Raw genomic sequence first — 47,623 nt, 5'->3', positions numbered from 1 at the left:
CGCCTGCGCGGTCGCCGCGAAGCGCCCGTCCCCGGACCGCGGGGGCGGGCGCTTCGCCGTCGCCGGGCCCGGCCGCGGCTCCCCTATGGCGGGATTTCGGGCAGGGTGGTCAGCGCGGGCGGCCCGGTCCGATTATCCTTTGCAGCGGAGGGGCTGAAGGCTTTCGGCCACTCACGACGTCACAGGAAGCGGCGATGCCGGTGAGCGATGAGCGCGACGACGTGCTGCTGCTCGACGTGCCCTCGACGGGCGACTACCTCTCGGTCCTGCCGACGGCGACCGCGGCGGTGGCGACCAGGCTCGGGTTCTCGCTGGACGAGATCGAGGACCTGCGGGCGGCGGTCAACGCCGCGGTGGCGCTGCTGATCCCCACGGCCCCGAAGCACGCCGACGCGGGGCGGGCGCGCCCGTTCCGGCGGCGGGGCGGCGACGAGCCGCTGCGGTGCCGCCTGGAGGTGGGCGAGGAGACCCTCCAGATCGTGCTGAGCCGCCCGAAGGGCGAGCCGCTGCCGGACGCCGGGACGTACCAGTGGCAGGTGCTCAGGGCCCTCACCGACGAGGTCGACTCGGAGGTCGAGGGCGGCACCACGACGATCAGGATCCGCCAGCGGCGCCCGGCGACCGAGGCGGACGCCGAGACCGAGCGCCACCAGATCAACTGACCCGCCCGGGAGCGCCGCGCCCGGCCCCCGCTGGGGCCTCAGGGCCGCCTTCGAACACCACGCCTCCGAGAACGTCGCACCCCCGGGGCATCATCGAGACCGGGGCCTTCCCCAGTGCCGCCGCAGGGTCTCGGCGCCGCCTTCGAACCGACCGTCCGCCGGAGTCGTCGCACCCCTCGGGCACGATGGAGATCGGGGGCCTTCCCCGGCGCTTCCGCGGAGTCTTCGGGGTGCGTGCCGGCCGGGTGCCCCGGACAGCTTGAAGGCCCGGCGCGCGGCCGGGCCTTCCAAGCTTCTGTTGTCGCAAATTCGAGGGATGGACTAGATCAAGGGATTGCGCGGTGCTAGCCGACGACCTGGGTGGCGAGCGTGCGCAGGGCACCCGAGCGGCGCTTCAGCTCGCGGCGCTCGATCTCGCTCATGCCGCCCCAAACGCCCGCGTCCTGACCGCTCTCGAGCGCCCACCGCAGGCACTCCTCGGTCACGGGGCAGCGCCGGCAGACGTTCTTGGCCTGCTCGATCTGTACCAGTGCCGGTCCGGTGTCCCCGATCGGGAAGAACAGTTCGGGGTCCTCGTCGCGGCAGATGGCCTCGTGGCGCCAATCCATCAAAACATCTCCTTGCTAAGCATCAAGCATCTTGGTTTCACGGTGTTATGAACAGCTCTTGCGATTTCGGGCGTAGCGGGGTCCCTGCCGGGCCTCGCGGGCGTTCGATCGCGTTTCGCGCCGGTACCGCTCGGATTCCGCCACGGCTTCCGTGTGGCGGTCGCACCTCGCGGGCGGGACCGGGGAGCACTCAGGACGGATCTCGTTTCCCTGCAAAGGGAATCGTTGTCACCGCGATCACGGAGGGCTCTCGTATCGCTTCAGCGCCATTGCTGAACGCCGGGGCATCGGTGAGCACAGCCGCTCGGCGGCGTCGGCCGCCCGAGTGGCGGTCGTGCGGATTCACAGCTCCACAAGTGTCGCAGCGACTGGTCCGCACCTGAACCCGTCTCCCTTGTGAATACTTTCACAAGGACGGGATTTGTCAAGGGTTCGACTCCGGAAATCCGCGCTGAGTGAGTGAACTCACCTTGCTACCTCGAAGAAGACTCGGGAGGACGTTCCGCAGTGCCGCCGGGATCCCTACCGCGGATCCTCAAAGCGGCCCCCGTCACATTCGCTCCTCCGGGGGACCTGCCGAATGTACGGCCCGCAGGTTCCGCCAAGGAGGGGGTCGGTGACAGCGAGTCGAACCGGTTTGACACACTGGTACTCAAGGTTGGCCGACTCACCACGCTCGGAAGTCTCGCCAGGGCTTGAACCATTCTTGGCTCGCAAGCTTCGCCAAGACATAAGTACCCACATCGTGCCCGGTCTATACGCACCGAAAATACGATATTCGGTTGTAAGTCTCGCGCCGTCCCTGTAGGGATGGCGAAATCAACCTTGCCTGCTCACGGGCGAGTTGTCAACACCCGCTCCGAGGTTTTCCCAAGTTGTTAGCAGGCCACCCGCAGTGCCCCGGGCACCGAATCGAGATCGAGTTCGGTCAACTCCCCGAGGTAATCCCCGTCGAGTTGGAAGGCCTGCGGAAGCGACGCGCGCAGCCGAATCCTGGAGAGATCGTGATGCGTCACCGCGTGTTTGCCGTCGGGTCCGTCCCGACCGACCAGCAGTGAAGCGGCGGTCATCGCGGCGTCCGACAGCCCAAGTTTACGCAGAATCAGGACATCAAGTCCAGCATTAAAGGACGCCCGCGCGTTGAGATTCACCGGAAGGGTGCCCAAGTAGGTCCACGGCGCGCAGTTCTGCACCACGACCATCCCGGTGGAGAGATCGGCCTCACCCGATGAGAGCTCGACCTCGATCGAGTCGCCCTCCACGCCGTGCTCGTTGAGCTCCGCCATGACGGCGCGGGCGTAATGGGCGCCGAGATTGCGCTTCTTGCGGTACGACTCCACCTTCTTGATGATCGAGGCGTCCCATCCGAGCCCGGCGCAGAAGGTGAAGAGGCGGTCGGTGCCGTCCCCTCTCGCGCGCCCCAGGCTCACCGTGCGCTCCCGCGACTCCTCGATCGCGGACACGATCGCCGTCGCGGCGCGGCGGCGGTCCCACGGCAGCCCCAGGGCCCGCGCGAAGACGTTCGTGGAGCCCGCGGGGATCGGCGCGAACACCGGCGCCTCCGCGGCCGGGCGGCCGTCCGCGACCAGTCCGTTGACGACCTCGTTCACGGTACCGTCGCCGCCGAGGCTGAGCACCACGTCGTAGCCCTCGTCGGCGCCGCGCCTGGCGAGCTCCTCGCCGTGGCCGCGCGCGCGGGTCTGCTCCACGGTCAGGTCGAGGGCGTGGTCGAGCTTCTTGACCACCCACCTCGTGCGACGCCGCGAGCCGGTGGAGGCCTTCGGGTTCACGATGAGCAGACCGCGCTGCGGCGCCGCTTTCAGGTCGCGCATAGCCGCAGCGTAGCCCGGGATACGGTTGAGGTGTGAACGAAACCGATGCCGACATGGGCGCGGTCACCGAAACGAACGGTGACGGTGACCGTCCTTGGACCCTCACCGTCGCCGCGGGCCTGTTCTGGCTCCTCGCAACGGGACTCGTCGCCGCCGGAGCATGGGGGCTGGCGCAGTTGGCGACCGGCCGCGTCGACACCGCCGAGGGCGCGGTCGGCGTCGTGCTGCTCGCCTGGGCCGCCGCGCTGTACTACTGGTTCCTCGGGCGCCGGCTGCTCCAGCGGCGGGACGTCGTGGCGCAGGCGGTGTTCCAGGCGCTCCTGTGGCTCCCGGTCGGGTACTACCTCAGGGAGGCCGCGCACCCGCTCCTGGGGATCGGGGCCTGGGCGCTGGCGGCGGTGCTGCTCGGACTGGTCCTCAGCGGGCCGTCGCGGCGGGCCGTCGGCTTCGGCGAGCGCAGGCCCTTCGGCGAGACCGAGTGAGCGGCGCAGGGGCCGAGTGAGGGCCGCGGGGCCGGACGGCTCCCGCGGCGCTTGGACCCGCGATCGCATGGACCGCAACCAAGCGTTCCACCGATCGCATCGGTTCAGGCCTCGGCGGCGCGGCGTTCGATGAGCGCGAGGAGTTCGGGGGCGGTGCCGAGCGGTTCGCCGGTGTGGACGGCGCCCGCCTCGCGGGCCGAGTCCAGTGCCGCGTCGCAGAGCAGTCCCGGCGCGATGAAGTAGCAGACCGCCGCGATACGTTGGGCCCCTTGGGTTTTGAGTGCCTCCACGGCCTCGCCCGCGCGGGGGCCGGGGCCCGAGGCGAAGCCCGGGCCGGCCGGGACGCCGAGCAGCCGCCCGGCTTCGGCGGCCACCGCGGCCACATGGGCGCGGCCCTCCTCGACGCGGGTCCCGGCGGCGCACACCACCAGTCCGTCGACGCCGCGGGGCAGACCGCGGACGAGGGCCTTCGCGAGCGACAGGTCCCCCACCGGGCGCGCCACCGCGACCGCGAGGCCGGGCCGGGCCTCCCGGGCCCGTTCGGCGACCGCGGGGAGGTCGGTGCGGGAGTGGTAGGCATCGGTCAGCAGCAGCGGGAGCGCCACCGCGGCGGCGGCGCCGGTGTCGGCGAGGCCCTCCAGGACCGCGACCGGGTGCGGTTCGTTGAACTCCAGGAAGCCGACGTCGGCCCCGGCCGCCCGCGCGATGGCGCGGACGGCCTCCGGGGAGCGCGGGTCGGGGCTGCCGTGCGCGACCAGGACGACCGGCCGCGGCCCCGGCGCCCCGGCCGCCGGAGCGGCCGCGACGGACCCGCGGGCCGGCCGGTCAGACATGCAGTCCGCACTCGGTCTTGTCGAACGCGGCCCAGCGGCCCGCGCGGGGGTCCTCGCCCGGCGCGGTGCGCCGGGTGCACGGCCAGCAGCCGATCGAGCGGAAGCCGTCCTTGAGCAGCGGGTTGACCGGGATGTTGTGGCGCTCGATGTACGCCTCCTGGTCGGCCTCGGTCCACTTCGCGATCGGCGAGACCTTGACCTTGCGGCGGGACAGGTCGAAGTCGACGACCTTCGTGTTCGCGCGGGTCGGGCCCTCGTCCCGGCGCAGGCCCGTGGCCCAGCCGTCGTAGTCGGCCAGGGCCCGGTTGAGCGGGAGGACCTTGCGCAGGGAGCAGCACTCGTCGGGGGCGCGGGAGAACAGGCGGGGCCCGAACTCGGCGTCCTGGGACAGGACCGACTGGTCGGGCCGGATCGAGCGGACGTTGACGTCCATGGTGGACGCCACGAAGTCGCGGACCTCGAGGGTCTCGGGGAAGTGCAGCCCGGTGTCGAGGAAGACGACGTCGATGCCGGGGGCCACCTGGCTGGCCAGGTGGACCACCGCGGCGTCGGCCATCGATGAGGTCACGCAGAAGCGCTCGCCGAACTCGCCGACCGCCCACTCGATGATCTGGTGGGCCGTGGCGTCCTCCAGCCGCTTCCCCGCGGCCGCGGCGAGGTCGCGGAGTTCGAAGGGGTCTCGCTGCTTTCCGGTGCTGCTCATGGTGCTTCACTCCGATCGGGGTGTCACTCGGTTCGAGGCTCGTGGGTTACGCGCCCTCGTTGTCGGGTGGGGATTGGAGGTCGGTGGGCGGCGCCGCGTACACCGGTGCGGCGGCCATCCCGTGGTATTTGACGGCGAAGACGCGGGTGCAGTCCGCGCAGTGCCATCCGCCCTTGATGTCGACGTCGCTGTCGGCGTCGGGCGCGTACGGCCGGAGGTCCTCCTCGCCGCAGTAGGGGCAGTGGTAGGGAACGACGCGGGCGCTCACTGGAATTCCGCTTCGTCGGCGCGGTGGACCCACTGCGCGAAGGTCTCCCCCTGCGACCTGGCGGCGAGGTAGCGGCGCGTGACGCGCTCCACGTAGTCGCCGAGGTCGGCGGAGGCGACCTTGAGGCCGCGGGACTTGCGGCCCAGGCTCGCGGCCGCGGCGTGGCCGCCGCCGAGGTGGACCTGGAAGCCCTCGACCTGCTGGCCGTCGACGGTGACGAGCTGGCCCTTGAGGCCGATGTCGCCGGTCTGGGTGCGGGCGCAGGCGTTGGGGCAGCCGTTCAGGTTCACGGTGATCGGCGTGTCGAGTTCGGGGACGCGCTTCTCGAGCTCGTCGACGAGGTCGCGGGCGCGGTCCTTGGTGTCGACGATCGCGAGCTTGCAGAACTGGATGCCGGTGCAGGCCATGGTGGCGCGGCGCCAGGGGGACGGCTCGGCCTCGAGGCCGATCTCGCGCAGGTCCCGCACGGCCTCGTCGACGCGGTCGCCGGGGACGTCCAGGAGCAGGATCTTCTGGAGCGGGGTGGTGCGGACGCGGTCGGAGCCGTACTTCTCGGCGATGTCGGCGAGCTGGCCGAGGAGCGTGCCGGAGACGCGGCCCGCGACGGGGGCGGTGCCGATGAAGTACTTGCCGTCGTTCTGCTCGTGGACGCCGATGTGGTCGAGGAGCTTCTCGGGGACCTGCGGCTCGTCGAGGTCGGGGAGCCTGCGGCCGAGGTAGGCCTCGGACTCGAGGACCTCGCGGAACTTCTCGGCGCCCCAGTCCTTGACGAGGAACTTCAGGCGGGCGCGGGTGCGCAGGCGCCGGTAGCCCCAGTCGCGGAAGATGCGGACCACGTTGAGCCAGACGTCCACGACGTCGTCCTGGGAGACCCAGGTGCCCAGGCGCTGCGCGAACATCGGGTTGGTGGAGAGGCCGCCGCCGACCCACAGGTCGAAGCCGGGGCCGTGCTCGGGGTGGTGGGCGCCGACGAGGGAGATGTCGTTGATCTCCCAGGGGCTGTCGGGGAGCCAGCCGATGGAGGACTTGAACTTGCGCGGCAGGTTCGAGAGGCTGCGGTCGCCGATGAAGCGGTCGTGGATCTCCCGGATCTGCGGGGTGGCGTCGATGACCTCGTCGACGGCCACGCCCGCGACGGGCGAGCCGAGGACGACGCGCGGGCAGTCGCCGCAGGCCTCCTGGGTGTCGAGGCCGACCGACTCGAGGCGGCGCCAGATCTCGGGGACGTCGCGCACGTCGATCCAGTGGTACTGGATGTTCTCGCGGTTGGTGATGTCGGCGGTGTCGCGGCCGAACTCCCGGGAGATGCCGGCGACGGTCCGCAGCTGCTCGCGGTCGAGCTGGCCGCCGTCCATGCGCACGCGCATCATGAAGTACTTGTCGTCGAGCTCCTCCTCGTCGAGGACGCCCGTCTTGCCGCCGGCGATGCCGGGCTTGCGCTGGGTGTACAGGCCCCACCAGCGGAAGCGCCCGCGCAGGTCGGCGGGGTCGATGGAGTCGAAGCCGCCGTGGGCGTAGATGCCCTCGATGCGCTGCCGGACGTTGAGCGGGTTGTCGTCCTTCTTGGACTGCTCGTTCTTGTTGAGCGGCTCCCGGTGGCCCATGGCCCACTGGCCCTGGCCCTTCGGGCGGGACGGTTTACGCGTTGGCGCTGGCACGGTTCTCCTCATGCGGACACAGATGTGGCAGGGTTTCGACGGCGGACATGCCGGAAGGAATTAAGCGCACATCAGACAGGCGGCGCTGAACACACGGCAGAAGTCGACGTGGCGGCGTGCCACCAGTCGGAGCCCGTGTGCGCGAGACATGCCTAGAAGCATGACACAGCTTCCCGCGTACCGCACCGAACGTCCCGCTCCCTGGACATGAGGTCACATGAGCGTTACACGCGCCGGCGGGTGTCCGTAAGGCGGCGGGCCGCCGCCCCGGGTCACTGGAGCGCGAAGTCGACGACGGCCTCGGTGCCGCCCTCGGCGCGGGGGCGCATGTCGATGGTGCCGCGCAGCTCGCCGGTGACGAGGGTGTGGACGATCTGGAGGCCCAGGCGCGTGGAGTCGGCGATCCGGAACCCCTCGGGCAGGCCCTTGCCCTGGTCGGAGACGGTGACGCGGAAGCGGTCGCCGTCGCGTTCGACGCCGATGACGACCTCGCCGTCCTGCCCGGGCGGGTAGGCGTGCTCGACGGCGTTCTGGATGAGCTCGTTGACGACCATGACCAGCGGGGTGGCGTACTCGCTGGGGAGGACCCCGAAGGTGCCCTCGCGGCGCAGCGTCACCTTCGACTCGGCGACGGAGACCTCGACGGCCATGGAGGCGACCCGGTCGACGATCTGGTCGAAGCCGACCGACTCGTCGGAGGACTGGGAGAGCGTCTCGTGGACGAGCGCGATCGAGGCGACGCGGCGCACGGACTCCTCGAGGGAGAGCCGGGCCTGCGGGGAGCCGACGCGGCGGGCCTGGAGGCGCAGGAGCGCGGCGACGGTCTGGAGGTTGTTCTTGACGCGGTGGTGGATCTCGCGGATGGTCGCGTCCTTGGTGACCAGTTCGCGGTCGAGGCGCCGGACCTCGGTGATGTCGCGGACGAGGACGAGCGCGCCCGCGGCCTTGCCGCCGGGGCGCAGCGGCAGCGCCCGCATGAGGACCGTGGCGCCCTTGGCCTCGATCTCCTTGCGGCGCGGGGTGCCTCCGGCGAGGGCGTCGGCGATGCGGCGGGCCGCGTCCGAGCCGACCTCGGGGCTGGAGGGGAGGCTGCGGGTGAGCTCGGCGAGGTCGCGGTCGCGCAGGTGCCCGGTGACGCCCATGCGGCGGTATGCGGAGAGCGCGTTCGGGGAGGCGTAGCGGACGAGGCCGTCGGCGCCGATGCGGACCAGGCCGTCGCCGATGCGCGGCGCGGTCGTGGGCTCGCCGGGCAGCAGCGGGGGCGGGAAGCCGCCGTCGGTGAGCATCTGGACCAGGTAGTCGGCGGTCTTGAGGTAGTTGAGTTCGAGGTGGGAGGGGCTGCGGGTGTCCGAGAGGTTGGTGTCGCGGGCGGCGACGGCGATGACTTCGCGGCGGTCGCGGCGGCGCACGGGGATGGCCTCGTGGCGGGCGGCGACGTCGCCGCGCCAGACCGGGTCGCCCTCGCGGAAGATGCGGCCCTCGGTGAAGGCGACGTTCAGGTGCTTCGCGTCCTCGCCTTCCAGGGTGCGGCCGACCTGGTCCTCCTCGTACGCGGTGGGGCCGGTGGTGGGCCGGACCTGGGCGAGGCAGACGTAGCGGCCGGGGCGGTCCTTGACCGCGCCCCACAGGAGGAAGTCGGCGAAGGAGAGGTCGGCGAGGAGCTGCCATTCGGCGACGAGGCGCTGGAGGTGGGCCGCGGAGTTCGACGTGAGGTCGGTGTGCGCGCTGATCACATCACGGAGTGTGGACACCCGACCAATGGTAGCTGGGGTTTCACCGCTTCCCGCGGGGCCGTTTCAGGGCAAATCCGACAAGGGTCGTGAGGAGCTAGTACGAAGGCGGAGCGCAGCGGAGCGGTACTTGCGACGAGCGAGCCGCAGCTCAGATTTGTTCTGAGGCGGCCCACCCCGACCACGACGGCGCCCTGCCCTTTTAAGGCAGGGTCATGTCGGGTTTATCTAGCTCTTCCACGTTGACGTCCTTGAAGGTCAGGACGCGGACGTGCTTGACGAATCGGGCCGGGCGGTACATGTCCCAGACCCACGCGTCGCTCATCTCGACCTCGAAGTAGGTCTCGGCGTCGGCCCCCCGCACGTGGACCTCGACCGCGTTGGCCAGGTAGAACCGCCGTTCGGTCTCGACGACGTAGGTGAACTGCCGCACGATGTCCCGGTACTCCCGGTACAGCTGCAGCTCCATGTCGGTCTCGTACTTCTCGAGGTCCTCGGCGCTCAACGCTCCTCCTTCACAGGCGACGGTTCCCACGATAGTGCGCGGGTGCCCCGCCTCGCGCAGGGCTTGCCTCGCGGGTCCGGGATTCACCCCGCGGGCCCCCGCCAAACCCGCCTCAGGTCGGGGCGGGTACGGCGTGCGCGGCGACGTTGGCGTACGAGAGGCGGTGCTGCTCGCACGGGCCCTTCGCGCGCAGGGCCGCGTCGTGCGCCGCGGTGCCGTACCCCTTGTGGATCGCGAAGCCGTATCCGGGGTGGTCGCGGTCGAGCTCGGCCATGAGGCGGTCCCGGGTCACCTTGGCGACCACGCCCGCCGCGGCCACGCAGGCGGCGGTCCGGTCGCCCTTGACGACGCCGAGGCTCGCGGGCAGGCCGGGGACGGGGAACCCGTCGGTGAGCACGAACCCCGGGCGCACGGGCAGCCGCGCCACGGCCACCCGCATGCCCTCCAGGTTGCACACGGCGATGCCGCGGCGGTCGATCTCCCGCGGGCCGTAGGCGACGACGCTGACGGCGGCCCTGGAGCGCCGCAGCCGCTCGAAGACGCGCTCGCGCGCGGCCTCGGTGAGCAGCTTGGAGTCGTTCAGCTCGTCGAGCCGCGCGTTGGACGGCAGGCTCACCGCCGCCACGACCAGGGGCCCGGCACACGCGCCGCGCCCGGCCTCGTCGGCCCCGGCCACGGGGCCGAGGCCCCGCCGCGACAGCGCGGCCTCCAGCGCGTAGAGGTCGCCGTCGCGGCGCATCCGGGAGGGGGCGGGCCGCAGCACGATCAGGGCCTTTCCTGCGGGTCGGGGCGGAGCCGGTTCACCGGGCGGGCCCTAGGACGGCTCGGGGACGTCGGCGTAGGTCTCGGGGGCCGAGAACCAGTTGAAGTCGGCGAAGGGCCAGAACAGCACGAAGGCCTTCCCGATGACCGCGTCGACCGGGATCGTGGAGGACTGGACGTCGCCGCCGGTGCGGATGAAGCGCTCGCGCGAGTCGCCCGAGGCCGAGCGGTGGTCGCCCATCACCCACAGGCGCCCCTCGGGGACGACCACGTCGAACGGGTCCTGCGAGGGCTTGTCCTGCTCGCCGGTCAGCGGGTTGGTGTACAGGTACGCGTCCTCGTCGAGCGGCTCGCCGTTGACCGTGATGCGGCCTTCGGCGTCGCAGCACACCACGTGGTCGCCGCCGACGGCGATGACCCGCTTGATGAACTCGTCCTCCTCCATGACCGAGCGCCAGGACTCGGGGGCGGTGAAGACGATGATCTCGCCGCGCTCGGGGTCGGAGAAGTCGTACACGAGCTTGTTGACGAGCACCCGGTCGTTGATCTGGAGGGTGGTCTCCATCGAGCCCGAGGGGATGTAGTAGGTCTGGACGACCCATGTCCGCACGACGATCGCCACCAGGATGGCGACCCCGAGCAGAATGGGCAGTTCCTTCCAGAACGACCCCTTCTTCTTGGGCTGCTGCTTTTCGGAGGATTCCTCGGCGCCCTCGCCGTCGGCACCTGGCGCTTGCCCTTCTTCGATCACGGTGCGAGTCTACGCGCTCGCGCTCTGGACTCGAGGACGCCCGTCCCGGTGGCGGGCAAGGCGGGCGGCGAGTCCCAGTGGGCGCCCCAGGCGGCGGGGGCGGCGTCGCGGGCGGCGGCGTCCGCGGAGACCCCGCCTTCCTCCGCGGTGGCGCCCTCGGCGCCGTCGAGGGCGTCGAAGGACGCGGGGATCTCCAGCTCGGTGGCGCGGTCGGTCGGCCAGACCAGGGCGATGGCGCGGCCGATGATGTTCTCCACGGGCACCGGGCCCTGGCAGCGGGAGTCCTTGGAGTTCCCGCGGTGGTCCCCCATCACCCACACCTCGCCCTCGGGGATGGTGACCTCCTCGAACAGGCGGGAGTGGCAGGTGCCGGGGGCGACGTCGAGCGGGGCGTCGTCGTAGACGTAGTCGCCCTCGTGGAGGGACACGCCGTTGACCACGACGTTGCCGTCCGCGTCGCAGCAGGAGACGGTGTCGCCGCCGACGGCGATCACCCGTTTGATGAAGTCCTTCTCGTCGGGTTCGGCCAGGCCGATGAGGTCGAGGACGCCGGTGGTGATGTCGCCGAGGAGGCCGTCGTCGCCGCCGGCGGGCCGGTACTCGGGGTCCCAGTTGTCGGTGCCGCGGAAGACGATCACCTCGCCGCGCTGGGGGCTGCGCAGGGTCGTGGTGAGCTTGAGGACGAGGACCTTGTCGCCCTCCTGGAGGGTCTGCTCCATCGACCCGGAGGGGATGTAGAACGGCTGCACGGCGAAGGTCCGCAGCAGCACCGCGGCCGAGAACGCGACGACCAGGAGCAGCGGCAGCTCGATCCACAGCGACAGGTACTGGCGCTTGTGCGGCTGCGAGAGGCGGCTCTCGGACTCCTTGGCGGCCTTGCGGTCGCCCGAGGCCTCCTCGTCGGCGGCGCGGGCGCGGGCGGCGGCGGACACGCGCTCGCGCTCGGCACCGACGCGGTCATGGGAGGCACTGACGCGATCGTGGGCGCCGCTGACGCGGTCACGGGCGGCGCCGGCCCGGTCGTGAGCGGTGCGGTCGGGGGCGACGCGGTCGCGCGGGCCGGTCGGGCCTTCGGGCCTGCGGATCGGCCGGGTCGGGCCGCCCGCGTCGGGGCTGCCGGCGACGGGGCCGCTGGGCAGCCTGCCGGGGGGCGGGCCGGAGCGCCGCGGGTCGGCGGGCGGCGGGGGTTCGGCCCCGCCGGGACCGGGGAGTCGGTTCCAGTCGATGCGGCGGGGGCCCTTCGGCCCGCCGGGGGAACCAGGACTCATGTGCCGAGGGTAGCCGAATACGGCATGCGATGAGAAACCCCGGGCGGATGCCCGGGGTTCGCAGAACGCTTGCGGCGGGCCGTGAACGGGCCCAGGCGCGGCTCAGAGCTCGCGCTTCTCCTTGATCTTGGCGGCCTTGCCCTTGCGGTCGCGCAGGTAGTACAGCTTCGCGCGGCGGACCTTGCCTCGCATGGCGATCTCGATCGAGTCGACCATGGGGCCGTGGACCGGGAAGGTGCGCTCGACGCCGATGCCGTAGCTCAGCTTGCGGACCGTGAAGGTCTCGCCGATGCCCGCGCCGTGGCGGCGGATGACGACACCCTGGAAGACCTGGACGCGGGACCGGTTGCCTTCCTGGATCCGGACGTTCACCTTGACGGTGTCGCCGGGACGGAAGTCCGGCAGGTCGGCGCGCATGGAGGCGGCGTTCAGCTCATCCAGAATGTTCATTGGTTGCAACCTTTGTCGATACGAAAGTTCAGAAGTCCTGCCGGGAGAGGTACCGCTTGAACGAACGGCACGTCACGGGAACTCACCTACTCTGCCACACCCTGCTCGGGCGCGGCGAACCCGGCCCCTTCGAGTAGGCGCCGGTCACGTTGGTCGAGGCTACCCGGGTCCAGGCGCTCCAGCAAGTCCGGGCGGGCCGCCGCGGTGCGAAGGAGGGCCTGGTCACGCCGCCAGCGGTCGACCTTGCCGTGGTCGCCCGAGAGGAGGACCGGGGGGATGCGGTGGCCGCGCCACTCGGCGGGCTTGGCGTAGGCGGGCGCCTCGAGGAGCCCGCCGTTGTGCGACTCCTCGTCCAGGGACGCGGCGTTGCCGAGGACGCCGGGCACGAGCCGCGCCACGGCCTCGACGATCGCGAGCACGGCGACCTCGCCGCCGAAGAGCACGTAGTCGCCGATGGAGACCTCGGTGACCTCCATGCGCTCGGCCGCGTAGTCGACGACGCGCTGGTCGATGCCCTCGTAGCGGCCGCAGGCGAACATGAGCCAGGGCTCGGCGGCCAGCTCGTGCGCCATCGCCTGCGTGAAGGGCCGCCCGGCGGGGCTCGTCACGAGCAGGCGCGGGCGCGCCCCGCCCGCGTCGAACACGAGCTCGTCGAGGCACTCGCCCCACGGCTGGGGCTTCATGACCATGCCGGCGCCGCCGCCGGCGGGGGCGGCGTCGACCGAGTGGTGGACGTCGTGGGTCCAGCGGCGCAGGTCGTGGACGCCGAGGTCGATCAGGCCCCTCTCGCGGGCGCGGCCGATGAGGGAGAGGTCGAGCGGCCCGAGGTACTCGGGGAAGACGGTGACGACGTCGATCTTCATGCGTGCTCCCGCCGGGTCACAGGTCGAGGAGGCCCGGGGGCAGGTCGACCTTGATCGTCCCGGCCTCGAGGTCGACCTCGTCGACCATGTCGTTCACGAACGGGATGAGCGCGGGGGTGCGCCCCTTGCGCTTGACCACGAGCGTCTCGTAGGCCGCGCCGTGGTCGATCCGGGCGACGGGGCCGACCTCGCCGGCATCGCGGTCGACCACGGTGAGGCCGATGAGCAGGGCGTCGTGGAACTCGTCGTCGTCCTCGGGTTCGAGCTCGCCCTCGCCGATCTCGACGCTGAGGACGATCCCCCGCAGGGCCTCGGACCCGTTGCGGTCGGTGACGCCCTCGAAGCCGATCATCGGGCGGCCCTGATGCCAGCGCACCGTCGCGGCCCGCATCGGGCCGTTCTTGGTGCGGTACTCGACGCCGGGCTGGAACCGGGTCTCGGGATCGTCGGTGCGGACCTCGACGACGACCTCGCCGCGCAGGCCGTGCGGGCGCACGATCCGGCCGACCACCACTTGCTCCATGGAACCTCTTCTCCGACTGCCGCGGGACAGCGCGACGGCCCCGGGGCGAACCCCGGGGCCGTCAGCGGACTTCAGTAGGAATCGACGACCTCGACGCGGATGCCGCGGCCGCCGATCGAGCCGATGACCTGGCGCAGCGCGTTGACGGTCCGACCGCCCCGGCCGATCACCGTGCCCAGGTCGTCCGGGTTGACCCGGACCTCGAGCCGCTTGCCGCGGCGGGAGTCGACCAGACGGACGCGGACGTCGTCGGGGTGGTCGACGATGCCCTTGACAAGGTGTTCAAGCGCCGGTCGCAGCACGGTTACTCCCCTTTGGTCTCGGAGGCCTCGTCGGCGGCGGCCTCGACCTCTTCAGTCTTAGCCGATTCGTCGGCCTTCTCGGCGGACTTCTTCGACTTGGCCGCGGGCTTCGTGTCGCCGGCCTTGGCGGCCTCCTCCGAGACGTACGCCTTCGAGGGGTCGATGCCCGACTCCTTGAGGGCGGCCACGTAGAGGGACTCCTTCTCGGGCTTCGCCTCGGCGACCTTCAGCGGGGCCGGCTCGGGCAGGCCCTTGAACCGCTGCCAGTCGCCGGTCTTGCGCAGGATGGCCTTGACCGTGTCGGACGGCTGGGCGCCGACGGAGAGCCAGTGCTGGACGCGGTCGGACTTGACCTCGATCCGGGACGGGTTCTCCTTCGGGTGGTAGATCCCGACGTTCTCAATGACCTTGCCGTCGCGCTTGACGCGCGAGTCGGCGATGACGATGCGGTACTGGGGAGTACGGATCTTCCCCATTCGCGTGAGGCGAATCTTCACTGCCACGTTTTGTTACTCCTGTTGTAAGGATCACGTCAGCGCGCACGCCGTCCAGGTGGAGAATCCGGATTGCGTTCGCGCTGAAACTTGGCCTTGCGTCACGGTTGTTGAGAGGGCATCCGTCCCAAAGCTCATTACAGCGACCGAGTCTAGCGCACCGGGCGATCAGTACGAACGGGCCAGGTAGGCGATGAGACCGGCCTCATCCAGGGAGTCGGGCACGGTGCCGTCCTCGCGCTGGAGGACCCGGACGGTGACGGCCGAGCCGGCCGCCTTCCGCTCGCCCTCGACGCCGCAGGCGTCCCACGGCAGGCGGGCGTACCCCGTCTGCGCGGCCTCGATCGCCTCGTCGACGGTGGAGACGTCGGCGGTGCGCGCCTCCCGGAACTCCAGGGCCTCGTCCCACAGCCGCTGCTGGGCGCCCTCGAGCGCGGCGGCGACGGCCTCGGCGAGCATCCCGAGCGGGACGGTCTCCTTGGTGCCCTCGACGCGGCTGACGACGGTGGCCTCGCCGTTCTTGAGGTCGCGGGGGCCGATCTCGATGCGGACCGGGTAGCCCTTGAGCTCGGCGTCCACGGCGCGGCGGCCGAAGGCCACGTCGCCGCGGTGGTCGAGCCGCACGCGCAGGCCGTCGCCCTTGAGCTCGTCGTAGACCTTCCGCGCGGCGGACTGGACCTCGTCCGAGTCCTTGACGACCATGACGCAGACCTGCACGGGGGCGAGGTTCGGCGGGACGCGCAGCCCCGCGTCGTCGCCGTGGGCCATGATGAGGCCGCCGACCATGCGGGTCGAGACGCCCCAGGAGGTGGTCCAGCCGAACTGCTGCTTGCCGTCCTTGCCCTGGAACTGGATGTCGAAGACCTTCGCGAAGTTCTGGCCCAGCTCGTGCGAGGTGCCCATCTGGAGGGCCTTGCCGTCGCGCATGAGCGACTCGACCGAGAACGTGTTGAGGGCCCCGGCGAAGCGCTCGGCCTCGGTCTTGATGCCGCGGTGCACCGGCATGGCCAGCACGTTCTCGATGAAGTCGGCGTAGACCTCGTGGAGGACGCGCAGCGTGAACGCGTGGGCGTCCTCATAGGTCTCGTGGACGGTGTGGCCCTCCTGCCAGAGGAACTCCGAGGAGCGCAGGAACAGGCGGGTGCGCATCTCGTAGCGCAGCACGTTGCACCACTGGTTGAGCAGCAGGGGCAGGTCGCGGTAGGAGTTGACCCACTTCGCCATGTACTCGCCGATGACGGTCTCGGAGGTGGGGCGGATCGCGAGCTTCTCCTCGAGCTCCTTGCCGCCGGCGTGCGTGACCATCCACAGCTCGGGCGCGAAGCCCTCGACGTGGTCGGCCTCCCGGGTGAAGTAGGACTCGGGGATCAGCAGCGGGAACGAGGCGTTCTCGGTGCCGGTCTCCTTGATGCGGTCGTCGAGCTCGTCGACCATGCGCTCCCACAGCGCGAACCCGGACGGTCGGATCACCTGCGAGCCCCGGGCCGGGCCGTTCTCGGCCAGCTGGGCCTTGGCGACGACGTCCTGGTACCAGCGAGGGAAGTCCTCGCCCTGCGGTGTGAGTACATTGGCCATGGTCAGCGATTCTACGGGGCGCGCGACGCCTCCCCGCGGTCGGGAAGCCGGGTCTCCTCGGTCGAAAGGAGGAGACCGGAATCGGCGGGGTTCGGTCCTTCGGCGGTGATACAGGAGGGCGGCTGTCGCATAAGCTGACGACGTGACAACACCCATGCTGGCAGGTGACCGGGGCCTGACGGCCGACGAAGTGGCCGAGCGCGTCGAAGCCGGAGCCGTCAACGAGTCCAAGCGCCACACGTCCCGACCCTTCTCGGCCATCCTGCGCGCGAACCTCTTCACGCCGCTCAACGGCGTCATCGGCGTGCTCGCCGTCATCGCGGTGACCTTCGGCGGCTGGAAGCAGGGCCTGTTCGCCGGCGTCATCATCGCCAACATCCTCATCGGAACGGTCCAGGAGCTGCGCGCCAAGCGCACCCTGGACAAGCTGTCGCTGATGAACCAGGCCATGGCCAAGGTGCTGCGCGACGGCGAGGTCCGCGAGATCGAGCCGAACCGGATCGTCCAGGGCGACCTGGTGTACGTGGAGCCGGGCGACCGGATCGCGGTCGACGGGCCGGTGGTGGAGTCCCGGAACCTCGAGATCGACGAGTCGCTGCTGACCGGCGAGGCCGACCCGGTGGCGAAGACGCCCGGGGACGAGGTCCGCTCGGGCTCGTTCGCGGTGGCCGGGACCGGCCTGTTCCGAGCCGAGCACATCGGCGCGGACTCCTATGCCGCCAAGCTCGTCGAGGAGGCCAGCAAGTTCACGCTGGCGCGCTCGGAGCTGCGCGAGGGCATCAACCGCTTCATCAAGATCATCACCTGGCTCATCGTGCCGATCGCGCTGCTGCTCATCGTGAGCCAGGCGGGGGACGTCGGCGACTGGCACGACATCGTCGCCTCGGACGGCGTCATCGTCACCACCGTCGCCGGGATCGTCCCCATGATCCCCGAGGGCCTGGTGCTGCTGACGTCGGTCGCGTTCGCGGTCGGCGTGATCCGGCTCGGGGCGCGCAAGTGCCTCGTGCAGGAGCTGCCCGCCATCGAGGGGCTGGCCCGCACCGACGTGCTGTGCCTGGACAAGACCGGGACGCTCACCGAGGGCGGCATGGACGTCGACGAGGTCCGGCCGGTCGGCGACGCCGACGGCGCGGCCGTCGCGACCGCGCTCGCCGCGCTGGCGGCGGCCGACGACAGCCCCAACCCGACCATGCAGGCGGTCGCGGCGCACCTGGGCGAGACCGGCACGGCCGACCCGCACTGGCGGGTCATCGACGTCATGCCGTTCTCCTCGGCGCGCAAGTGGAGCGGCACCCGCTTCACCGACCACGGCAGCTGGCTGCTGGGCGCGCCCGACGTGCTGCTCGAGGCGGGCGACCCGGTCGCGCTCGAGGCGGACATGCTCGCCGCCCAGGGCCTGCGGGTCCTGGCCCTGGTCACCGCCGAGACGGCCTCGACCACCGGGGGCGTCACCGGCGTGAAGGCCCAGGCCCTGGTGGTCCTGCGGCAGCGCCTGCGCTCCACCGCGGCCGAGACGCTCGCCTACTTCAAGGAGCAGGGCGTGGCGGTCAAGATCATCTCCGGGGACTCCCCGGCCGCCGTGGGCGCGGTCGCCGCGCAGCTCGGCGTCGAGGGCGCCGCGGACACCGTGGACGCCCGGCGCCTGCCGGAGGACCCCGAGGAGCTCGCGGACCTCTTGGAGCGGGCCACGATCTTCGGGCGGGTCAAGCCGCACCAGAAGCAGGCGTTCGTGAAGGCGCTCCAGTCGCGGGGGCACACCGTGGCGATGACCGGCGACGGCGTGAACGACGTGCTGGCGCTCAAGGACGCGGACCTGGGCATCGCGATGGGGTCGGGTTCGGCCGCGGCGCGGTCGGTCGCGCAGGTCGTGCTGCTGGACGACGAGTTCGCGACGCTGCCGCACGTGGTGGCCGAGGGCCGCCGGGTGCTGGGGAACATCGGGCGGGTCGCGAACGTGTTCCTGACCAAGACGGTGTACGCGATCGGGCTGGCGCTGCTCATCGCCGTGGGCGCGATCATCGCGTGGGTCGCCGGGAACGACCCGCTGCCGTACCCGTTCCTGCCGATCCACCAGTCGCTGATCAACGCGTTCACGATCGGCATCCCGGCGTTCTTCCTGGCGCTGGCGCCGACCTTCGACCGGGCCAGGCCCGGGTTCGTGCGGCGGGTGCTGAAGTTCGCGATCCCGGCGGGGATCTGCTGCGCGGTGCCGACGTTCGCGGTCTACCTGGCGGCGCTGGCGCACGACGGGTACGACTCGGACCTGCCGCAGACCACGGCCGCGATCACGCTGTTCTCCCTCGCGCTCGCCGCCCTGGCGATCGTGGCGAAGCCGTACACGTGGTGGAAGGCGCTCCTGGTGGGCGGCTGCGCGGCCGCGTTCCTCATCGTCCTGGCCGTGCCGCCGTTCGCGCGCTTCTACGAGCTGGAGCTGCCGGGCACCTGGAACACCACCGCGGCGGCGATCGGCGTCGCCTCGGGCGTGGGCGCCCTCCTGTTCTGGCTGGTGGTCCGCCCCAAGCACCTCAAGGACTGATCGGGGCGCGAACGTCGCGCGATCCTGGCGTGCCGAAGCCGCGAAGGCCACGTTTTTCAGTACAAGATGAGGAGGTGAGCATGAAGGCTATTTCGTTCTCCCAGGCACAGGCGGAGTTCGGCAAGACGCTCGACACCGTCATCGACGACCGCGAGGAGGCCATCGTGGTCCGCGATGGCCACGAGTCCGTGGTGATCGTGGCGCTGGACGAGTACGAGTCGCTCAAAGAGACCGCCTACCTGCTGAGCAGTCCCGTCAACGCGCGCAGGCTGCTCGCCTCCATCGACGAGCTCGAGAACGGGCGCGGGGTCGTGAGGGACCTGATCGAGTGAAGATCACCTGGTCCGCGAGCGCCTGGGACGAGTACGTGCACCGGCAGGGCCAGGACCGCAAGATCGTCAGGAAGATCAACGAGCTGATCAGGACGTCCGGCGAAACGGCAACGAGGACTCGGAAAGCCCGAACCGCTCAAACACGGGTTCCGGAGCTTCTGGTCACGCCGGATCAATCTTGAACACCGCTTGATCTACCGGCTGGAAGATGAGGAGATCTACATCGTCCAGTGCCGTTTCCACTACGAGCAATAATGCAACTGATGGGGCCCGCCGAAGGCGGGCCCCATCAGCGTCCTCGGTGGCGTCCCGGAACGCCGCTACACCGGATGTAGCGGCGGGCGTGGCGGGGTTGTAGCGCCTTCTGGGTGAGAGCGATTATGCGAATCATCCGGGAGGCGAACATGTCGCAGCGCGACCTCGCGATCCGAGCCGAAGGGCTCGTCAAGCACTTCAAGGACGTCAAGGCCGTCGACGGCGTGGACCTGGAGGTCCCGACCGGCACGGTGTACGGCGTGCTGGGCCCGAACGGGGCCGGGAAGACCACCACGGTGCGGATGCTGGCCACCCTGCTGCGCCCCGACGCCGGGAGCGCGACCGTGTTCGGCCGCGACCTGCTCACCGACGCCGCCGCGGTGCGCTCCCAGGTGAGCCTGACCGGGCAGTACGCCTCGCTGGACGAGGACCTCACGGGCGTCGAGAACCTGATCCTGCTGTCGCGCCTCTACGGCTACGCGAAGCCGGCCGCACGGGAGCGCGCCGGCGACCTTTTGGACGCGTTCGGCCTGACCCACGCCGCCGGCAAGCAGGTGAAGGCCTACTCCGGCGGGATGCGGCGGCGGCTCGACATCGCCGCGTCCATCATCGTCACCCCGAAGCTCCTGTTCCTGGACGAGCCGACGACGGGCCTGGACCCGCGCAGCCGGGGCCAGGTGTGGGACGTGATCCGCACGATCGTCGCCGAGGGCACCACGGTGCTGCTGACGACGCAGTACCTGGAGGAGGCCGACCAGCTGGCGGGCCGCATCGCGGTCATCGACACCGGCAAGGTCATCGCCGAGGGCACCCCCGGCCAGCTCAAGTCCTCCGTGGGCGCCGGCTCGATCCGGGTGCGCCTGCACCACGCCGACCAGCGCGCGCACGCGCGGCAGGTGCTCGCCGACGCGCTCGGCGCGGAGGTCGAGCTCGACGACGACCCGGTGTCGCTCACCGCCCGCCTGGCGCCGGGCGAGGACACCGCCGCGCAGGGCTCGCAGGCCCTCGGCGAGCTGGCCCGCGCGGGCGTCCTCGTGGACGACTTCTCGCTGGGCCAGCCGAGCCTCGACGAGGTCTTCCTGGCCCTCACCAACCGCGTTCAGGCCTGAGCCGCACGGACTTTGAGAAAGGAAACGCAATGACCGTCACACCGACCGACACGAAGTCCGACGCCGACGCGCCGGCCCCGGTCGCGAAGGAGCACTTGCAGCGGCTGCTGGCCACCGGCGAGCGTCCGGCCGCGCCGAGCGCGCTGACCTCGGCGAGGGTGTTCGCCTGGCGCTCGATGCTGAAGATCAAGCACGTGCCCGAGCAGCTGGGCGACATCCTGGTCTTCCCGATCGTGATGCTGCTGATGTTCACGTACCTGTTCGGCGGCGCGATCGCGGGCGGCACCGGGGCGTACCTCCAGTTCCTGCTGCCGGGCATCATGGTGATGAGCATCGTGATGACCACGATCTACACCGGCATGTCGGTGAACATCGACATCAACAAGGGCGTGTCGGACCGGTTCCGGACGCTGCCGATCTGGCGGGCCGCGCCGATGGTCGGCTACCTGCTGGCGGACATGTTCCGGTACGCGGCGGCCGGGGCGATCATGTTCGGCACGGGCATGGTCATGGGCTACCGGCCCGAGGGCGGCGCGGTCGGCGTGCTGCTGGGCGTGGCCCTGCTGCTGGTGTTCTGCTTCGCCTTCTCGTGGGTGTGGACCTGGCTGGGGCTGATCACCCGCTCCGAGAAGACCGTCATGTCCATCTCGATGTCGATCATGTTCCCGCTGACGTTCCTGTCGAACATCATGGTGGAGCCCTCGACGATGCCCGGCTGGCTCCAGCCGGTCGTGAAGAACACGCCGATCAGCCAGCTGGTCGACGGGGTGCGGGGCCTGTTCGACGGGACCGTCGACTCCGGCGCGGTGCTCACGACGCTCATCTGGTCGGGCGGGTTCATCGCGGTGTTCGGGTTCCTGACCATCAGGGCCTACAACCGCAAGTGAGACTCCACTGAAACACCCGGCGGGGCCGGGCGGGGGATTCCCCGCCCGGCCCCTTCGCGCACGGTCAGAGGCGCCAGTCGGGGGCGTCGGCGCCCGGCCGGTAGACGCAGGCCGAACCGGTGGCGACGGTCGCCTTGAGGTGCTCGGCGAGCGCGGGGTGGCCGTCCTCGATCTTCTTGAGGGTGTTGCGGATGCGGTTGGTGACGCTCTTGCGGGCGCGCTCGTGGTTGTCGCCGAGCCTGCGGGAGCGCCCGCCGAGGCCGGTGGCGGCCTTGAGGTGGTCGATGAGGGCCTGGCGCTCGGCGTCGAGCGCGGCGGCGCGGGCGTCGTCGCCGACGGCCGCTGCGGCGTCGATCCGCTCGTCGAGGGTCTCGAGGTGCTCGCGGTAGCGGGTGCGGGCCTCGGCGTCGAGGAAGTCGTCGCCGCCGAGGCGGGCGTCGGCGGCGACCGCGGGGGCGCCGTCGCTCGCGGGTCCGGCGAGCAGGTCGGCCGCGGCGGTCTCGACGCCGGGCCGCGAGAGCAGGAGGTGCAGGTCGGCCAGGCCTTTGGCGTGCGGGAGGTGGAGGGTGCGCCCGGCGTAGGCGAGGGTCCAGGTGGCGCCGTCGCGGCGGAAGACCGGGCCGGCGGCGGGCCCGGCCGGGTCGTCGCGGTCCCGGGCGGCGCGGTCGGCGGCGGCGCGGTTCTCGGCGGCGCGCTCCCGGGCGAGGGCGGCCCAGGGGGCGGCGGCGAGCCGGTCGGATTCGGCCGCGGCGTCGGCGAAGTGCCGGTCGGCCGCGTCCCGGTCGCCCGCGGCGGCGGCGAGGACGCCGAGCCAGTGGCTGACCGGGCCGTGGACGCTGGTGCCCCACAGGGCGACGAGCCACTGGCCGGCGTAGGGGCCCAGTTCGGTCCGCAGCCGCTCGACCTCCTCGGCGTCGCCCTCGGCGACGGCGGCCTCGACCTGGAACCGCAGCAGCAGCGACTTCCAGGAGTCGTACAGGTCGATGTCGGCGTCGACGCGCTCGCGGACGCGCCGGACCTGGTCGAGGTCGCCGCGGCGCAGCGCGGTGAGGCCGACGAGCAGGTCGGTGTGCCAGGCGCCGTGGCCGGGGTGCGGGGGCCCGGGTTCGGTCTCGGGGACGGCGCCGGACGCGTAGACGGTCTCCCAGCGCAGGTGCGTGAGCATGTGCGCGGAGATCGAGTCGGACCCGATGAGGGCCTCGGCCTTGTCGAGTTCGGCGGCGGCCTCGTCGAAGCGGCCCTGGACGGCGGCGATCACGGCCCGGTCGATGTTCGCGGCGCTGCGCCAGCGCTCGCTCTCGGCGGCGTCGGCGAGGGCGCAGAAGTGGGCGAGCTGGGCGCGGTAGGCGGGGTCGCCGAGTTCGAGGAGCGCGACCCAGCGCAGGGACTCGGCGTACAGGTGCGTGTCGTGGTCGCCGGAGCGGCGCGTGACCTCGGTGAGCTCGTCCACGAGGGACAGCCGCTCGTGCGCGCTGCCGGGGCCCCAGTTGACGGCGTGGTTCGCCCACAGCCCGAAGGCGACGTCCTCGTCGGAGCCGGCCCTGCGGGCGGCCACGAGGTACTCGAAGAGGAGCCTGCGGGTGAGCTCGGCGGGGTCGAGGCCGGGGTCGGGCTCGTGCCCGGTGAGGCCGGTGTAGGCGAGGGCCTTGGCGCGGGAGATCTCCTCGGAGCGCTCGTCCTGGAGCTCCTCGACGGCGACGCGGGCCAGGAGCATCGGGTCGCCGGAGGCCTCGGCCTCGATCAGCGCCTGCTCGCGGAGGCGCCGGGCCTCCTGCTCGTCGGAGCGCCACTTGAGGACCCCGGCGAGTTCGAGGCGGAGCAGGACGCGCTGGCGCGCCATGCCGGGGGCGCAGCGCTCGAGGGCGCGCCGGTAGTGCTTCTCGGCCCCGGCGATGCTGAGGCAGGCGTTCTCCTCGTCGGCGGCGCGGGTGAGGAACCGGACGGCGGTCGCGGCGTCGAGGTCGTCCCCGGCGAGCCAGGCGTGGTGGGCGATCTCGGTGCTGAGCATGAGCTTCTGGAGGGACTCGTCGGCGGCGAGGGCGCGGACGACGCAGCCGTGGTGGTGGGCGGCCTCGGCCTCGGGCATGGTGTTGTAGAGCGTCTCGCGCACGAGGTCGTGGACGAAGACGTAGCGGTCGCGCCCGCGCCGCACGAGCCCGGTCTGGCAGGCGGCGTCGAGCGCGGCCTCGATCTCGTGGGGGTCGCGCCCGGCGGCCTGGGCCATGACGGCGGCGTGGAACTCGCGGCCGCCGACCGAGGCGAGGGTGAGCATCCGCAGCAGCGGCGGCGGCAGCTGCTCGATGCGCCGCTGGAGGGCGTCGCGCATCCCGGCGGTGGTGGCGTCGACGGGTTGGCCGGAGGCCCACAGGCGCGCGGTCTGCTCGACGAAGAACGGGTTGCCGCCGGTGCGGCGGGCGATCTCGGCGACCGTGTCCGCGTCGGGCGCGTCGCCGACGGTGGTGCGGACGAGGGCGGCGACGCCGGGCTCGTCGAGCCCGTCGAGGCCGATCATCGCGGCCTTGGCGACCAGCGGGAGCATCCGGGCGCGCAGGCGGTGGCCGGGGTCGATCTCGGAGTCGCGGTAGGTGCCGACGAACAGGAGGCGCTCGAAGAACGTGTGCTGGCAGGCGAACTTGAGCAGTTCGATGCTGCCGGGGTCGGCGAAGTGGAGGTCGTCGAGGACGACCAGGAGCGGGCCGCACTGGGAGGCGGCGATGAGCAGCTGGGTGACGGCGTCGTGGAGTTCGAACTCGACCGGCGGGGCGCCCTCGCCCTCGCCGAGGAGGGCGTCGACGGCGGGGGCCGGGCGCAGCGCGCGCCACTGGTCCTCGCCGAGGCGGGCGCGCAGCGAGCGCAGGATCTGCGTCCACAGCCAGTGCTCGGGCACCGCCTCGGACTCCCAGGAGGTGGCGAAGGCCATGGCGAGGTCGCCGCGGTAGGCGGCGGCGACGTCGGTGACGAGGGCGGTCTTGCCGATGCCGGCCTCGCCGGTGATGAGGACGAGGCCGCCGTGGCTGGCGATGGTGCGTTCGACGGCCGACCGCAGCACCGCGGCGGGGTGGTCGCGGCCGATGAGGAGCGAGTCAGTCACCCGACCAGTGTGGCCGAAGGGTACGACAGCCGCCAGCGGGTTCGGTTTGTCGACGATCGGACGATCGACCTCGCGTTCGGGCGTTCCGCGAGGTCGCGGCGGCGCACCGGCGAGTGTGGACGCCTCGGCGGCGGATCGGTTTCACCGAAACCGCTCATTCGTCACGTTGGGTATCTACAGTGCTACGGGAAGCAGATGCTCGGCGCCGGAGGGCGGTCGGGGGGCCGCCACCAGCGGGCCCCGGGCCGCGCCCGGGCCGGGAGCCGACGACGATCCAGGGAGCGATCCTCATGGCCGAGTCCATGTTCGAAGCAGCACCGACCACGAAGTCACGGAAGACCTGGCGGATGGTCGTGATCGGGGCGGCCGTCCCGTTCGCGATGCTCGCCGCCGCGCCGGCGGTGACCGCCGCCGAGGCCGAGCAGCTGCCGCCCGCGCCGGTGCCGGGCGCACCGGACCCGCAGGCCCTGCTCGACCTCGAGCAGTGCCTCACCGACGTCCAGGCGCTGCTGCCGGCCGACGCGCCGGCCCCGGCCGAGCTGCCCGCGGAGGCCGAGCAGCTGCCGCCGGCGCCCGCGCCCGCCGTCCCCGACGTCGCGGCGCTGAACGAGACCTGCCAGCAGATCCTCGCGACGCTCCAGGGGGCGGCGCCCGCGCCGGCGCCGGCGCCCGCCGACGCGCCGGTCGACCTGCCGTGAGGAGACCGTGACGTGGAAGGGGCCCGCAGCATCCGCTGCGGGCCCCTTCCTCATGTGCTCACTTGAGGCGCCGCGCCGCGTCCGCGATCGCCTCGTCGGTCGCCGTGAGGGACAGCCGCACATGGCGGTTCCCCTTGGCGCCGTAGAACTCCCCCGCCGCGGCGAGGATGCCCCGCCCGGCCAGCCAGGACACGGTGTCCCAGCACGGCTCGTCGCGGGTGGCCCACAGGTACAGGCCCGCGGCCGAGTGGTCGATGCGGAACCCGGCGGCCTCGAGCGCCCCGCGCAGGACGCCGCGCCGGCGCTCGTAGCGGGCCCGCTGCTCGATCGCGTGCGCCTCGTCGTGCAGGGCCGCGATCGTGGCCTGCTGGACGGGCCAGGGGACCATGAAGCCCGCGTGGCGGCGGATCTCGAGCAGGTCGGCGATGAGCTCGGGGTCCCCGGCGAGGAACGCCGAGCGGTATCCGGCCAGGTTGGAGCGCTTCGACAGCGAGTGCGCCGCGAGGAGGCCGGTGAGGTCGCCGTCGTTGACGCGCGGGTCCAGCACCGACACCGGCGGGTGCCCCTCGTCCCAGCCGAGGGTCAGGTAGCACTCGTCGCTGGCGAGGACGACGCCGCTGTCGCGGGCCCAGCGGACCAGGTCGCGCAGGTGCTCGACGGAGGCCACTTCACCGGTGGGGTTGGTCGGGTAGTTGATCCACGCCAACCGCAGCCGCGAGCCCGCGGCGTCGCGCGGGTCGGCCACGGGCAGCGCCTCGGCCTTGGCGAGGATCGCGCCGATCTCGTACGTCGGGTAGGCGACCTCGGGGTAGGCCACGGCCTCGCCGGGGCCGATCCCGAGCTGGAACGGCAGGTTCGCGACCAGCTCCTTCGAGCCGACCGTGGGCAGGACCGCGACGTCCTCGGTGACGCCGGTGTGGCGGTGGAGCCACGAGCGCATCGCCTCGCGCAGCGCCTCGGGTCCGGCCACCGTGGGGTAGCCGGGCCTGGCCGCGGCCTCGGCGAGCGCGTGCCGGATGGACTCGGGCACGTCGTCGACCGGGGCCCCGACGGTGAGGTCGACCAGGCCGCCGGGGTGGGCCGCCGCACGCTCCTTGTAGGGGGCCATGCGGTCCCACGGGAAGCGCGGCAGCCGCCGCGCCGGGGAGGCGCTGTGGAGTCGGCGCAGCGCCATCGCGGCTACTCCGCCTTCGGGGGCAGATCGGCCACGAACTGGACGTCGTTGTCGATCTTGCCGACCTTGGAGGCCCCGCCGGGGCTGCCGAGGTCGTCGAAGAAGTCCACGTCGGCCTTGGTGTAGGCGGCCCACTCTTCGGGGACGTCGTCCTCGTAGAAGATCGCCTCGACCGGGCACACCGGCTCGCACGCACCGCAGTCGACGCACTCGTCGGGGTGGATGTAGAGCTTCCGGTTCCCTTCGTAGATGCAGTCGACCGGGCATTCTTCGATGCAGGCCCTGTCGAGCAGGTCCACGCACGGCTCGGCGATTACGTAAGTCACGAGTCGTCCTTCCTACAGCGCGCAGTCGGGCGGACTGCGCTGTGATGAGCCTAAAGCTTATTGCCATTTGCAGACCCGAAGGTTTGGGGTGCGCCAGATGCTGGGACCAGGGGATGTCGGCCGTCGCGTGGCGGTTCGGATCAGGTTGGACGAACCGCGACCGGGTCGCCGGTTCACGGACATCACGGGGGAGCTTATCGAGTTCGGCCCCGGGCGGTGGCGTGTGCTGCCCGACGCAGGGGCGGTCGTCACCATCGACGCCGCCGCCGTCGTGGCGTCCCGGCCGATCCCGCCGAAGCCGACCCCGTTCTCCGAGATCCTCGGGCTCGAGCGGCTCCTGGCGGCGACCTGGCCCGCGCCGGACACCGCCGAGCTGGGCGGCTGGCTGCTGCGCTACGCGGAGGGCTACACGCGGCGCGCGAACTCGGCGCTGGCGCTGACGGCCCCCGAGGGCGGGACGGACGCGGCCGCGGCGGCGGTGGAGGCCTGGTACGGCGAGCGCGGGGCGCGGCCGCTCATCGCGGTGGCCGGGCCCGTGGCGAGGCGGCTCGACGGGGAGCTCGCCGCGCGCGGGTGGGCGGCCGAGGCCGAGGCGGCGGTCATGGTCCGCCCGATCGGGCCGGTCGCGTACGACGGGGAGGCGCGGATCGCGGACGCGCCGAGCGCGGCCCTGGTGGAGGCGGCCGGCCCCGGCAGGGCCGCGGTCGCGGCGCGGGTCCTCGGCTCCGGGCCGGACCGCGGGTACGCCGAGGTCCGCCGGGGCGGGGTCCTGGTGGCGCGGGGCCGGGGCGCGGTCGCGGGCGACACGGTGGCGATCAGCAACATCGGGACGCTGCCGGAGTTCCGGCGGCGGGGCCTGGGGACGGAGGTCCTCAGGGCGCTGGAGGCGTGGGGCGCGGGGGTCGGGGCGCGCCGGGCGGCGCTCCAGGTCGAGACCGGCAACGAGGCGGCCCTGGAGCTGTACCGGCGGCTCGGCTACGCCGAGCGCTACCGGTACCACTACCGGGGGCGCTGATCAGGCGGTCTTGGTGCGGGAGGAGGGGTTGGCCTTGTGCTCGAAGGCGATCTTGGTGGCCTTGAGCTCGCGGCCGTAGACGTCGACGCCGAGGGCCATGACGATGAGGAACCCGACCCAGCCCGAGACGGCCAGGAGCGCGAAGTAGATGAGGGTCTGCGAGAACACGCCGTCGAGCGTCGGGTAGTCGACGCCGGCGATGAGCGGGTTGAGCAGGACCGCGAAGAGGGTCGCGACGAGGAAGATGACGAGGAGCTCGCCGGTGATCTGGCGGCGCTGGCGGCGCAGGCCCCACCAGATGCCGGCGGCGACGGCGACGGCGGCCATGGCGCCGAAGGTGTAGACGCCGACCAGGTCGCCGACGGCCGTGCCCTCGCCCCAGACCTTGGAGGCGATGCGGCCGAGGAGGTTGGCGGCGATGAGGCCGAGGGCGAAGCCGTAGATGGAGGGCCAGTGGGGCATGAGGAGGCGGCTGAGGAGGGTCACGGTCGGGACTCCTTCGTGGCGGAGGGGCTTGCCTGCCGGGGGGCCTGCGAGCCGACGGCGGGCCGGGGCTTATTGCCCGGTCTGGGTCGAAAATACTGCCACAGCGCGACGGCGATGCCGGCGGTGCCGGCCAGGAGCAGCGCGTAGCCGTTGAAGCCGCTGGTGATGACGAGCGAGCCGGCGGCGGTGGGCATCGAGGCGGTCAGGACCACGGCGAACCAGGCGAGGGCGGTGAGGGGGACGATCCAGCGTCCGCGGACCAGCCACACGCCGAGGGCGGCGAGGCCCCAGTTCCAGAAGAACGCGAGCGCTCCTGCGAGGGGCACCGCGATGCCGCCGATGTAGGTGGGGACCAGGAAGGACTCGACGAGGGCGGCGAGGAGCGCCGCGGCGGCCACGACGATCGCGCCGCCGATCCGGATCGACGTCTCGAGTCCCTTCGCACGCACGGTGGCGATCCTACGGCAGTCGGTTGAAGCGCCTGCCGTCCCCAACCCCCACCCTCCATGAGAGGGGAAGGTAGGCCCCACTCTCCCGCGCGGGTCCGACAAGAACGCCCGCCCCTCCCGCCCGTGTCACCCGAACGTGTCGCGCGGGCGGGCGGCGGGCGGGCCTGAGCACAGGGCCGCCGACTGCAACCGGTCGTGTCGCGCGGGCGCGCGCGGCGGGCGGGACGCGGCGCCGGCCGCGGACACCGCGGAGCTCCGGCGGTACGGGTGCGGACGGCGGGCGGGAGCGGGGCCCGGCGCCTCCCGCCGCCGCGGGCGCGGCCCGCGGCGGCGGGCCGGGCCCGGGCCCGTTCGGTGATTTCCCTTGACCGCCTTGGCGGCACGGCGCGTTGGACGCGAAGGCGGGCACCGCAATCCGGGACAATCACCTCATGACCATCATCCGAGAGACGACTGCCACGAAACGGCGACGCTTCCGACAGCTGTTTCCCGAACGGTCCGACTTCGCGCACATCAGACGCCACTGGCACACCGACCTCCTCGCCGGGCTCACCGTCGCGGTCGTCGCGCTGCCGCTGGCGCTCGGATTCGGCATCGCCTCGGGCCTGGGCGCCTTCGCCGGCCTCATCACCTCGATCATCGCCGGGACCCTCGCCGCGTTCCTGGGCGGCTCCAACCTCCAGATCACCGGCCCCACCGGCACCATGGCCGTGGTCCTGGTCCCGCTCGCCGCCACCCACAGCCACGCGGGCGTTATGCTCGTCGGCGTCATGGCCGGGCTCATGCTCATCGGCCTCGCGGTCGCGGGCGCGGGCCGCTACGCCCGCTTCGTGCCCGTCCCGGTCGTCGAGGGCTTCACCGCCGGGGTCGGCATCGTCATCGCGGTCCAGCAGCTGCCGCCCGCGCTCGGCCTGCCGTCGCAGAACGCGCACCTCCTCACGGGCGCATGGGAGTCGCTGGCCGCCTTCGCCGCCGACCCCGACTGGGGTCCGCCCGCGGTCGCCTTCGGGGTGGCCGCCGCGATCCTGCTCGGCTCGCGCCTGCACTCCCAGATCCCCACCCCGCTCCTGGCGGTCGTCGCCGCGACGGTCGTGACCTGGTTCGCGGGCACCGAGGTCGGGGTCATCGGGTCGCTGCCGCGCACGATCCCGGCCCCCGAGGCCGCGTTCCTCGACTTCGCCGAGATGCCCGAACTCGTGGCCGCCGCGGTCGCGATCTGCGCCCTGTGCGCGCTCGAGTCGCTGCTCTCGGCGACGGTGGCCGACAACATGACCGTCGACCAGCACCACAACCCCGACCGCGAGCTGTTCGGGCAGGGCGTGGCGAACCTGGTGACGCCGTTCTTCGGCGGCATGCCGTCCTCGGGGGCGCTCGCGCGCACCGCGGTCAACGTGCGCTCGGGCGCGGCCGGGCGCCTCGCCGCCCTGACGCACGCGCTCGTACTGGCGCTCATGATGCTCGCGCTCGCCCCCTTGGTCGCGCACGTCCCGCTCGCGGCCCTCGCGGGGGTGCTCATCGCGACCTCGATCCGCATGATCCAGATCGGCTCCATGCTCGCCTTGGCGCGCTCGACGAGGGCCGACGCCGCGGTCATGTGGATCACGCTCGCGGCGACGGTGGTGCTCGACCTGGTGTGGGCGGTCGCGGTGGGCGTCGCGCTGGCCGGGCTCCTGGCCCTGGGGCGGATCTCCCGGTCCGTGTCGGTCGAGGAGGAGCCGATCGAGCCGGCCGACCACCACGACGAGGAGGCGGCGCTGCTGCACGAGCACATCGTGGCCTACCGCCTGGAGGGGCCGCTGTTCTTCGCCGCCGCGCACCGGTTCCTGCTCCAGCTGCTGGACGTGGCCGACGTGCGGGTCGTGGTCCTGCGCATGAGCAGGGTGTCCACGATGGACGCCTCGGGGGCGACGGTGCTCGCCGACGCGGTGCGCCGCCTGGAGCACCGCGGCATCGCGGTGTACCTCTCGGGGCTCGAACCGGTGCACGCCAAGCCGCTCGAGGCCCTCGGCATCCTGGAGCCGCTGTGGCAGCGGGGCCGACTGTTCGAGCACACCAGCGAGGCGATCGCGGCCGCCCGCCGGCGCCTGAAGTCCGACGGGCTCCTAGAGGAGCTCGAAGCGGAGGCCGCCGTTCAGGCCGAAGCGGAGCGCCCATAGCCGGTCGGGCCGTCCGCGGTGGTCGGTGGTGTCGACGGAGTCGACCACGGCGTCGTCGGGGTTGATCCCGTGGAGGACGAGGGTGCCGCGCTCCCCCGCCCACACGGCGCGGTCGCCGTCGAGTTCGGGGCGGATGCGGCTGACGAAGGACTCGGTGATCTCGGGTCCGAAGTCCCCCAAGGTGACCGCGTTCCCGGTCCAGGCGAACTTGCGGATGAGCGCGCCGTCGCCGTAGGCGTCGATGTAGACGTCGACGCCGTCGCCGGTGTCGACCAGTTCGGCGCGGGAGTCCTCGCCGAGCTGCTGGGCGGCGCCTTCGACCGTGGGCACCGAGTGCCATGCGGCGGAGGGGTGGACCTGGTCGTAGCGCTCGTCCCCGAAGTAGGCGGCGGTGTATTCGCCGGCGCCGGGGTCGCACACGAGCTGCTCGCCGTCGACGGCGATGAGGAACGAGCCGAGGTCGAGGTGGTTGTGGGGCTCGTCGTTGTAGCCGCCCTTGACGGCGAGGGCCCACATGCGGCGGCCGATGCGGCGGCGCTCGACGAACCAGCCGACGTCGGCGAGGAAGGCGCGGCCGGGTTCGACCGCCTCGGGGAGGGGGCGTCCCCATTCGAGGGTGCGGGTGAGCGGGGCCCAGCGGGCGCACTCGTCGTCGGCGAAGGCCTGGGGGCGGGCGGCGGCGGGCACGGGGACGCCGAGGCGGTCGTGGAGGCGGGTGAGCAGGCCCGCGGGGAGGAGCGTGTCGGGGCCGGCGTCGCCGAAGGTCGCGAAGGAGCCGGGGTGGAGCTGGGCGCGGGCGGGGAAGGCGGCGATGGCCTCGTTGCCGGCGAGGAGGTCCTCGCCGGTGGCGTCGCGCCAGGCCTCGGCGAAGTAGGTGAAGTAGCCGAAGCCGTAGACCCAGTAGTCGACGCCTTCGACGCAGCCGCCGTCGGGGCCGAAGGAGAACAGGTAGCTCTGGAGGGCGGGGAGGACGCGACCGCGGATGAGGTCGAGGTCGTAGCCGAGGGCGAGGGCGGCCATGCCCGCGGCGCCGGCGCACACGGCGGTCCAGTTGGAGATGCGCAGCTCCCACCAGAAGGGGAACTCGGATTCGAAGAGGGGGTCGAGGACGCGTTCGCGGATCTCGGCCTCGATCTCGGCGGCGCCCTCGACGTCCTCGCGCAGGCGCAGGATCTCGGCGAGGGCCTGGGCGGTCTCGCAGGCGAAGAGGTCGACGCAGGTGCGCGGGTCGAAGTCGATGCCCCAGTGGGCGGGCAGGGCCCAGGAGCGCTCCTGGCAGACGTCCTTGAGGAGCGAGGAGAGGGCGGGGCCCTCGCCGGCGATGGCGAGCGCGGCGAGGTGGCGGCGGCGCGCGAAGTACTGGGCCTCGTAGGGGAGACGGCGGCCGGTGGCGGCGTAGTCGTCCGCGAGGGCGGGGTCGAAGGCGGGGACGGGTCGCGCGGCGATCTCGCGCAGCTCTTCGAGCAGTGCACTGCGGATATCCGCCATGGTGCGGCCTTCGCTTTCCGGACGAGGTGGTGAGGGGCGGGGGTTCCTGCCGGGCTCAACGGTAACGCGGGCGCGCATTCCGTCATAGACTCCCTCGTATGCGCATCGGGGAGCTGTCGGAGCGGACGGGCGTTCCGGCCGCCACCATCAAGTACTACCTGCGGGAGCGGCTGCTCCAGCCGGGCGTCCCCGGCGAGGGCGGCACCGTCGAGTACGGACCGGGGCACGTGCACCGGCTGACCCTCATCCGGGCCCTGTCCGAGACCGCCGGGCTCTCGGTGGCGCAGATCGGCGAGGTGCTGACGGTGCTCGCGCGCCATCCGGAGTCGGCGTTCCAGGCACTGGGGGCGACTCTGGCGGCCACGCACCGGGATCCGAGGTTCTCGCTCGCGAGCGAGGGGACGGCGGAGGCGGCCGAGCGGACGGTGGACCAGCTGCTGGGCGAGTACGGCTGGGCCGAGGTGGCGCCGCCGAACTACCGGGACGCGCTGGTGACGGCGCTGACCGCGTTCTACCGCTTGGGGAACCCCGATCCGCAGGAGGTGCTGGGGCACTACGCGGACGCGGCGGCGGCGCTGGCCTCGGCGGACATGGAGGCGATCGCGGAGGCGACCCGGGTCGAGGGCGTCGACGTGGAGCAGGCGGTGGTGGCGACGGTGCTGGGCGAGACGATCTTCGCGGCGCTGCGGCGCATCGCGCATGTCGCGGCCTCGGCCAGGACGCAGGCCGAGCAGGGGCCTTCGGGCACAATGGGGTCGTGAGAGCGAACCCGAATCCCCGCCGCGTCCGGCGGCCGAGCCATGGCTGAGGAACTGCGCTTCGACCGCGACCCGGGCCGCCCGAGCATGATGCACCTGGTCGCCGACGGGGTCGTGCAGGCCACGGTCGACCTCGACGACCCGTCCTATCTGGACGCGGAGTACATGCAGCGGATCGCGTACCTGGTGGACGCGGCGGCCGAGCCGAAGCGCCCGCTGCGCGTGCTGCACCTGGGCGCGGGCGGCCTGGCGATGGCCCGGTACGTGGCCGCGACGCGCCCGGGCTCGTACCAGCAGGCGGTGGAGACGAACGAGGCGCTGGTCGCGCTGGTGCGGGCCGAGGCGCCGCTGCCGCGCGGCGTGAAGGTGAAGATCCGGCGCAGCGACGCGCGGGAGGCGGTCGAGAGCGCCCCGGAGGGGAGCTACGAGCTGATCGTCACCGACGTGTACGCGGACGCGCGCGTGCCCGCGCACCTCACCGGCACGGAGTTCCTGGAGGCGGCGCGCCGGGTGCTGCGGCCGGGCGGGCACTACGCGGTGAACCTGTGCGACGGCGGGCAGATGCGGTTCCTCAAGCCCGCGCTGGCGGCGATGGGCGCGGTGTGGGCGCATGTGGCGGTCATGGCCGAGCCGGCGGTGCTGCGGGGGCGGCGGTTCGGGAACGTCGTCGCGGTGGCCGCGGACGCGGAGCTGCCGGTGGCGCAGCTGCGGCGGCGCTGCGCGGGCGCGGCCTTTCCGTGCCGGGTCCTGGAGGGCACCGAGCTGAAGGAGTACATCGGCGGCGCGGTCCCGGTGACCGACGCGACCGCGATCCAGTCCCCGCCCCCGCCGAAGTCCCTCAGGAGCTTCTGACCGGACCGCCGCGGGAGCGGCCGCGCCGTCCCGTCGCACCCCTCGGGCGCCGTCGAAGCCGGGGGCGGCCCCGAACCCGAGCGTCGCTCGCACCCGAAGGCGGCCGCATTCCGCCGCCTTCCGGCACCGGCCCCGTCCGGTCCATCGGCGGGTGGGCCGTTCGGACAATAAACCCGCTGGATAGTGGCCCTGTCTCCCCTCGCATCACCACTGTCCGATATCGATGAGTGTCGCGCGTCACATAGGGCTTGGCGATGCCGGTCACCATGTACTAGCGTCGGCGGCTGTTCCGGTCGGGTCCTCAGGGCTCCCCCAGAGACCCACCCGTCCGGACCGCCGAGCCGCGCTGCGCATGACGCCCGTTCTCTCCGGTACGGGGCGAGACACCGCAACGCGGGCCGGGGACCCAGCCGCGTCGCCCCCCACAGCCTGCGCACCCCGCGGGCGCCAGCGACGCACGGGGTGAATCCCGCGGAGGCCCCTGCTCCGCGGGTAGGGCGCACTTCCCTGCCCGAACCCGACAGCTAACCCGGTAGGCGGCCGAGGAAGAAAGGCCACCTCGTGGCTCAAGCCTGCACGAATACCGAACACAGTTCCCGCGCCAGCGCCATCCTCCGCCGCGTCGCCGCCTACACGGGCGTCACCCTCGCGACCGTCGGGCTCGTGACCGCCTTCGCGGCGGCTCCGGCGGAAGCGGCCGACATCGAGTACGACGACGCGACCGCCGCCGAGATCGAGGACCACCTGAACGACCTGGAGTCCGAGCGCGACGACGCGGACGCGGCCCTCGCGGGCCTCCAGGAGCGGTTGGCGGCGGCCCAGGCCGTCGTCGACACCGCCGCCGCCGAGTACGGCGCCTCCGACGTCCAGCTCACCTACGTCACCGCCGCGGTCGAGTCCGCCGACGACGAGCTCGGCGCGAAGGTCTCGACCCTCATGACGTACGCGCAGGAGCAGTCCGACCGCTACACCGAGGCCCAGGAGGCCGCCGAGCTGTCCGACGAGCTCGAGATCCAGATCGCGAAGGCCGAGGCGCAGGTCGCAGACCTCGACTCGCAGATCGACGAGGCGCAGGAGGCCCACGATGAGGCCGCCGAGGCGGAGGCCGAGGCCGCTGCCGCCGCTGCCGCCGAGGCGGAGGCCGCCGAGAGCGCGGAGGACGCCGAGTCGAGCGGCGGGGGCGGCGACTCGTCGTCGGACTCCACCGCCTCGTATAGCTCCGACGCGGCGACCGCCGCGGTCCAGTTCGCGCGCGACCAGCTCGGCGAGTCCTACGTGTTCGGCGCCGCCGGCCCCGACACCTGGGACTGCTCGGGCCTGATCGCGGGCGCGTACGGCGTCTCCGGCGTCTCGCTGACCCACTCCACGTGGGCGATGTGGGACGAGACCAGCTCTATCGGCCGGGGCGACCTGAAGCCGGGCGACCTGGTCTTCTACAACGGCCAGAACCACGTCGCGATGTACCTGGGCGGCGGCGAGGTCATCCACGCGCCCAAGCCGGGCGACGTCGTGAAGATCTCGGACCTCGACATGGGCATGTCCATCGACGGGTACCGCCGCGTCTGAGGAGCGCGGATCCTGTTTCCCATGGGATCCGCGGTCCCGCAAGACCGCACGTCCCGGGCGGACGCGCCGCGGAGGCGCCCGCCCGGGCCGTACCGCCCGGTGGACTCAGCCGCCGAAGCCGGGCATGACGGAGGGCCGGGGCGTTCGCCCCGGCCCTCCGGCTCGCTCTCGCCGCCTGCGGCGGCATCTCGCCCCGCTCGTAGGAACCGATGACGACGGCCGCTCGCTCTCGCCGCCTGCGGCGGCATCCCCGCCGAACGCGGGTCCACGCGGAGGCGCGAAGACGCGGAGGGCCGGGACGCATGTGTCCCGGCCCTCCGCCGTGCTTCTCTAGCGCTTACGCAGTCAAGCCGCCTCGGCCATCACCTGGTCGTTGGCCAGTTCCTTCAGGCGCGCGAGCGCCTGGATCTCCAGCTGGCGGATCCGCTCGCGGGAGAGGTGGAACCGGTGCGCGACCTCGGTGAGCGAGTGCTCGCGGCCGTCTTCGAGCCCGTAGCGGGCCTTGACGATCCCCGCCGAGCGCTCGTCGAGGTGGTTGAGCATCATCTCGATGCGCTGGCGCTCCATCCCGGCGAGGACGACGTCCTCGGGGCTGGGCTCGTCGGAGTCGGCGACCAGGTCGCCGAGGTTGGTGTCGCCGTCGTCGCCGATCGGCGTGTCCAGCGAGACGGTGTCCTGGCTCCAGCGGATGAGCTCGTTGACCCGCTCGACCGTGACGCCCAGTGCCTGGGCGACCTGGTCGGGTTCGGGGTCGCCGCCGAGCTCGCGGGTGAGCTGGCGGGTGACGTTGCGCATCCGGTTGACGTCCTCGACCAGGTGCACCGGCAGGCGCACGGTGCGCTCCTGCTGGGCGATCGCCCGGCTGATGGCCTGGCGGATCCACCACGTGGCGTAGGTCGAGAACTTGAAGCCGCGCTGGTAGTCGAACTTCTCGACGGCGCGGACCAGGCCCGTGTTGCCCTCCTGGATCAGGTCGAGCATCGGCATCCCGGAGCGGACGTAGCGGCGGGCGATCGAGACGACCAGCCGCAGGTTCGCCTTGATGAACTGCTCCTTCGCGCGCGCACCGTCTTCGACCAGGCGCTTCAGGTCCTTCTCGGCGGCGTCGCCGAAGGTCTCCCCCTCGCCGAGCAGGTGCTTCGCGAACAGGCCCGCTTCGACCGCCTTCGCCAAGTCGACCTCGGCGGCGGCGTCGAGCAGGGGCGTCTTCGAGATCTCATGCAGGTAGACGCCTACAAGGTCTCGTTCCTCAGCGACCTCTTCGGTGGTGAGGGTGGGTGTTGTCGTAGTCTCCACGCTCAAGGTCTCCTCCAGCTTCCTCGTCCCCCGACACCGCGTGAACGGTGTACCAGTTACAACGACCGCTTCGTTGCGTGGAATTCCGTGCCCCGGTGTTCGATGCGCCACGGTTACCAAATCGATGCGAACGGATGGCCTTCCGGCCGTTTGCACCGTTTGGGTATCCCCGGTCTCGTCGGCTAAGCTCAGTTCACGGCTCCTGTCCCCTAGACGGGGGCGCGGGGCGATCATGATGCCTGTGAGACGGAGATCACCTCAGCTCCGCAGAGCCGCGGTGGCCCGAGTCCTGGTCACGGTATCGTCTCCGGTCTGCTTCATCGCAAACCTTCAATCTCTAGGGGTACACGCGCCTTACCTTGAAAAAGTTGAGAGATCATCTGATTGCGGCCCTTATCACTGCGATAGAGGCCGCTAAGGCGACGACGCTTTGATACCCGCACCATAGCGGACGGTAGCGGTGACAAGCAACACCTTTCTCAGGCGTTGTTGTCCGATTCCGAACACCACTCGTTCTCCTCCAGTCTGCGCCTCCCCGGGCCCGCGCGGGGCCCGTTCCGGCCTCCTGACGCGTAGATCACCGGGGGTGACGCCGGCGCGTAGAGTTGGCCCGTGACAGAAGAACGCCTAGTGTGGGTCGACTGCGAAATGACCGGCCTCGACCCGGAGACCGAAGCCCTCATCGAGATCGCCGTGCTCGTCACCGAGCCGGATCTCACCCCGCTGGACGAGGGGATCGACATCGTCATCGCCTGCGAGGGCCCGGCACTCGAGAACATGGGCGCCTTCGTCGCCGACATGCACGCCAAGTCGGGGCTCACCGACGAGGTGCGGGCTTCGCGGATCTCCTTGCGGCAGGCCGAGGACGCGGTCCTGGAGTACCTCAAGCAGCACGTCCCCGAGGCGCGCACCGCGCCGCTGTGCGGCAACTCCATCGCCACCGACCGCACCTTCATCAGCAAGTACATGCCGCGCCTGGACGACCACCTGCACTACCGGATGATCGACGTGTCCTCCATCAAGGAGCTCGCCCGGCGCTGGTACCCGCGCGTGTACTACAACCAGCCGGCCAAGGGCCTCGCCCACCGCGCGCTCGCCGACATCCAGGAGAGCGTGAAGGAGCTGGAGTACTACCGCCGCACCGTGTTCGTGCCGCTGCCGGGGCCCTCCAGCGAGGAGGCCAAGGCCGCCGCCGCGGGCCTCGCCGCGCCGCTCGCGGAGTGAGACGCCGAACACCGAACCCCGTTGACACCGACCCCGGCGGCCTGGCTATGATTGTCGGCGGTCGCAGGGTTTCACCTGTCGAGACCGATCTTGGTGGTCGTAGTTCAGTTGGTAGAACGCTTGGTTGTGGTCCAGGAGGTCGCGGGTTCAAGTCCCGTCGATCACCCCAAGAGGAAGCCCCGCAGCACCGCTGCGGGGCTTTTCCCGTTCACATGTTCTTGTAGTGCTGGTTCCGCTTGCGGCGCAGGCGCTCCCGGCGCTTGCGCTCCTCGGCGGGGCGCATGATCTTGCGTTCGGCGAACGTCAGCGCCGTCGCCACCACGACCAGGGGCACGATCACCCACGCGGGCCAGAAGTAGACCGCGCCGATCGTGAAGAACAGGACCAGCCACACGCCCAGGTTGATCCCGATCGGGATCGAGAAGCCGAACCACAGCCACTTGACCCAGTCGGGCGTGCCGAGCTTCTCGGGCTCCTGGGCGTCGAGGACCTTCTGGTAGGAGGGCAGGTCGGCCAGGACCCCCTCGGCGTCGCCGACGGTCTTGGCGGCCATGAGGACGTCGACGCGCTTCTCGTACTCGTCGAGGTCGATGTAGCCCTGGTCGACCGCCGCGCGCAGCAGGTCGGTCAGGGCGGTGCGCTCGGGATTGCCGATCCGCGTGTCGCGGTCGCCGAATCGTTCGAGGGAGGACATGCGGGTGCTCCTAGGGAGAGGGAAGGCCGGCCGGGGTGTCAGCAGTCGTCGTCGTCATCGTCGTCGCCGGGGCCGAAGCCGCGGTTCACCAGCTGGATGAACGTGGCGATCCCGAGGCCCATGATGGGCCAGATGGGCCAGAAGTTTCCGAAATCGCCCGACGAGACCGAGCTGGCGAGCCAGATGAGCGTGCAGATGCCGCCGACGAGGACGAGCGCCCTGAGCGCGGGGACGTCGTGGAGCCAGCCGCGGGAGCGCTCGGCCGCCTCCTGCTCGGCCCCGTCCCGCGCGCCGCTGTCGGCGGGCTGCGGAGCGGCGTCGACCGGGGCGAGCCGGCCCTCCTTCGGGCGGCCGCCCGGGAGGTCGTCGAAGATGAGGTCGAGCTCGGCGTTGGTCTTGGCCTCATAGGTGTGCTTGGCGCGCTCGTCGAACTCCGCCAGGTCTATCCGGCCCTCGTCGAGGGCCGCCTGAAGCTGGCGGATCGCCTCGTCGCGGTCGGCGTTCGAGATCCGCAGCCTGCTGTGGTCGTCGGTCACGACCACATTATGTCATCGGGGCCCTATGCGGCGCGAGCCACGCTCGCGGCCGCATCGCCCAGTTGTTCGACGCCGCCGTCGGGGGCCGTCAGGACCCACACGCCGTCCTCGCAGAGGGCGATGGTGTGCTCGGTGTGGGCCGCGATCGAACCGTCCTCGGTCACGATCGTCCAGCCGTCCGCCAGTTCGGCGGTCTCCTCGGAGCCGAGCGTGAGCATCGGCTCGATCGCCAGGGCCATCCCCGGGCGCAGTTTCGGGCCCTCGCCCGGGCGCCCGTAGTTGAGGATGTGCGGGTCCTGGTGCATCTCGGTGCCGATGCCGTGCCCGCCGAAGCCGGTGACGATCCCGTAGTCCCCCGCGTGCTCCACGGAGTGCTCGATGGCGTGCGAGATCCCGCCCAGGCGCTTGGCGGTCGCGGCGGCCCTGATCCCGGCCCACATCGAGGCCTCGCAGGCCTCGCGCAGGGCCGTCACCCGGGGGTCGACCTCGCCGATCTCGATGCTGATGGCGGCGTCGCCGTGCCAGCCGTCGACGATGGCGCCGACGTCGACCGACAGGAGGTCGCCCTCGGCGAGCACGGCGTCCGGCGAGGGGATCGCGTGGACGACCTGCGCGTTCACCGAGGCGCAGATCGAGGCCGGGTAGGGCCCGAACCCGATGTCGTAGCCCTTGAAGGAGGGCACCGCCCCGCAGGAGCGAATGACCTCCTCGGCGATCCGGTCGAGTTCCGCCGTCGACACGCCCGGCCCCGCGGACTCGCGCATGGCCTGGTGCACCTCGGCCACGACGAGCCCCGCGGTCCGCATCTTGCGGATCTGCTCGAGGGTCTTGTACTGGATGCGCTGGCGACGGCGGAACACGATGCCGGTCTTACGCCGGGGCGCCGATGGCGGCCAGGGCCCGCTCGGTCACCTCGGCGACCTCGCCGAGGGCGTCGATGCGCTTGAGCTTGCCCTGGGCCTCGTAGAAACCGATGAGCGGGGCGGTCTGCTCGGCGTACACCTCGAGGCGGTGCTTGACCGTCTCGGGCTTGTCGTCCGAGCGCTGGTACAGGTCCGGGGAGTCGGGGTCCGCGGGCGGGTCGAACTCCAGGTGGTAGACCTTGCCGGTCGATTTCGAGACGCGGCGGCCCGAGAGGCGGCGGACCACCTCGTCATCGCTGGCGGTGAGCTCCAGGGCGACGTCGAGGGTGGCGTCGGCCTCGTCGAGGATCCGGTCGAGGACCTTCGCCTGCTCGGTGTTGCGGGGGTAGCCGTCGAGGAGGAAGCCGTCCTTGGCGTCGTCCTGGGCCAGTCGGTCGGCCACCATGTCGTTGGTGACCTCGTCGGGGACCAGTTCCCCGGCGTCCATGTACTCCTTGGCCTTGAGGCCGAGGGGGGTGCCGCCGGAGACGTTGGCGCGGAAGATGTCACCGGTGGAGATCTTGGGGATGCCGAGCCGTTCGGCGATGATCTCCGCCTGCGTGCCCTTGCCGGCGCCCGGCGGGCCTACGAGTACCAGTCGCAAAAGTGTTCCTCCCGTGTCGTCACTGTGCCGGGCGGCGACGCGCCGCCGCCCCGGCCGAGAGCGGTGCCTGCCTCAGCGCAGGAAGCCCTCGTAGTGGCGCTGCATCAGCTGGGACTCGATCTGCTTGACCGACTCCAGGCCGACGCCCACCATGATCAGCACCGAGGTGCCGCCGAACGCGAACTGAGCGAACAGCTGCTGGTTACCGAACGCGATGATGGCCAGATTGGGAAGGATAGCGATCACGGCCAGGTAAAGCGAGCCAGGGAAGGTCAGGCGTGACAGGACTCGCTGCAAGTAGGTGGCCGTGGGCTTGCCGGGGCGCACGCCGGGGATGAACCCGCCGGCCTTCTTCATGTTCTCGGCGACGTCGTCGACCTTGAAGGTGATCGAGACGTAGAAGTAGGTGAAGAAGATGATCAGGAGCGCGTACAGCGTGATGTACACCCAGGAGCCCTGGTTGAGCAGGTAGCGGTCGATGAACTGGACCCACTCGGAGTCGCTGTTCTGGTTGAGCTGGCGGAACAGCGTCGGGATGTACAGGAGCGAGGAGCCGAAGATGACGGGCACGACGCCGGCCTGGTTGACCTTGATCGGGATGTAGGTCGAGGTGCCGCCGTACATCCGGCGGCCCACCATCTTCTTGGCGTACTGCACCGGGATGCGCCGCTGCGACTGCTCGATGAAGATGACCGCGACCATGATCGCCAGGCAGAGGGCGATGATCACGGTGAACATGAACCAGCCCTCGGACTTCTGGAGGCCCCAGAACTGGCTCGGCATCTGCGCCGCGATGGACGCGAAGATCAGGAGGCTCATGCCGTTGCCGACGCCGCGCTCGGTGATCTGCTCGCCGAACCACATGATCATGGCGCTGCCGGCGACCATGACGGCCACGACGGTGACGATCGACATCCAGAACGGGATGTTGGCCTCGGTGGTCGAGAGGTCCGGCAGGATGCCGGGGCACTGGGTCTGGAACAGCATCCCCGAGCGGGCCAGGGCGATGTAGCCGGAGGCCTGGAGCAGGGCGAGGCCCAGCGTCAGGTACCGCGTGTACTGGGTGATCTTGACCTGGCCCGGCTGGCCCTCCTTGCGGAGCTGCTCGAGCCTGGGGATGACCACCGTCAGCAGCTGCATGATGATCGACGCGGTGATGTACGGCATGACGCCGAGCGCGAAGACCGAGAGCTGGAGGAGCGCTCCACCGGTGAACAGGTTCAGGAGCCCGAAGACGCCGGCCTCATCGGTCGGCTGCGCGTTGAGGCAGGTCTGCACCGCTGCGTAGTCCACGCCAGGGCTCGGCATCTGGGCACCAAGACGATACAGTCCGATGATCATCAAGGTGAACAGGATCTTCTTGCGCAGATCGGGGGTCCGAAACGCGCTGATGAAGGCGGAGAGCAATGCGGTTCCTCCTGAACAAGACCCCCTGGCGGGGCCCGTGGGGCGAGCGCCGTCGGATCACGGCACAGGCCTTATAACCAGTGGGCGTGTGAAGTTCGTAGCGAGAGGGTCACGCGCCCGAGGAAGACGGTGGTCCTCGCCATGGGAGCCTAGCAGGCGCATTCGGACGCACAGTATTCGGCACTGAGCATGACGAAACGGGCCGGAGTCGAACTCCGGCCCGTCCCGCATATCAACGTGTGTCGATCCGAGGACCTGGGCGACTACTCGCTCAGGGCCTCGCCGGTCTTCTTGTCCACGACCACGGTCGACCCGCCGGCGGCGGCGACCTTGGTGGTGGCGGAAGCGGAGAAGGCGTGGGCCTTCAGGTCGAACTTGACGCCTTCGAGCTCGCCGGAGCCCAGGACCTTGACGAGCTCCTTCTTGTTGAGGACGCCCACCTCGATCAGCTGCTCGGGGCCGACCTCGCCGCCGTCGGGGAACAGTTCCACGAGGCGGTCGAGGTTGACGACCTGGTACACGAGCTTGTTGTGCGGCTTGAAGCCCTTGAGCTTCGGCAGACGGATCTGCAGCGGCATCTGCCCGCCCTCGAAGGCGGCGGGCACGGTCTTGCGGGCCTTGGTGCCCTTGGTGCCGCGGCCGGCGGTCTTGCCCTTGGAGCCCTCACCGCGACCCACGCGGGTCTTGGCCTTCTTGGCGCCGGGGGCCGGCTGAAGGTCATGAATGCGGATAGCCATGACTACTCGACCTCCTCGACGTCGACCAGGTGACGGACGCGCTGGACCATGCCGCGGTACTGCGGAAGGTCGTCCTTGTAGACGGTCTGGCCGATCTTGCGCAGGCCGAGCGTCTGGATGGTCGCGCGGGCCTTCGGCTTCTCGCCGATGACCGACTTGTGCTGGGTGATCTTCAAACGTGCCATGTCAGATCCCCTACGCCTGCGCAGCCTGGGCGGCTTCGGCGCGGGCGCGCAGCAGACCCTGGGGAGCGATGTCCTCCAGCGCCATGCCGCGGCGGGCCGCGACGGCCTCCGGGGCTTCGAGCTGCTTGAGCGCACGCACCGTCGCGTGGACGATGTTGATCGCGTTCGAGGAGCCCAGGGACTTCGACAGGACGTCGTGGACGCCGGCGCACTCGAGCACGGCGCGCACGGGGCCGCCGGCGATGACGCCGGTACCCGCGGAGGCGGGCTTCAGGAGCACCTTGCCGGCCGCGTCCTCGCCGAAGGTCTCGTGCGGGATGGTGCCGCCGATGCGGGGGACCGCGAAGAAGTTCTTCTTGGCCTCCTCGACACCCTTGGCGATCGCCGCCGGGACTTCCTTGGCCTTGCCGTAGCCGACGCCGACGTTGCCCGCACCGTCGCCGACCACCACGAGGGCGGTGAAGGCGAACCGGCGGCCGCCCTTGACGACCTTGGCGACGCGGTTGATGGTGACGACGCGCTCGATGTGCGGGGACTTCTCGGCGCGGTCGCGACCGCGACCGCCGTCACGGCCTCCGCGACCGCCGCGACCGCCGCGGCGGTCGCCGCCGCCGTCCCGGCCGCCTGCGGCAGCTTGCTGTTGATCAGCCACGAGACTGATTCCTTTCGTTCGCTCAACGCCAGCCCGAAAGAGGGCCGACTCGCATGGAATATCCGGTCTCAAGGACCGGAAGACGCCGCGCCGAAGCGCAACCTCTCGATTATGCCTGCTCAGGGGTCGTGCGGCGAACGGCGGGGTGGGGATGAGGCAGGCGACACAGCAAGCCGCAGGTCACCGGGCGGCCGATGCGGAGGCCGGGATCAGTCGGCGAAGTCGAACTCGCCGTCGCGGGCCCCGGCGAGGAAGGCCACCCACTCGGCGCGGGTGTAGACGATGACCGACCCTTCGGGGTGGTGCGAGTGGCGGACGGCGACCCGGCCAGAGCCGTCCGTGAGCGCACCTGCCTCAACGCAGTTTCCGCCGTTGCTGTCACTACGCGAGCTGATCTTCCAGTTGATCCCGGCAAACTCTTGGGCCGAGAGCTCCTGCTCGGTCGCCATGCACCTCACCCTTCTTTACTCGTTGAAGTCGAACTCGCCGTCGCGGGCTCCGGCGAGGAACGCCACCCACTCAGCGCGGGTATAGACGATGACCGAGCCCTCGGGGTGGTGCGAGTGCCGCACCGCGACCCGGCCCGAGCCATCGGCAAGCGGCCCAGCCTCGACGCAGCTGCCGCCGTTATTGCTGCTGCGCGAGCTGATCTTCCAGTTGATCCCGGCGAGCTCTTGCGCCGAGAGCTGCTGCACGGTACCGGTGATCATGACTTGGTCTCCTTCAGTACGGATTCGATGAACGCTTTCGACCGCTTGGGGTCGAGCGCTGCATTGTTCACATCCTCCCACGCCTCCTCGAACCGTTCGACGTTAGGCGATTCGACGTAGAGGGAGCCCCCGAGCGTTTCGACATGGGCGACGTTTCCGAATTGCTCGGGCATCACGAACAACTCGAAGCTGCCGAGATGGCCTGCATGGGGACCGTATGCGGTGGGCAGGATCCGAATATCGATTGCATCGCCCGCCGCGAGGTCGAGCAGCTGGCGCAGCTGCGCCTCCATGACCTTGGGTCCTCCGATGGGTCGGCGCAGAACCGGTTCCTCGATCACTGCGAAGTACCGGGTGAGGCTGCCTTCTTCTAGGATTTTCTGTCGCCCGAGGCGCAAGTCGACCCACCGAAGGATCTGCTCTTCCGATGCACCCTCTTCCGCATTGCTGATGAGCCCGTAGGCGTAATCGCGCGACTGCAACAGGCCCGGCACCACCATGTTCTGGTAGGTGCACAGCTCCTCGGTTCGCGACTCCAGCCAAGGCAGGTCGATGAAGTCCTTGGCGACTTCCTCCTTGTACGGGTCCCACCAGCCCTTGCGCCAGACGTCCTCGCACAGGTCGAGCAGCATCGCGCGGGTCTTCTCATCCTCGATGCCGTAGAAGGTCAGCAGCGCATACACATCGGCTCGACGGATCGGGTACTCGCCGGTCTCGTACCGGCTCACGATCGACGGATCCTTCTGGAGGAACTCAGCGGTCTCCGCTCGTGATCGCCCCACCTCTTCACGCAGCGCGCGCAAGCGCTCGCCGAGCCATCGTGAGCGCAGGCTCGGCCCTGGGCCCTTCGGTCGTCCTCGTCCCGCCACGCCGCCCCCTTGTCGCTCATTCGAAGTAAATCTCTCGATATTTTTAGGACACGATGAGATTTGATGCTTGTGCCCGAAGCAGGTGTATGCCACTATACAGCTAAGCGTGGGGACAGTCACGGAGCAGATACACGAGTGTTCGGATTCCTCGCGAAACAGAAGCCGGCCGGGGCGGGAGAAGGTTGGTCGCCAGATCCGCCCCGGCCTCTAGAACATCGGAGGCAGAGCATGTCTACGCCCGACTCAGCCATTGTCGCCCACCCTGCCGACAGGACCAAGCGTGATTCGCTCAGCGAGCCGCAGTCCTTCACCATCCGGTGCGCCGAATGCGCAGACGACCCGCACCGCCACCTGCCGAACTGCCCCGGCGTCATCGCCGCAGGCTACGACAGCATCGAGACCGGCGCGTTCTCCAGCACCGTCTACCCAAAGGCCGGAGGCAACTTCTGCTCCCACGAGAGCGCCCTCGGCGCGCTCCGCTTCTATCTGATGTTCGGCCCGGTCGAACTCCACCTCGCCGACGGCAGCGTCTTCACCTTCGAGGACCTCCCGATCGGGGCGCCTGCGGCGGACTGAACCGAAGGACGTCAGCGAAGGGTCGCGTGGAGAGTCGCACTCGCGGCCCTTCGCAGTGTGGTCGTCGTGCCGCTGCAGAGGACAGGGCAGAAGTCGCATCAGGTGAGTGCCCGGCCAACTGGTGCGGACAGGTCGAGGTCAAGACCGGCAGCGACGAAGAGGCCCTTTGGGGCCGGATCGATCTGCGAGGTGCGGGTGGAAGGTGGGTCGGGGTCAGAGCGGGCGGCGACGAAGGGGTCCTCTTCGGTCATGGTCGGTTTTCTGGGTGCGGGTGGCGGGTGGGTCGGAGTCAGAGCGGGCAGCGACGAAGAGGTGGGTGGGCGCCCGGGGGTGGGGTGGCGGCTGTCGGGTGTGGGGTGGTCAGGGCGCCGGGTGTAGCGGGGGTATTGGTTCGTGTTGGGCCGCAGGGGGCCCTGACGAAAGTTAGGGGTGATCGGGCGGTTTTTCATACCTTCGACCGATGACAGTCCGCAGTCATCCTGTCACACTTGATGAAGTACGGCATCACCGACAATCAGGCAAGTATTCGAGCACAGCGACACGGCAAGGGAGGCGAGTCCCCGATGAACACCTGTATCCCCACCCCGGATGCTCCCTCTCTCATCGGCACCGACCGCGCCGCCCAAGCCAGGGAACTGCGCGCCACCCTCGATACAGCGGCCGCCGGTATCAATGCCTTCCACACCCAGGTGCTCGCCGCCGTGATCGACATGAAGCAGCGGAACCTCCACCGCTCGGCCTTCGGGTTCTCGGCGCTGCGGGATCTGTTGCTGTCGCAGTTCGACTTCACGTTCAACACCGCCGGAGCGATCGCGGCGATCGCCCGCCTCTCAGGCAAGTTCCGGATCCTCACCGAGGCTGCTACGTCGGGCCGGGCGCGGATCGATCAGGTCGCCTATGCCGTCCGGCAACTCGACCAGACCCCGGCCATGCGCCTGTTCGCCCGCACCCCCTTCCGCGAAGCAGTCCCCTCCCCCTTCGACCCCGCCGTGGAGTGCGCCACGCCCGAGGCCATGGTCAGCGAGTACTGCCAGCACGCCCCCTTCACCGACCTCCAGCGGCACCTCGAGGGGCTGTGGGCGGCCATCGCCAAGGAATCGGAACTCTTGGACGCGCTCGGCGAGCAGTCGTTGCAACGCCTGGACCTGATCGAGACCGGGAACGGCATGTGGCACCTCGAAGCCGAGTTGACCGAGACCACCGGGCGCCTCCTCGACAAGTATTTGAAGACCGCCTGCCCCCCGCCCCGCCAGGACGAGACCGACACTGACGGGGTGCTGCCGCCGCAGGCGAACCGGCACGCCGAAGCCCTCCACCAGCTCCTCGCCGGATACGGATCCTCCCCTGAGGCCGCCACCCGGCACGGACACACCGCGACATTGAACCTGACCGTCGACATCGCGACCCTGCGCGGGGAGGACACCGGGCGGGTGCCCCTGCTGGACGGCGACCCGATCTCCCTCGCCCAGGCCCGGCTCCTGGCCTGCGAAGCCCTGGCCATCCCGAGCGTGTTCGACTACGCCACCGGCGAAGCGGTCGAACTCGGCCGCGCCCTACGCCTCCCGAATGTGGCCCTGCGGCGGAAACTCGAGCTTGAACAGCCCGGGGGCTGCGTCTGGTACGGCTGCTCCCGGCCGGTCGCCTGGACCGAAGCCCACCACATCCAGCACTGGGCCGACGGCGGCGAGACCAACGCCCAGAATCTGATCCTGGTGTGCCGGTTCCACCACGGCCGCCTCCACACCCCCGGCTGGACCGTCACCAAGACCGGCCCCGGCACT

The 47,623-nt window shown here is 71.0% G+C and carries 51 protein-coding genes, 1 tRNA gene, 1 pseudogene and 1 riboswitch; of the genes and pseudogenes, 17 read left to right on the top strand and 36 right to left on the bottom strand.

Annotation, left to right across the window (positions count from 1 at the left end; genetic code table 11):
* The first annotated feature begins 194 nt into the window (after window positions 1–194).
* Entirely contained in the window at window positions 195–662 is a 468-nt protein-coding gene (locus tag LO763_RS26215; RefSeq protein ID WP_230790904.1) for an ATP-binding protein, read from the top strand.
* Window positions 663–1,006: 344 nt separating this feature from the next.
* On the opposite strand, the gene LO763_RS26210 is transcribed toward LO763_RS26215, so the two are convergent.
* The gene (locus LO763_RS26210; protein WP_030154989.1) at window positions 1,007–1,270 is read right to left on the bottom strand and encodes a WhiB family transcriptional regulator; all 264 of its coding nucleotides are present in this window, start codon (window positions 1,268–1,270) and stop codon (window positions 1,007–1,009) included.
* Between the two features lie 878 nt (window positions 1,271–2,148).
* A complete protein-coding gene (locus LO763_RS26205) occupies window positions 2,149–3,102 on the bottom strand; it encodes a diacylglycerol/lipid kinase family protein (RefSeq protein ID WP_230790902.1) in 954 nt (317 codons plus the stop codon).
* A gap of 32 nt (window positions 3,103–3,134) precedes the next feature.
* On the opposite strand from LO763_RS26205, the gene LO763_RS26200 reads away from it, so the two are divergent.
* On the top strand, window positions 3,135–3,584 hold the full coding sequence (locus LO763_RS26200) for a hypothetical protein (RefSeq protein ID WP_230790900.1): 450 nt from the start codon (window positions 3,135–3,137) through the stop codon (window positions 3,582–3,584).
* A gap of 104 nt (window positions 3,585–3,688) precedes the next feature.
* Here LO763_RS26200 and LO763_RS26195 read toward each other — a convergent pair whose 3' ends face one another.
* The 15 genes from LO763_RS26195 to proS form a co-directional block, all read right to left on the bottom strand.
* A complete protein-coding gene (locus LO763_RS26195) occupies window positions 3,689–4,417 on the bottom strand; it encodes a sirohydrochlorin chelatase (protein WP_230790898.1) in 729 nt (242 codons plus the stop codon).
* Complete coding sequence (locus LO763_RS26190; RefSeq protein WP_230790897.1) at window positions 4,410–5,120, bottom strand: phosphoadenylyl-sulfate reductase; 711 nt, start codon at window positions 5,118–5,120, stop codon at window positions 4,410–4,412. The genes LO763_RS26195 and LO763_RS26190 overlap by 8 nt, the downstream gene beginning before the upstream one ends.
* 46 nt (window positions 5,121–5,166) lie before the next feature.
* The gene (locus tag LO763_RS26185) at window positions 5,167–5,388 is read right to left on the bottom strand and encodes a hypothetical protein (RefSeq protein ID WP_230790896.1); all 222 of its coding nucleotides are present in this window, start codon (window positions 5,386–5,388) and stop codon (window positions 5,167–5,169) included.
* A complete protein-coding gene (locus LO763_RS26180) occupies window positions 5,385–7,058 on the bottom strand; it encodes a nitrite/sulfite reductase (protein WP_439650322.1) in 1,674 nt (557 codons plus the stop codon). The genes LO763_RS26185 and LO763_RS26180 overlap by 4 nt, the downstream gene beginning before the upstream one ends.
* A 260-nt stretch (window positions 7,059–7,318) precedes the next feature.
* On the bottom strand, window positions 7,319–8,797 hold the full coding sequence (locus LO763_RS26175; RefSeq protein WP_230790895.1) for a sensor histidine kinase: 1,479 nt from the start codon (window positions 8,795–8,797) through the stop codon (window positions 7,319–7,321).
* A gap of 181 nt (window positions 8,798–8,978) precedes the next feature.
* Window positions 8,979–9,281, bottom strand: a complete 303-nt coding sequence (locus LO763_RS26170; RefSeq protein WP_091040324.1) for a DUF2469 domain-containing protein — start codon at window positions 9,279–9,281, stop codon at window positions 8,979–8,981.
* Between the two features lie 112 nt (window positions 9,282–9,393).
* Window positions 9,394–10,020, bottom strand: coding sequence for a ribonuclease HII (locus LO763_RS26165; protein WP_255673050.1), 627 nt, complete (start codon window positions 10,018–10,020; stop codon window positions 9,394–9,396).
* 75 nt (window positions 10,021–10,095) lie between these two features.
* Window positions 10,096–10,794 carry a signal peptidase I gene (lepB, locus tag LO763_RS26160; protein WP_230790893.1) on the bottom strand — a complete coding sequence of 233 codons (699 nt, stop codon included), beginning with the start codon at window positions 10,792–10,794 and terminating at the stop codon, window positions 10,096–10,098.
* Window positions 10,791–12,062 carry a signal peptidase I gene (gene lepB / locus LO763_RS26155; RefSeq protein ID WP_230790891.1) on the bottom strand — a complete coding sequence of 424 codons (1,272 nt, stop codon included), beginning with the start codon at window positions 12,060–12,062 and terminating at the stop codon, window positions 10,791–10,793. The genes lepB (LO763_RS26160) and lepB (LO763_RS26155) overlap by 4 nt, the downstream gene beginning before the upstream one ends.
* Before the next feature lie 102 nt (window positions 12,063–12,164).
* Entirely contained in the window at window positions 12,165–12,512 is a 348-nt protein-coding gene (gene rplS, locus LO763_RS26150) for a 50S ribosomal protein L19 (RefSeq protein WP_091040326.1), read from the bottom strand.
* Window positions 12,513–12,598: 86 nt separating this feature from the next.
* Window positions 12,599–13,375 (bottom strand): tRNA (guanosine(37)-N1)-methyltransferase TrmD, encoded by a 777-nt coding sequence (trmD, locus tag LO763_RS26145; RefSeq protein ID WP_230790889.1) that lies wholly within the window; start codon window positions 13,373–13,375, stop codon window positions 12,599–12,601.
* Between the two features lie 16 nt (window positions 13,376–13,391).
* Complete coding sequence (gene rimM / locus LO763_RS26140) at window positions 13,392–13,898, bottom strand: ribosome maturation factor RimM (protein WP_230790886.1); 507 nt, start codon at window positions 13,896–13,898, stop codon at window positions 13,392–13,394.
* Window positions 13,899–13,969: 71 nt separating this feature from the next.
* Entirely contained in the window at window positions 13,970–14,200 is a 231-nt protein-coding gene (locus LO763_RS26135; protein WP_026922808.1) for an RNA-binding protein, read from the bottom strand.
* A 2-nt stretch (window positions 14,201–14,202) separates the two neighbouring features.
* On the bottom strand, window positions 14,203–14,703 hold the full coding sequence (rpsP, locus tag LO763_RS26130) for a 30S ribosomal protein S16 (RefSeq protein ID WP_230790885.1): 501 nt from the start codon (window positions 14,701–14,703) through the stop codon (window positions 14,203–14,205).
* A gap of 159 nt (window positions 14,704–14,862) precedes the next feature.
* Entirely contained in the window at window positions 14,863–16,269 is a 1,407-nt protein-coding gene (gene proS, locus LO763_RS26125; RefSeq protein WP_230790884.1) for a proline--tRNA ligase, read from the bottom strand.
* A 142-nt stretch (window positions 16,270–16,411) separates the two neighbouring features.
* On the opposite strand from proS, the gene LO763_RS26120 reads away from it, so the two are divergent.
* The 5 genes and pseudogenes from LO763_RS26120 to LO763_RS26100 all read left to right on the top strand — a co-directional run bounded on the left by LO763_RS26120 (window position 16,412) and on the right by LO763_RS26100 (window position 21,391).
* The gene (locus LO763_RS26120; RefSeq protein ID WP_230790879.1) at window positions 16,412–18,808 is read left to right on the top strand and encodes an HAD-IC family P-type ATPase; all 2,397 of its coding nucleotides are present in this window, start codon (window positions 16,412–16,414) and stop codon (window positions 18,806–18,808) included.
* A gap of 80 nt (window positions 18,809–18,888) precedes the next feature.
* The gene (locus tag LO763_RS26115; RefSeq protein WP_230790878.1) at window positions 18,889–19,140 is read left to right on the top strand and encodes a type II toxin-antitoxin system Phd/YefM family antitoxin; all 252 of its coding nucleotides are present in this window, start codon (window positions 18,889–18,891) and stop codon (window positions 19,138–19,140) included.
* Window positions 19,137–19,395, top strand: a pseudogene (locus LO763_RS29275) (Txe/YoeB family addiction module toxin). Before LO763_RS26115 ends, LO763_RS29275 begins: the two are co-directional and overlap by 4 nt.
* A 149-nt stretch (window positions 19,396–19,544) precedes the next feature.
* Window positions 19,545–20,504, top strand: a complete 960-nt coding sequence (locus LO763_RS26105; RefSeq protein ID WP_230790877.1) for an ATP-binding cassette domain-containing protein — start codon at window positions 19,545–19,547, stop codon at window positions 20,502–20,504.
* Window positions 20,505–20,533: 29 nt separating this feature from the next.
* The gene (locus LO763_RS26100; RefSeq protein ID WP_230790876.1) at window positions 20,534–21,391 is read left to right on the top strand and encodes an ABC transporter permease; all 858 of its coding nucleotides are present in this window, start codon (window positions 20,534–20,536) and stop codon (window positions 21,389–21,391) included.
* 64 nt (window positions 21,392–21,455) lie between these two features.
* Here the strand turns inward: LO763_RS26100 and LO763_RS26095 are convergent, their stop codons facing one another.
* Window positions 21,456–24,482 (bottom strand): ATP-binding protein, encoded by a 3,027-nt coding sequence (locus LO763_RS26095; RefSeq protein WP_230790875.1) that lies wholly within the window; start codon window positions 24,480–24,482, stop codon window positions 21,456–21,458.
* A 290-nt stretch (window positions 24,483–24,772) separates the two neighbouring features.
* Here LO763_RS26095 and LO763_RS26090 point away from each other — a divergent pair, with 290 nt between their 5' ends.
* On the top strand, window positions 24,773–25,180 hold the full coding sequence (locus LO763_RS26090; RefSeq protein WP_230790874.1) for a hypothetical protein: 408 nt from the start codon (window positions 24,773–24,775) through the stop codon (window positions 25,178–25,180).
* 58 nt (window positions 25,181–25,238) lie between these two features.
* On the opposite strand, the gene dapC is transcribed toward LO763_RS26090, so the two are convergent.
* Window positions 25,239–26,354, bottom strand: coding sequence for a succinyldiaminopimelate transaminase (gene dapC, locus LO763_RS26085; RefSeq protein ID WP_230790873.1), 1,116 nt, complete (start codon window positions 26,352–26,354; stop codon window positions 25,239–25,241).
* A gap of 5 nt (window positions 26,355–26,359) precedes the next feature.
* Entirely contained in the window at window positions 26,360–26,680 is a 321-nt protein-coding gene (gene fdxA, locus LO763_RS26080) for a ferredoxin (protein ID WP_230790866.1), read from the bottom strand.
* A 97-nt stretch (window positions 26,681–26,777) separates the two neighbouring features.
* Between fdxA and LO763_RS26075 the strand changes: the two genes are divergently transcribed.
* On the top strand, window positions 26,778–27,695 hold the full coding sequence (locus LO763_RS26075; protein ID WP_439650321.1) for a GNAT family N-acetyltransferase: 918 nt from the start codon (window positions 26,778–26,780) through the stop codon (window positions 27,693–27,695).
* Here LO763_RS26075 and LO763_RS26070 read toward each other — a convergent pair whose 3' ends face one another.
* A complete protein-coding gene (locus LO763_RS26070) occupies window positions 27,696–28,181 on the bottom strand; it encodes a hypothetical protein (protein ID WP_230790863.1) in 486 nt (161 codons plus the stop codon).
* The gene (locus LO763_RS26065; RefSeq protein ID WP_230790861.1) at window positions 28,178–28,630 is read right to left on the bottom strand and encodes a hypothetical protein; all 453 of its coding nucleotides are present in this window, start codon (window positions 28,628–28,630) and stop codon (window positions 28,178–28,180) included. The genes LO763_RS26070 and LO763_RS26065 overlap by 4 nt, the downstream gene beginning before the upstream one ends.
* A gap of 431 nt (window positions 28,631–29,061) precedes the next feature.
* On the opposite strand from LO763_RS26065, the gene LO763_RS26060 reads away from it, so the two are divergent.
* Window positions 29,062–30,786, top strand: coding sequence for a SulP family inorganic anion transporter (locus tag LO763_RS26060; RefSeq protein ID WP_230790857.1), 1,725 nt, complete (start codon window positions 29,062–29,064; stop codon window positions 30,784–30,786).
* Here LO763_RS26060 and LO763_RS26055 read toward each other — a convergent pair.
* Window positions 30,733–32,274, bottom strand: coding sequence for a heparinase II/III domain-containing protein (locus tag LO763_RS26055; RefSeq protein ID WP_230790855.1), 1,542 nt, complete (start codon window positions 32,272–32,274; stop codon window positions 30,733–30,735). The genes LO763_RS26060 and LO763_RS26055 overlap by 54 nt on opposite strands.
* Window positions 32,275–32,372: 98 nt before the next feature.
* On the opposite strand from LO763_RS26055, the gene LO763_RS26050 reads away from it, so the two are divergent.
* The 3 genes from LO763_RS26050 to LO763_RS30165 all read left to right on the top strand — a co-directional run bounded on the left by LO763_RS26050 (window position 32,373) and on the right by LO763_RS30165 (window position 35,450).
* Complete coding sequence (locus tag LO763_RS26050; protein ID WP_230790853.1) at window positions 32,373–33,035, top strand: MerR family transcriptional regulator; 663 nt, start codon at window positions 32,373–32,375, stop codon at window positions 33,033–33,035.
* Window positions 33,036–33,074: 39 nt separating this feature from the next.
* The gene (locus LO763_RS26045) at window positions 33,075–33,884 is read left to right on the top strand and encodes a spermidine synthase (protein WP_230790851.1); all 810 of its coding nucleotides are present in this window, start codon (window positions 33,075–33,077) and stop codon (window positions 33,882–33,884) included.
* Between the two features lie 416 nt (window positions 33,885–34,300).
* Window positions 34,301–34,438, top strand: a riboswitch (cyclic di-AMP (ydaO/yuaA leader).
* 7 nt (window positions 34,439–34,445) lie between these two features.
* Window positions 34,446–35,450, top strand: coding sequence for a C40 family peptidase (locus tag LO763_RS30165; RefSeq protein ID WP_230790848.1), 1,005 nt, complete (start codon window positions 34,446–34,448; stop codon window positions 35,448–35,450).
* Between the two features lie 345 nt (window positions 35,451–35,795).
* Here the strand turns inward: LO763_RS30165 and LO763_RS26035 are convergent, their stop codons facing one another.
* The gene (locus LO763_RS26035; RefSeq protein ID WP_255673040.1) at window positions 35,796–36,752 is read right to left on the bottom strand and encodes a sigma-70 family RNA polymerase sigma factor; all 957 of its coding nucleotides are present in this window, start codon (window positions 36,750–36,752) and stop codon (window positions 35,796–35,798) included.
* A 606-nt stretch (window positions 36,753–37,358) separates the two neighbouring features.
* Between LO763_RS26035 and orn the strand changes: the two genes are divergently transcribed.
* Window positions 37,359–37,970: an oligoribonuclease gene (orn, locus tag LO763_RS26030; protein WP_230790844.1), complete on the top strand. Its 612-nt coding sequence runs from the start codon at window positions 37,359–37,361 to the stop codon at window positions 37,968–37,970.
* A gap of 93 nt (window positions 37,971–38,063) precedes the next feature.
* A tRNA-His gene (locus LO763_RS26025) sits at window positions 38,064–38,139 on the top strand.
* Between the two features lie 39 nt (window positions 38,140–38,178).
* On the opposite strand, the gene LO763_RS26020 is transcribed toward LO763_RS26025, so the two are convergent.
* The 11 genes from LO763_RS26020 to LO763_RS25970 all read right to left on the bottom strand — a co-directional run bounded on the left by LO763_RS26020 (window position 38,179) and on the right by LO763_RS25970 (window position 45,266).
* Window positions 38,179–38,664: a DUF1707 SHOCT-like domain-containing protein gene (locus LO763_RS26020; protein WP_230790842.1), complete on the bottom strand. Its 486-nt coding sequence runs from the start codon at window positions 38,662–38,664 to the stop codon at window positions 38,179–38,181.
* 38 nt (window positions 38,665–38,702) lie between these two features.
* Window positions 38,703–39,200 carry a DUF1707 SHOCT-like domain-containing protein gene (locus LO763_RS26015; protein WP_230790840.1) on the bottom strand — a complete coding sequence of 166 codons (498 nt, stop codon included), beginning with the start codon at window positions 39,198–39,200 and terminating at the stop codon, window positions 38,703–38,705.
* Between the two features lie 23 nt (window positions 39,201–39,223).
* Window positions 39,224–40,060 (bottom strand): type I methionyl aminopeptidase, encoded by an 837-nt coding sequence (gene map / locus LO763_RS26010; protein WP_230790838.1) that lies wholly within the window; start codon window positions 40,058–40,060, stop codon window positions 39,224–39,226.
* Between the two features lie 10 nt (window positions 40,061–40,070).
* Complete coding sequence (locus LO763_RS26005) at window positions 40,071–40,706, bottom strand: adenylate kinase (protein WP_230790836.1); 636 nt, start codon at window positions 40,704–40,706, stop codon at window positions 40,071–40,073.
* Between the two features lie 72 nt (window positions 40,707–40,778).
* Window positions 40,779–42,113, bottom strand: a complete 1,335-nt coding sequence (gene secY / locus LO763_RS26000; protein ID WP_230790835.1) for a preprotein translocase subunit SecY — start codon at window positions 42,111–42,113, stop codon at window positions 40,779–40,781.
* A gap of 263 nt (window positions 42,114–42,376) precedes the next feature.
* The gene (rplO, locus tag LO763_RS25995; RefSeq protein ID WP_255673039.1) at window positions 42,377–42,850 is read right to left on the bottom strand and encodes a 50S ribosomal protein L15; all 474 of its coding nucleotides are present in this window, start codon (window positions 42,848–42,850) and stop codon (window positions 42,377–42,379) included.
* Window positions 42,851–42,852: 2 nt separating this feature from the next.
* The gene (gene rpmD / locus LO763_RS25990) at window positions 42,853–43,035 is read right to left on the bottom strand and encodes a 50S ribosomal protein L30 (protein ID WP_230790834.1); all 183 of its coding nucleotides are present in this window, start codon (window positions 43,033–43,035) and stop codon (window positions 42,853–42,855) included.
* Window positions 43,036–43,045: 10 nt separating this feature from the next.
* Window positions 43,046–43,687: a 30S ribosomal protein S5 gene (gene rpsE, locus LO763_RS25985; protein WP_369432089.1), complete on the bottom strand. Its 642-nt coding sequence runs from the start codon at window positions 43,685–43,687 to the stop codon at window positions 43,046–43,048.
* A gap of 209 nt (window positions 43,688–43,896) precedes the next feature.
* Window positions 43,897–44,136 carry a DUF397 domain-containing protein gene (locus LO763_RS25980; protein WP_230790833.1) on the bottom strand — a complete coding sequence of 80 codons (240 nt, stop codon included), beginning with the start codon at window positions 44,134–44,136 and terminating at the stop codon, window positions 43,897–43,899.
* A gap of 15 nt (window positions 44,137–44,151) precedes the next feature.
* Entirely contained in the window at window positions 44,152–44,397 is a 246-nt protein-coding gene (locus tag LO763_RS25975; RefSeq protein ID WP_230790832.1) for a DUF397 domain-containing protein, read from the bottom strand.
* The gene (locus LO763_RS25970) at window positions 44,394–45,266 is read right to left on the bottom strand and encodes a helix-turn-helix domain-containing protein (protein WP_230790831.1); all 873 of its coding nucleotides are present in this window, start codon (window positions 45,264–45,266) and stop codon (window positions 44,394–44,396) included. Before LO763_RS25970 ends, LO763_RS25975 begins: the two co-directional genes overlap by 4 nt.
* Before the next feature lie 228 nt (window positions 45,267–45,494).
* Between LO763_RS25970 and LO763_RS25965 the strand changes: the two genes are divergently transcribed.
* Window positions 45,495–45,842, top strand: coding sequence for a hypothetical protein (locus LO763_RS25965; RefSeq protein ID WP_230790830.1), 348 nt, complete (start codon window positions 45,495–45,497; stop codon window positions 45,840–45,842).
* Window positions 45,843–45,940: 98 nt separating this feature from the next.
* On the opposite strand, the gene LO763_RS25960 is transcribed toward LO763_RS25965, so the two are convergent.
* Window positions 45,941–46,093: a hypothetical protein gene (locus tag LO763_RS25960; protein WP_230790829.1), complete on the bottom strand. Its 153-nt coding sequence runs from the start codon at window positions 46,091–46,093 to the stop codon at window positions 45,941–45,943.
* A gap of 312 nt (window positions 46,094–46,405) precedes the next feature.
* Between LO763_RS25960 and LO763_RS25955 the strand changes: the two genes are divergently transcribed.
* Window positions 46,406–47,623: HNH endonuclease signature motif containing protein (locus LO763_RS25955; RefSeq protein WP_230790828.1), on the top strand; the 1,218-nt coding region annotated here is incomplete at its 3' end.

The organism is Glycomyces amatae, assembly GCF_020991375.1.
GTDB classification, from domain to species: Bacteria; Actinomycetota; Actinomycetes; order Mycobacteriales; family Micromonosporaceae; genus Glycomyces; species Glycomyces amatae.
This window is presented reverse-complemented; position numbering and strand designations above follow the sequence as displayed.

Bases quoted from the DNA above. Each gene is read 5' to 3' on its own strand.
- rimM (WP_230790886.1), bottom strand. From the start codon at position 13,898: ATGGAGCAAGTGGTGGTCGGCCGGATCGTGCGCCCGCACGGCCTGCGC.
- rplS (WP_091040326.1), bottom strand. From the start codon at position 12,512: ATGAACATTCTGGATGAGCTGAACGCCGCCTCCATGCGCGCCGACCTG.
- LO763_RS25980 (WP_230790833.1), bottom strand. From the start codon at position 44,136: ATGGCGACCGAGCAGGAGCTCTCGGCCCAAGAGTTTGCCGGGATCAAC.
- LO763_RS26180 (WP_439650322.1), bottom strand. From the start codon at position 7,058: ATGAGGAGAACCGTGCCAGCGCCAACGCGTAAACCGTCCCGCCCGAAG.
- rpmD (WP_230790834.1), bottom strand. From the start codon at position 43,035: ATGGCACGTTTGAAGATCACCCAGCACAAGTCGGTCATCGGCGAGAAG.
- LO763_RS26165 (WP_255673050.1), bottom strand. From the start codon at position 10,020: ATGCGCCGCGACGGCGACCTCTACGCGCTGGAGGCCGCGCTGTCGCGG.
- LO763_RS26020 (WP_230790842.1), bottom strand. From the start codon at position 38,664: ATGTCCTCCCTCGAACGATTCGGCGACCGCGACACGCGGATCGGCAAT.
- LO763_RS26115 (WP_230790878.1), top strand. From the start codon at position 18,889: ATGAAGGCTATTTCGTTCTCCCAGGCACAGGCGGAGTTCGGCAAGACG.
- dapC (WP_230790873.1), bottom strand. From the start codon at position 26,354: ATGGCGCTGCGCCGACTCCACAGCGCCTCCCCGGCGCGGCGGCTGCCG.
- LO763_RS26210 (WP_030154989.1), bottom strand. From the start codon at position 1,270: ATGGATTGGCGCCACGAGGCCATCTGCCGCGACGAGGACCCCGAACTG.
- LO763_RS25975 (WP_230790832.1), bottom strand. From the start codon at position 44,397: ATGATCACCGGTACCGTGCAGCAGCTCTCGGCGCAAGAGCTCGCCGGG.
- LO763_RS26105 (WP_230790877.1), top strand. From the start codon at position 19,545: ATGTCGCAGCGCGACCTCGCGATCCGAGCCGAAGGGCTCGTCAAGCAC.
- LO763_RS26060 (WP_230790857.1), top strand. From the start codon at position 29,062: ATGACCATCATCCGAGAGACGACTGCCACGAAACGGCGACGCTTCCGA.
- LO763_RS26090 (WP_230790874.1), top strand. From the start codon at position 24,773: ATGGCCGAGTCCATGTTCGAAGCAGCACCGACCACGAAGTCACGGAAG.
- LO763_RS25960 (WP_230790829.1), bottom strand. From the start codon at position 46,093: ATGACCGAAGAGGACCCCTTCGTCGCCGCCCGCTCTGACCCCGACCCA.
- LO763_RS26205 (WP_230790902.1), bottom strand. From the start codon at position 3,102: ATGCGCGACCTGAAAGCGGCGCCGCAGCGCGGTCTGCTCATCGTGAAC.
- LO763_RS26050 (WP_230790853.1), top strand. From the start codon at position 32,373: ATGCGCATCGGGGAGCTGTCGGAGCGGACGGGCGTTCCGGCCGCCACC.
- proS (WP_230790884.1), bottom strand. From the start codon at position 16,269: ATGGCCAATGTACTCACACCGCAGGGCGAGGACTTCCCTCGCTGGTAC.
- LO763_RS26190 (WP_230790897.1), bottom strand. From the start codon at position 5,120: ATGAGCAGCACCGGAAAGCAGCGAGACCCCTTCGAACTCCGCGACCTC.
- rplO (WP_255673039.1), bottom strand. From the start codon at position 42,850: ATGGCTATCCGCATTCATGACCTTCAGCCGGCCCCCGGCGCCAAGAAG.
- trmD (WP_230790889.1), bottom strand. From the start codon at position 13,375: ATGAAGATCGACGTCGTCACCGTCTTCCCCGAGTACCTCGGGCCGCTC.
- LO763_RS26055 (WP_230790855.1), bottom strand. From the start codon at position 32,274: ATGGCGGATATCCGCAGTGCACTGCTCGAAGAGCTGCGCGAGATCGCC.
- LO763_RS26075 (WP_439650321.1), top strand. From the start codon at position 26,778: ATGCTGGGACCAGGGGATGTCGGCCGTCGCGTGGCGGTTCGGATCAGG.
- LO763_RS26100 (WP_230790876.1), top strand. From the start codon at position 20,534: ATGACCGTCACACCGACCGACACGAAGTCCGACGCCGACGCGCCGGCC.
- LO763_RS26215 (WP_230790904.1), top strand. From the start codon at position 195: ATGCCGGTGAGCGATGAGCGCGACGACGTGCTGCTGCTCGACGTGCCC.
- LO763_RS26195 (WP_230790898.1), bottom strand. From the start codon at position 4,417: ATGTCTGACCGGCCGGCCCGCGGGTCCGTCGCGGCCGCTCCGGCGGCC.
- lepB (WP_230790891.1), bottom strand. From the start codon at position 12,062: ATGAGTCCTGGTTCCCCCGGCGGGCCGAAGGGCCCCCGCCGCATCGAC.
- LO763_RS26045 (WP_230790851.1), top strand. From the start codon at position 33,075: ATGGCTGAGGAACTGCGCTTCGACCGCGACCCGGGCCGCCCGAGCATG.
- LO763_RS25965 (WP_230790830.1), top strand. From the start codon at position 45,495: ATGTCTACGCCCGACTCAGCCATTGTCGCCCACCCTGCCGACAGGACC.